The 57,671-nt window shown below is 40.8% G+C and carries 50 protein-coding genes (1 of these 50 running past the window's edge); 30 read left to right on the top strand and 20 right to left on the bottom strand.

The annotated features are described in order from the left end of the window. The 3 genes in view from ACQQ5U_RS18395 to ACQQ5U_RS18385 are tightly spaced (at most 24 nt apart) and all read right to left on the bottom strand, a layout consistent with a single transcriptional unit that may run on beyond the window. Positions 1 to 155 carry the 5' end (the start) of a DUF423 domain-containing protein gene (locus tag ACQQ5U_RS18395; protein ID WP_437399802.1) on the bottom strand. Its footprint begins 238 nt before the window's first position, so only the first 155 of its 393 coding nucleotides appear in the window; it begins with the start codon at positions 153 to 155; its stop codon lies beyond the left edge, outside the window. Between the two features lie 14 nt (positions 156 to 169). Continuing rightward, positions 170 to 577, bottom strand: a complete 408-nt coding sequence (locus ACQQ5U_RS18390) for a DUF2141 domain-containing protein (RefSeq protein WP_437399800.1) — start codon at positions 575 to 577, stop codon at positions 170 to 172. Positions 578 to 601: 24 nt separating this feature from the next. After that, positions 602 to 1,036, bottom strand: coding sequence for a hypothetical protein (locus ACQQ5U_RS18385; RefSeq protein ID WP_437399798.1), 435 nt, complete (start codon positions 1,034 to 1,036; stop codon positions 602 to 604). A gap of 104 nt (positions 1,037 to 1,140) precedes the next feature. Between ACQQ5U_RS18385 and ACQQ5U_RS18380 the strand changes: the two genes are divergently transcribed. From ACQQ5U_RS18380 to ACQQ5U_RS18355, 6 genes are all read left to right on the top strand, one after another. After that, positions 1,141 to 1,896 carry an SDR family NAD(P)-dependent oxidoreductase gene (locus tag ACQQ5U_RS18380; RefSeq protein WP_437399797.1) on the top strand — a complete coding sequence of 252 codons (756 nt, stop codon included), beginning with the start codon at positions 1,141 to 1,143 and terminating at the stop codon, positions 1,894 to 1,896. Between the two features lie 6 nt (positions 1,897 to 1,902). Beyond that, on the top strand, positions 1,903 to 2,379 hold the full coding sequence (locus ACQQ5U_RS18375; protein WP_437399796.1) for a hypothetical protein: 477 nt from the start codon (positions 1,903 to 1,905) through the stop codon (positions 2,377 to 2,379). 137 nt (positions 2,380 to 2,516) lie between these two features. Next, positions 2,517 to 5,633 carry a VPS10 domain-containing protein gene (locus tag ACQQ5U_RS18370; protein WP_437399794.1) on the top strand — a complete coding sequence of 1,039 codons (3,117 nt, stop codon included), beginning with the start codon at positions 2,517 to 2,519 and terminating at the stop codon, positions 5,631 to 5,633. 94 nt (positions 5,634 to 5,727) lie between these two features. Next, the gene (locus ACQQ5U_RS18365) at positions 5,728 to 6,126 is read left to right on the top strand and encodes a hypothetical protein (protein ID WP_437399793.1); all 399 of its coding nucleotides are present in this window, start codon (positions 5,728 to 5,730) and stop codon (positions 6,124 to 6,126) included. 79 nt (positions 6,127 to 6,205) lie between these two features. Next, positions 6,206 to 10,555, top strand: a complete 4,350-nt coding sequence (locus ACQQ5U_RS18360) for a CusA/CzcA family heavy metal efflux RND transporter (RefSeq protein WP_437399791.1) — start codon at positions 6,206 to 6,208, stop codon at positions 10,553 to 10,555. 2 nt (positions 10,556 to 10,557) lie between these two features. Next, positions 10,558 to 11,685, top strand: coding sequence for an efflux RND transporter periplasmic adaptor subunit (locus ACQQ5U_RS18355; RefSeq protein WP_437399790.1), 1,128 nt, complete (start codon positions 10,558 to 10,560; stop codon positions 11,683 to 11,685). Positions 11,686 to 11,687: 2 nt separating this feature from the next. Here ACQQ5U_RS18355 and ACQQ5U_RS18350 read toward each other — a convergent pair whose 3' ends face one another. Both ACQQ5U_RS18350 and ACQQ5U_RS18345 read right to left on the bottom strand, forming a co-directional pair. Beyond that, positions 11,688 to 12,509 carry a ZIP family metal transporter gene (locus ACQQ5U_RS18350; protein ID WP_437399788.1) on the bottom strand — a complete coding sequence of 274 codons (822 nt, stop codon included), beginning with the start codon at positions 12,507 to 12,509 and terminating at the stop codon, positions 11,688 to 11,690. Continuing rightward, positions 12,509 to 13,165, bottom strand: a complete 657-nt coding sequence (locus tag ACQQ5U_RS18345; protein ID WP_437399786.1) for a metal-dependent transcriptional regulator — start codon at positions 13,163 to 13,165, stop codon at positions 12,509 to 12,511. Before ACQQ5U_RS18345 ends, ACQQ5U_RS18350 begins: the two co-directional genes overlap by 1 nt. Before the next feature lie 79 nt (positions 13,166 to 13,244). Here ACQQ5U_RS18345 and ACQQ5U_RS18340 point away from each other — a divergent pair, with 79 nt between their 5' ends. The 4 genes from ACQQ5U_RS18340 to ACQQ5U_RS18325 all read left to right on the top strand — a co-directional run bounded on the left by ACQQ5U_RS18340 (position 13,245) and on the right by ACQQ5U_RS18325 (position 19,237). Continuing rightward, positions 13,245 to 15,515 (top strand): TonB-dependent receptor, encoded by a 2,271-nt coding sequence (locus ACQQ5U_RS18340; RefSeq protein WP_437399784.1) that lies wholly within the window; start codon positions 13,245 to 13,247, stop codon positions 15,513 to 15,515. 62 nt (positions 15,516 to 15,577) lie between these two features. Then, a complete protein-coding gene (locus ACQQ5U_RS18335; protein ID WP_437399783.1) occupies positions 15,578 to 16,444 on the top strand; it encodes an inositol oxygenase family protein in 867 nt (288 codons plus the stop codon). A 3-nt stretch (positions 16,445 to 16,447) separates the two neighbouring features. Continuing rightward, positions 16,448 to 18,052, top strand: coding sequence for a solute:sodium symporter family transporter (locus ACQQ5U_RS18330; RefSeq protein WP_437399782.1), 1,605 nt, complete (start codon positions 16,448 to 16,450; stop codon positions 18,050 to 18,052). A gap of 42 nt (positions 18,053 to 18,094) precedes the next feature. Then, positions 18,095 to 19,237: a lycopene cyclase family protein gene (locus tag ACQQ5U_RS18325; RefSeq protein WP_437399780.1), complete on the top strand. Its 1,143-nt coding sequence runs from the start codon at positions 18,095 to 18,097 to the stop codon at positions 19,235 to 19,237. Here ACQQ5U_RS18325 and ACQQ5U_RS18320 read toward each other — a convergent pair. Beyond that, positions 19,234 to 20,217, bottom strand: coding sequence for a polyprenyl synthetase family protein (locus tag ACQQ5U_RS18320; RefSeq protein WP_437399778.1), 984 nt, complete (start codon positions 20,215 to 20,217; stop codon positions 19,234 to 19,236). The two genes, ACQQ5U_RS18325 and ACQQ5U_RS18320, sit on opposite strands and share 4 nt — an antisense overlap. A 173-nt stretch (positions 20,218 to 20,390) precedes the next feature. Here ACQQ5U_RS18320 and ACQQ5U_RS18315 point away from each other — a divergent pair, with 173 nt between their 5' ends. The 7 genes from ACQQ5U_RS18315 (at position 20,391) to ACQQ5U_RS18285 (ending at position 28,250) form a co-directional block, all read left to right on the top strand. After that, positions 20,391 to 20,939, top strand: a complete 549-nt coding sequence (locus tag ACQQ5U_RS18315) for an RNA polymerase sigma factor (RefSeq protein WP_437399776.1) — start codon at positions 20,391 to 20,393, stop codon at positions 20,937 to 20,939. Further along, positions 20,929 to 21,366 carry a hypothetical protein gene (locus ACQQ5U_RS18310; protein ID WP_437399775.1) on the top strand — a complete coding sequence of 146 codons (438 nt, stop codon included), beginning with the start codon at positions 20,929 to 20,931 and terminating at the stop codon, positions 21,364 to 21,366. Before ACQQ5U_RS18315 ends, ACQQ5U_RS18310 begins: the two co-directional genes overlap by 11 nt. Then, a complete protein-coding gene (locus tag ACQQ5U_RS18305; RefSeq protein WP_437399774.1) occupies positions 21,344 to 21,493 on the top strand; it encodes a hypothetical protein in 150 nt (49 codons plus the stop codon). The genes ACQQ5U_RS18310 and ACQQ5U_RS18305 overlap by 23 nt, the downstream gene beginning before the upstream one ends. A 90-nt stretch (positions 21,494 to 21,583) precedes the next feature. Further along, complete coding sequence (locus ACQQ5U_RS18300; protein WP_437399772.1) at positions 21,584 to 22,189, top strand: TetR/AcrR family transcriptional regulator; 606 nt, start codon at positions 21,584 to 21,586, stop codon at positions 22,187 to 22,189. Continuing rightward, the gene (locus tag ACQQ5U_RS18295) at positions 22,190 to 23,521 is read left to right on the top strand and encodes a TolC family protein (RefSeq protein ID WP_437399771.1); all 1,332 of its coding nucleotides are present in this window, start codon (positions 22,190 to 22,192) and stop codon (positions 23,519 to 23,521) included. A gap of 21 nt (positions 23,522 to 23,542) precedes the next feature. Continuing rightward, complete coding sequence (locus ACQQ5U_RS18290; RefSeq protein WP_437399768.1) at positions 23,543 to 24,715, top strand: efflux RND transporter periplasmic adaptor subunit; 1,173 nt, start codon at positions 23,543 to 23,545, stop codon at positions 24,713 to 24,715. Positions 24,716 to 24,737: 22 nt separating this feature from the next. Then, entirely contained in the window at positions 24,738 to 28,250 is a 3,513-nt protein-coding gene (locus tag ACQQ5U_RS18285; RefSeq protein WP_437399767.1) for an efflux RND transporter permease subunit, read from the top strand. Between the two features lie 70 nt (positions 28,251 to 28,320). Here ACQQ5U_RS18285 and ACQQ5U_RS18280 read toward each other — a convergent pair whose 3' ends face one another. Continuing rightward, complete coding sequence (locus ACQQ5U_RS18280) at positions 28,321 to 28,671, bottom strand: toxin-antitoxin system YwqK family antitoxin (protein ID WP_437399764.1); 351 nt, start codon at positions 28,669 to 28,671, stop codon at positions 28,321 to 28,323. A 364-nt stretch (positions 28,672 to 29,035) separates the two neighbouring features. Between ACQQ5U_RS18280 and aspS the strand changes: the two genes are divergently transcribed. The 4 genes from aspS to ACQQ5U_RS18260 all read left to right on the top strand — a co-directional run bounded on the left by aspS (position 29,036) and on the right by ACQQ5U_RS18260 (position 33,160). Continuing rightward, entirely contained in the window at positions 29,036 to 30,784 is a 1,749-nt protein-coding gene (gene aspS, locus ACQQ5U_RS18275) for an aspartate--tRNA ligase (protein WP_437399762.1), read from the top strand. A 47-nt stretch (positions 30,785 to 30,831) separates the two neighbouring features. Then, positions 30,832 to 32,622: a chloride channel protein gene (locus ACQQ5U_RS18270; protein ID WP_437399760.1), complete on the top strand. Its 1,791-nt coding sequence runs from the start codon at positions 30,832 to 30,834 to the stop codon at positions 32,620 to 32,622. Continuing rightward, a complete protein-coding gene (locus ACQQ5U_RS18265; RefSeq protein ID WP_437399758.1) occupies positions 32,619 to 32,882 on the top strand; it encodes a hypothetical protein in 264 nt (87 codons plus the stop codon). Before ACQQ5U_RS18270 ends, ACQQ5U_RS18265 begins: the two co-directional genes overlap by 4 nt. An 83-nt stretch (positions 32,883 to 32,965) precedes the next feature. Then, complete coding sequence (locus ACQQ5U_RS18260) at positions 32,966 to 33,160, top strand: cold-shock protein (protein WP_292962543.1); 195 nt, start codon at positions 32,966 to 32,968, stop codon at positions 33,158 to 33,160. 54 nt (positions 33,161 to 33,214) lie between these two features. Here the strand turns inward: ACQQ5U_RS18260 and ACQQ5U_RS18255 are convergent, their stop codons facing one another. Further along, entirely contained in the window at positions 33,215 to 33,664 is a 450-nt protein-coding gene (locus tag ACQQ5U_RS18255) for a nucleoside deaminase (protein ID WP_437399755.1), read from the bottom strand. 83 nt (positions 33,665 to 33,747) lie between these two features. Between ACQQ5U_RS18255 and ACQQ5U_RS18250 the strand changes: the two genes are divergently transcribed. Further along, positions 33,748 to 35,526: a 1-deoxy-D-xylulose-5-phosphate synthase gene (locus tag ACQQ5U_RS18250; RefSeq protein WP_437399753.1), complete on the top strand. Its 1,779-nt coding sequence runs from the start codon at positions 33,748 to 33,750 to the stop codon at positions 35,524 to 35,526. Further along, entirely contained in the window at positions 35,517 to 36,575 is a 1,059-nt protein-coding gene (locus ACQQ5U_RS18245; RefSeq protein WP_437399751.1) for a DUF3078 domain-containing protein, read from the top strand. Before ACQQ5U_RS18250 ends, ACQQ5U_RS18245 begins: the two co-directional genes overlap by 10 nt. Here ACQQ5U_RS18245 and dgt read toward each other — a convergent pair. Continuing rightward, entirely contained in the window at positions 36,572 to 37,930 is a 1,359-nt protein-coding gene (gene dgt / locus ACQQ5U_RS18240; RefSeq protein WP_437399750.1) for a dGTP triphosphohydrolase, read from the bottom strand. The two genes, ACQQ5U_RS18245 and dgt, sit on opposite strands and share 4 nt — an antisense overlap. Positions 37,931 to 38,232: 302 nt before the next feature. Between dgt and ACQQ5U_RS18235 the strand changes: the two genes are divergently transcribed. The 4 genes from ACQQ5U_RS18235 to ACQQ5U_RS18220 all read left to right on the top strand — a co-directional run bounded on the left by ACQQ5U_RS18235 (position 38,233) and on the right by ACQQ5U_RS18220 (position 43,677). After that, complete coding sequence (locus ACQQ5U_RS18235) at positions 38,233 to 39,447, top strand: porin (RefSeq protein ID WP_437399748.1); 1,215 nt, start codon at positions 38,233 to 38,235, stop codon at positions 39,445 to 39,447. A 71-nt stretch (positions 39,448 to 39,518) separates the two neighbouring features. Next, a complete protein-coding gene (locus tag ACQQ5U_RS18230) occupies positions 39,519 to 41,813 on the top strand; it encodes an inorganic phosphate transporter (protein ID WP_437399747.1) in 2,295 nt (764 codons plus the stop codon). 35 nt (positions 41,814 to 41,848) lie between these two features. Next, the gene (locus ACQQ5U_RS18225) at positions 41,849 to 42,565 is read left to right on the top strand and encodes a DUF6503 family protein (RefSeq protein WP_437399745.1); all 717 of its coding nucleotides are present in this window, start codon (positions 41,849 to 41,851) and stop codon (positions 42,563 to 42,565) included. A gap of 5 nt (positions 42,566 to 42,570) precedes the next feature. Next, positions 42,571 to 43,677 carry a glycoside hydrolase family 130 protein gene (locus tag ACQQ5U_RS18220; protein WP_437399744.1) on the top strand — a complete coding sequence of 369 codons (1,107 nt, stop codon included), beginning with the start codon at positions 42,571 to 42,573 and terminating at the stop codon, positions 43,675 to 43,677. A gap of 2 nt (positions 43,678 to 43,679) precedes the next feature. Here ACQQ5U_RS18220 and nadD read toward each other — a convergent pair whose 3' ends face one another. The 6 genes from nadD to ACQQ5U_RS18190 all read right to left on the bottom strand — a co-directional run bounded on the left by nadD (position 43,680) and on the right by ACQQ5U_RS18190 (position 48,349). Beyond that, positions 43,680 to 44,264, bottom strand: coding sequence for a nicotinate (nicotinamide) nucleotide adenylyltransferase (gene nadD / locus ACQQ5U_RS18215; RefSeq protein WP_437399743.1), 585 nt, complete (start codon positions 44,262 to 44,264; stop codon positions 43,680 to 43,682). Positions 44,265 to 44,267: 3 nt separating this feature from the next. Further along, positions 44,268 to 44,864: a guanylate kinase gene (gene gmk, locus ACQQ5U_RS18210; protein WP_437399740.1), complete on the bottom strand. Its 597-nt coding sequence runs from the start codon at positions 44,862 to 44,864 to the stop codon at positions 44,268 to 44,270. After that, positions 44,861 to 45,718 carry a YicC/YloC family endoribonuclease gene (locus ACQQ5U_RS18205; RefSeq protein ID WP_437399738.1) on the bottom strand — a complete coding sequence of 286 codons (858 nt, stop codon included), beginning with the start codon at positions 45,716 to 45,718 and terminating at the stop codon, positions 44,861 to 44,863. Before ACQQ5U_RS18205 ends, gmk begins: the two co-directional genes overlap by 4 nt. Before the next feature lie 84 nt (positions 45,719 to 45,802). Continuing rightward, positions 45,803 to 46,504 carry a 3-keto-disaccharide hydrolase gene (locus ACQQ5U_RS18200; RefSeq protein WP_437399841.1) on the bottom strand — a complete coding sequence of 234 codons (702 nt, stop codon included), beginning with the start codon at positions 46,502 to 46,504 and terminating at the stop codon, positions 45,803 to 45,805. Positions 46,505 to 46,559: 55 nt separating this feature from the next. Then, on the bottom strand, positions 46,560 to 47,300 hold the full coding sequence (locus ACQQ5U_RS18195; protein ID WP_437399736.1) for a 3-keto-disaccharide hydrolase: 741 nt from the start codon (positions 47,298 to 47,300) through the stop codon (positions 46,560 to 46,562). Further along, positions 47,297 to 48,349, bottom strand: a complete 1,053-nt coding sequence (locus tag ACQQ5U_RS18190; protein ID WP_437399735.1) for a sugar phosphate isomerase/epimerase family protein — start codon at positions 48,347 to 48,349, stop codon at positions 47,297 to 47,299. The genes ACQQ5U_RS18195 and ACQQ5U_RS18190 overlap by 4 nt, the downstream gene beginning before the upstream one ends. 142 nt (positions 48,350 to 48,491) lie before the next feature. On the opposite strand from ACQQ5U_RS18190, the gene ACQQ5U_RS18185 reads away from it, so the two are divergent. Both ACQQ5U_RS18185 and ACQQ5U_RS18180 read left to right on the top strand, forming a co-directional pair. Continuing rightward, positions 48,492 to 50,195 (top strand): GMC oxidoreductase, encoded by a 1,704-nt coding sequence (locus ACQQ5U_RS18185; protein WP_437399733.1) that lies wholly within the window; start codon positions 48,492 to 48,494, stop codon positions 50,193 to 50,195. Between the two features lie 9 nt (positions 50,196 to 50,204). Beyond that, complete coding sequence (locus ACQQ5U_RS18180) at positions 50,205 to 50,669, top strand: ASCH domain-containing protein (RefSeq protein WP_437399732.1); 465 nt, start codon at positions 50,205 to 50,207, stop codon at positions 50,667 to 50,669. Positions 50,670 to 50,714: 45 nt separating this feature from the next. Here ACQQ5U_RS18180 and ACQQ5U_RS18175 read toward each other — a convergent pair whose 3' ends face one another. From ACQQ5U_RS18175 to ACQQ5U_RS18155, 5 genes are read right to left on the bottom strand one after another with little or no spacing between them, the layout of a single operon-like run. Continuing rightward, on the bottom strand, positions 50,715 to 51,851 hold the full coding sequence (locus ACQQ5U_RS18175) for a Gfo/Idh/MocA family protein (protein WP_437399730.1): 1,137 nt from the start codon (positions 51,849 to 51,851) through the stop codon (positions 50,715 to 50,717). A 22-nt stretch (positions 51,852 to 51,873) separates the two neighbouring features. Continuing rightward, positions 51,874 to 53,112, bottom strand: a complete 1,239-nt coding sequence (locus ACQQ5U_RS18170) for an MFS transporter (RefSeq protein ID WP_437399729.1) — start codon at positions 53,110 to 53,112, stop codon at positions 51,874 to 51,876. A gap of 56 nt (positions 53,113 to 53,168) precedes the next feature. Further along, positions 53,169 to 54,398, bottom strand: a complete 1,230-nt coding sequence (locus ACQQ5U_RS18165; RefSeq protein ID WP_437399727.1) for a nucleoside permease — start codon at positions 54,396 to 54,398, stop codon at positions 53,169 to 53,171. Positions 54,399 to 54,421: 23 nt separating this feature from the next. Then, positions 54,422 to 54,865, bottom strand: coding sequence for a DinB family protein (locus tag ACQQ5U_RS18160; protein ID WP_437399724.1), 444 nt, complete (start codon positions 54,863 to 54,865; stop codon positions 54,422 to 54,424). Between the two features lie 20 nt (positions 54,866 to 54,885). Next, on the bottom strand, positions 54,886 to 55,884 hold the full coding sequence (locus ACQQ5U_RS18155; RefSeq protein WP_437399723.1) for a sugar phosphate isomerase/epimerase family protein: 999 nt from the start codon (positions 55,882 to 55,884) through the stop codon (positions 54,886 to 54,888). 136 nt (positions 55,885 to 56,020) lie between these two features. Here ACQQ5U_RS18155 and ACQQ5U_RS18150 point away from each other — a divergent pair. Continuing rightward, the coding region (locus ACQQ5U_RS18150; protein ID WP_437399721.1) for a GMC oxidoreductase at positions 56,021 to 57,671 on the top strand (1,651 nt) is incomplete at its 3' end.

The following is a 57,671-nucleotide window of genomic DNA, read 5'->3' as shown; positions in this document are numbered from 1 at the left end:
GCGTGATACATTTGATATTTGACCCCTGTCTCAAAACTTTGAAGCAGTTCAGGGGTCAATTTCTTTTTTAGGGCATGGGCACCAAAGGCACCAAAAATCACCGCCAAAAGCCCGTACAAAGCCCCGATAAATTGAGCCATAAAAATTGTTTCCATTGTCTTAAGTTTTGTTATAAATCAATGTGAATTTCGTAGTTGGAACTCATCTTAAAAGCACATTCCCGATATTTTGGTGGACCAAAAGTTTTCATTTTGGCATTGGAAAAAGCCACTTTTTCTTTAGGTATACCCAACCAGTTGGTGTCCAGTTTACCGTTCCCGTTTTCATCATGGAAAACCGCCAAAGCATATTCGCCAGAGGGTAAATCTTCAATCATCAATTGCACAATCCCTTCATGAGCGACCTTCGTCCCAACTTTAAAAGCACCATCTAAAGACAAAAATGTAGCATCCGAATTATAAACGGCAACATTTACATCCCCTTTGTTGGACAGCACATTGTGCACATGAACCGAAATATTATTTTGTGAAAACATCGACAATGGCACTAATAATAGAGCAAGAAGAAGTGTTCTCATGGTAATTTAGGACTATTTAAGAAATTATTTGGGTTGCTCGGTTTCACCCAACAAATTACGCTGCAAAATAGCGTATATTTTTTGGGTTTCCAGACTGTCCTTAAGATTCAGGTACATTTTGAGGGAATCGTGGTGCACTACTTTTATTTTTTGTTGGTATAAATCGTCCACGAAAACATACACTTTGGTCTTGGATATGGAATCCACAAAAACACCTTTTTCCTTTTCCATCCAAGAAAACCCACTAGAGCGTTCCATTTCCGGCAACTTGTCCACCAACAGCACACTGTCCAATTCCGTTAAAGGTATTTTTTGATAGTAGATCCCCAAAAATATTTTAAAGTTCCCCTCCTCTATCCTATGCCAATTTTTGTAATGCTCCACAAAAACCAAAACACAAAGTGCTACAGTCAGAACTATCAAAACATTCCATAACCAATGTCTTTTTCTTTTGCTCATCTTTTTGCTTAGGTAATATTTGGTGGGATTTAAAGGTACTTCAATTCTTTTTAAGGGTCAAGAAGATACATTCCTAGTATCTTTGAAACATCAAGATTGAATTTATGGATTTCACCGGAAAAAACGTATTGGTTACAGGTGCCACTCGAGGCATTGGAAAAGCAACCGCAATGGCCTTCGCCAAAAAAGGAGCTAAAGTGGGCCTAAATTACCGCAGTAATGATGAAGTTGCCCAACAAACCTTGGCTGAATTGCCCGGTGAGGGACATCAGATTTTTAAGCGGGATATTTCACAAAAGGCCGAAACAGAAGCCTTGATTGAAGATTTCGTCAAACAATATGGTCAATTGGACGTTTTGGTGAACAACGCTGGCATTTCCATTTTCCACGAAATTGACAAGGTCGATTTTGACCATTGGACCAACGCATGGGAAAAAACCTTTGAGACCAATCTTTTTGCCGTGGCCAATTTGTGTTATTGGGGAGCAAAAGCCATGATGAAAACAGGAGGCGGACATATTGTAAGCGTTTCATCCCGTGGTGCCTTTCGTGGAGAACCCACCAAACCGGCATACGGAGCCAGCAAAGCTGCTCTTAACTCTATGAGTCAATCTTTGGCCAAAAAATTGGCACCACACCATATTTATGTTGGCGTAGTTGCGCCTGGGTTCACCGAAACCGAAATGGCGAAAGAAACCCTGACCCCGGCAGAGCGGGAAAACCTGCTTCGCGAATCTCCTTTTAAACGAATGGCACAACCCGAAGAAGTGGCCCATGCCATTTTGTTTTTGGCATCATCAGAAGCAGCTTACTCCTCTGGGACCATTATTGATGTAAACGGAGCTTCTTATTTAAGATAATTGATTATGAAAGCTGCTACCGTTGCACAACTCAAAAAAGAACTGAAGTTTAAATCACAGGAAGAGACCATGCAACTTTGTTTGCGCTTGGCACGCTTTAAAAAGGAGAACAAAGAATTACTCACCTATTTACTTTTTGAATCCGACAGCGAAGAAGGGTACGTTGAAACCGTAAAAGAGGAGGTCGATGAAATGTTCGCCGACATCAACATCAATAGCTATTTTTACATTAAAAAGAGTGTTCGAAAAATTCTTAGGACCATCAAAAAGTATATCCGCTATTCGGGAGACAAAGCCACCGAAGTGGAATTGTTATTATACTTCTGTGAAAAATTAAAATCCTTTCGGCCATCCATCAACGGAAATACTACCCTAAAAAACCTATACAACCGACAATTGGATTACATCAACAAAAAAATTCCATTGCTTCACGAAGACTTACAACACGATTACGGGTTAATTCTTGAAGAATTGTATTCTTAGGATTGTCTGAAAAAATCCAAACAATTCTTTAGAATGACTCAAAATATGCAAGGATTTGGTTAATTCAGCTAATCTTTCTCATCGATATTAAGTAAATTGTACACTTATTCTAACTACTCATAACCAACCTTGACATCATGAGAATGCCGACAACCGCTCTGAAGACATGGACGTTACTTTCCATGTTTCTTTTAACACTATTTATTAATGCACAAAGCTCATCCCCCATTACCGTCGACACTAGTTTTTACAGCGGTTTTGAATGGAGAAACATTGGTCCCAACCGAGGCGGGCGTTCTTTAGGCTCCTCTGGAAGTCCATCCCGGCCCAACGAATACTATTTTGGAGCCACAGGAGGTGGTTTGTGGAAAACCATTGATGGTGGAAACACTTGGAAGTCTGTTACCGATGGCCAAATCACCAGTTCCTCCGTTGGAGCCGTGGCCGTGGCCGAAACCAATCCAGATGTGGTTTACATTGGTATGGGAGAAACCCAATTGCGAGGAAGTATTACCCAAGGCGATGGTGTTTATAAAACCACGGACGGTGGGAAAACCTGGACCCATCTAGGACTGGAAGAAACCCAAGCCATTTCCAGAGTTCGAGTAGACCCGACCAATGAAGATATTGTTTACGTTGCTGCTTTGGGACACCCCTACGGAGAAAACGAGGAACGCGGTGTTTTTAAATCCGTTAATGGAGGCAAGACATGGAAAAAAGTGCTTTATGTTAGCGACAAGGCAGGTGCGGCTGATTTGATCATAGACCGCAACAATCCCAATGTGCTGTATGCCAGCACATGGCAAGTGTACCGTAAAGCATGGAAGATGTGGGGCGGTGGTCCCGATAGTAAACTGTGGAAATCTACCGATGGTGGAGAAACTTGGACAGACCTTACCGAGAACCCAGGAATGCCCGAAGGTCCCATTGGTAAAATTGGGGTAACCGTCTCCCCTGTCGATTCCAACCGGGTTTGGGCCATTGTAGAAGCCAACGAAGGTGGTGTTTTCCGTTCGGATGATGCCGGTAAAACTTGGGAGTTGACCAATAACGAACGTAAACTGAGGCAACGTGCTTTTTACTACTCCAGAATTTATGCCGATCCAAAGGATAAAGATGTGGTGTATGGCTTAAATGTAGGTTTCTTTAAATCTACCGATGGAGGAAAAACTTTTGATGAAAAAATAACTACTCCCCATGGCGACAACCATGACCTTTGGATAGACCCGAACAACCCGGACAGGATGATAAATTCCAATGATGGAGGCGGTGTAATCAGTATCAATGGAGGTAAAACTTGGACGGAACAAGATTATCCAACATCACAGTTTTATCATGTAATGGCAACTAGTGATATTCCATATCACGTAGTGGGTGCCCAACAGGACAACTCTACCTTGGCCATGCCAAGTGATGGATGGGGTTTTAAACAAGCTCGAGGACCAAATCACGGATGGTATTATGCCGTTGGTGGTGGTGAAAGTGGTTGGATTACCCAAAGTCCGACCAATCCCGATATTTTTTATGCAGGAAGTCAAGGAGCTTTGTTAACAAGATATGACCGAAGCAATGGTCAAACAAGAGATATTCAAGTATATCCACGGTTTTTCTCTGGTGAACCTGCAAGCGCACTTCCAGAACGCTGGCAATGGACATTCCCTATAATGTTTGCGCCTAAAGACCCCAACGTAATGTACACTTGTTCGCAACATATTTGGAAAACCACCAATGACGGTCAGACCTGGGAAAAAATAAGTCCGGACCTTACCTATGCCGACCCGGAAACTTTGGGTAAAACGGGAGGAATTTTAACTATGGACATGAACGGTCCGGAGATTTATGCCACGGTATTCGCTTTGGCACCATCCAATCACGATATTAACACTATTTGGGCGGGTTCCGATGATGGAAAAATACATATTACAAGAGATGGTGGTAAAAACTGGGAAGATATCACTCCAGAAGATCTACCAAAATATTCAAGAGTGAGTATTATTGAAGAGTCCATTCACAATCCTGGAACTTTATATGTGGCGGCCAACAGATACCAAGTCGATGACAGAGCACCTTACGTTTTTAAAACACACGATTATGGCAAAACTTGGACCAAGATCATCACTGGCATAGAAGATGGGCATTTCGCCAGAGCTATTCGTGAAGACCATAAAAGAGAAGGCCTATTGTTCTTGGCTACCGAGCACGGAGTTTATTTTTCCATAAACGATGGTGCTGAATGGCAATCGCTTCAATTGAACTTGCCCGATACCCCTATCAGGGATTTGGTCATCAAGGACAACGATGTTGTTCTGGGCTCCCACGGTAGAGGGTTTTGGATCTTGGACGACATCCAACCCTTTAGGGAATATTCAGAAGACCTAAAAAATCAGAAAAACGTATTATTCAAGCCTACCGATGCCATTAGAGGCATTTACAATGCCAACTTCCAGTATTATTTGGAAGAACAAGTGGACACGGTCACTTTTTCCATTTTTGATGCCAACAACAACCTCATCGAATCATTTGGAGGCAATAAACCAAAATATGAAGATGATGGAAATTCATCATGGTGGAGCCGTTTTAGCAGTACCAAACCCACTACGGCAAAAGGCATCAACACCTTTACTTGGAACTTAAGGTATCCTGGACCTACCACTTTTGATGGCATCATTATTTGGGGAGCATCTGCCGAAGTGGGACCCAAAGCGCCACTGGGCACCTATACCGTACAAATGAAACTGGGTCCAGAAGTTATCAAGAGCTATCCGTTCGAGATTAAAATGGATCCCAACCTAAAAGGAATTACGACAGAAGACCTTCAGAAGCAGTTTGAATTGGCTTCCAAAATCACAGCGAAAGCAACTATTGCCAACGAAGCGGTCATTCAAATTAGAAGCATTCGCAAACAATTGGATAGTTTGAGCAAGGGAATCACTAGTAGAAAGTTTACCAAGCTTTCCAATGATTTTATGGAAACTTTGACCGAAATCGAAGAAGATCTCTATCAAACCAAAAACCAATCGGGACAAGATCCATTGAACTTCCCCATCAAATTGAACAACAGGTTCAATGCCCTGCAAAGAAGTATTGAAAACGGAGATGCCAGACCCACGGATGCCGCCTACGTGGTTTATGATGAGCTTACAGCAGAACTGGATGACCATATGGCCAAGCTTCATAATTCGTTAAGCAAACAACTTCCTAAAATTAACGCTCTGTTAGCAGAAAACGGAATTTCAACCATTGAGACCCAATAAGGGTCTCAATGGCTCTTTAATATATAGACTAAATCTAAATTAAATGCTAAGTCATTATCCTACTGCGATTTCTTCGTAATTTTACAAGGTCAGGATGAACAAATTAATTATCATAGCAACTTCAATGCTCATTTTACTTCAGAGCATGAATATTCATTTCAATGATTTAGCTGAAATGGATGAACTTGTGGAACATTACAAATTCCACAGCGAAGAATATGGTGATAGTTTTTTGGTGTTCTTGTCAAAACATTATGGCGACCAAAAAGTCGCTCACAATCAAAAACATCAGGAGGAACAAAAGGAGCATGAAAAGTTGCCTTTTCAGCACCAGACGCAATGTGCGCAACCTCTTGTTTTTGTGATGGACCATAATTCTTTTATGGAATCACGTTCGGAAATTCCTGTTGTTAAAAAAGGAGACTTCCACTATCAAATCTCTTACTCCCATATTTGGGGAGACAACCCTTTTCAACCACCGAAACACGCATAGAATATTTTAGTTTCAGCCTTGCTGAATGCTTTCTTTTAGAAGCTTTATTCAATTAATAATGCTATCATTTCTATGAATCATGTTTTCAAAAATTATCAACTTTAGTATAAGGAACAAATTTATTGTTCTTCTGTTTACAACGTTTATAGCCCTCATTGGGTTATACTCACTATCACAAATACCTATCGGGGCCGTTCCCGATGTAACCAATAACCAAGTTCAGGTAATCACGACCTCAAGGAGTTTGTCCACACAGGATATGGAACAATTTGTCACCTATCCCGTTGAACTGGAAATGGCAAACCTTCCCGGAGTGAAGGAAATCCGTTCGGTATCAAAGTTTGGGCTATCGGTAGTGACCATCGTCTTCGATGACGATATGGGCACCTTTCTGCCCAGGCAACTTATTGCCGAAAAAATAAAGTCTGCATCCAGCCGGATACCAGAAGGTTTCGGAAGTCCCGAAATGGGACCCATAACCACAGGTTTAGGGGAAATATACCAATATGTCTTGGATGTTAAACCTGAGTACAAAGACCGATATTCTTCAACGGAGCTTAGGACTATCCAAGATTGGATTGTAAAACGACAGCTTTCCGGAATTCCCGGTGTAGTAGAGGTCAATACATGGGGAGGTCACCTCAAACAATACGAAGTGGCCATACAGACCCAAAAATTGAACGCCCTTAACATCACTGCAAAAGAAGTGTTCACCGCTTTGGAAATGAACAACAGCGTTACCGGTGGTGGATATATCGAAAAAGTGAACCAGGCCTATTTTATTCGAGGTGAAGGTTTGGTGAGCAGCCTCTCCGATATGGAAAATATAGTGGTAACCAATAGAGATGGCATCCCTATTTATATTAAGGACCTTGCCAAAGTAGGTTTTGGTAGCGCACCTCGGTTTGGAGCCATAACCGGTAACGGCGAAGGTGAAAAAGTTCTTGGGCAGATTATGATGCTTAAGGATGCAGATTCCAAAAGAGTAATTGAGGCCGTAAAAGAAAGGGTTGCCGCCATTTCCAAATCTTTGCCAGAAGGAGTTTACATTAATCCGTTTTTGGACCGTAGTGAGCTCATAGGAAGGACAACATTCACAGTAACCGAAAACTTGGTTTTAGGTTGCTTGATCGTGATTTTCGTTGTGGTTTTACTATTGGGTAATTGGCGATCGGGCCTTGTTGTGGCTTCCGTAATCCCACTCTGTCTTCTTTTTGCTTTAACCCTCATGAACATTTTTGGGGTAGATGCCAACCTTTTGAGTCTTGGTGCCATCGACTTCGGTATCATTATAGATGGTGCGGTTATCATTGTAGAATACATTGCCTTCCAAATAACCCAAAGGCAAGGTGAACTTACTCAATTGGCCAAGAATGAAACGCAAACCATTAAAGATAAAATAACCGTGGAAGGCGCTTCAAAAATGATGAATTCAGCAGTTTTTGGACAGCTCATCATTTTAATAGTGTTCATTCCCATTTTATCGTTAAGTGGTGTTGAGGGCAAAATGTTCAAACCCATGGCCCTAACCTTTAGCTTCGCCCTTTTGGGAGCCATTCTTTTGTGTTTTACATATGTGCCTGTGGCTTCTGCATTGTTCTTGAAACCAGCCAAAGAATCTTCCAAAGGTATCTCGGCCCGTTTGGTCGGTTGGATCAACAAACAGTACGAGCCGGTGATTACATGGGCCATGAAAAGTAAAAAATTGGTGCTTTCCATAGCAGCCGCTCTTTTGGTGGGAGCTATTTTATTATTCTCCACCATGGGAGGCGAGTTTGTGCCCACATTGGATGAAGGGGATTTTGTAATACAACCTGTCCTAAAAACAGGAACATCGTTGGCCAAAACTGTGGAAACCACTACCAAAATCGAACAGATTTTAATAGATCAGTTCCCTGAAGTAAATCAAATAGTGAGCCGTATAGGAGCTGCAGAGGTGCCAACAGACCCCATGTCCATGGAAGAAAGTGATGTGATCATCACCCTTAAACCTAAAGACCAATGGGTTTCGGCGGAATCCAAGGATGAATTGGCCGATAAGTTCAAAGAAGCCCTTGCCGTACTGCCGGGCATTGAGGTCGAATTCACCCAACCCATCGAAATGCGATTCAATGAATTGATTACGGGGGTACGGGCGGATATTGCCATCAAAATATTTGGGCAAAGCCTGGAAACTTTGAATAGAAAAGCCAATGAGATCAAAGACCTCATTCAAAATGTGGAAGGGGCCTCTGATATTGTTGTGGAAAAAGTGGAAGGCTTGCCACAGATGAATGTATCCTTTGACCGCGCAAAAATTGCACGCCATGGACTCAACATTGCAGATCTTAACGAAATGATCGCCATGGGCTTTGCTGGTAAGGTGGTAGGAAGCGTATTTGAGGGCGAACGACAGTTTGATATGGCCGTTCGATTGGATGCGGAAAACCGTCAAGACATTTCCAACTTAAAAAACCTTTATGTTGATATTCCCAATGGTGGAAAAATACCGATGAGCGAATTGGCACAAATCACCTATCAAAAAGGAGCGGCCAAAATTTCCAGGGATGATACCAAAAGAAGAATAGTTGTTGGTATCAATGTAAGGAACCGCGACCTCCAATCAGTTGTAGATGATGTACAGCTATTAATCAATGAGAACATCACTTTGCCACCAGGTTACACTATTACCTATGGTGGTCAGTTCGAGAATCTGCAAAATGCGAAAGCTAGATTGACGATTGCCGTACCTATTGCATTGTTGCTCATCTTTATTATGCTCTATTTTGCTTTCGGTTCTGTTAAGGAAGCCTTGCTTATTTTCTCGGCCATTCCACTTTCTGCCGTTGGAGGGGTTCTATTACTTTGGTTAAGGGATATGCCATTTAGTATTTCCGCCGGAGTTGGATTCATAGCCCTTTTTGGTATCGCCGTACTGAATGGAATTGTATTGATCGAGCATTTCAAGGAATTGAAAGGCAGAGACTTTGATTCCATGGAAGACCTCATAAAACAAGGAACCAAAGATAGGCTACGCGCTGTGCTTTTAACCGCGTCAGCTGCTGCCTTAGGCTTTTTGCCCATGGCCGTATCCACAAACGCTGGTGCTGAAGTACAACGACCGCTAGCTACCGTAGTAATCGGTGGATTGGTAACGGCAACCATGCTTACCTTGGTGGTATTGCCCGTTTTATATGCGTATACCCACAATATTAAATTCCGTGGAATGAGAAAAAGAAGAAAAGAGCGCAAATTGAGAAAAGGGAACGCATTAACCATCATGTTACTATTGGTCTCACTTTCTGGATTCTCACAAACCAAGTTGAATCTCGAAGATTTAATGACCCTTTCTCTCAAAAATAACAAAGGAATTCAAGCAGGTTCATTAATGGTAGATCAAGCAGAAACCTTAAAAGGAACCGTTTTTGAGTTTGACAAAACAGATATTTATTACCAATATGATGAAAACAATCTAGCATTGAACGGGGAACCTCTCAAGGTTTTTGGAGCGAAACAGCAGTTTGAGTTTCCTACGGTGTACGGCGCAAAAAACAGACTTCAAAAATCGAATTATGAGCTTCAAAAATCATCGTTCGAAATCAAGAAGAAACAATTGTTCCAATCGCTGAGCATTGCTTACTATGAGTATCAGACCTTGCAGCAAAAAGCGGAGCTTTATAGTACGTTGGATAGTATTTATGGTAAATTTTCCAATGCGGCCGATAGGCGGTTTGAACTGGGAGAAACCAATTATCTGGAAAAGGTGACGGCCCAGGCAAAACAAAGGCAAATCATGAACACCTATTCCAAAATAAAGCAGCAACTACTCACCACCTATGGTCAGATTGTGGGTTTGGTGCAAAGTGAAGACACCTTGAACATTGCCGTGGAAAAACCGGAAAAGCTTTCGGTACTGAATGCCGTAGGTATGCTGGAAACGGAAGCATCATTTTTGGACAACCGCCAAGAACAGAGCAATGCCCAAAAGAGTTTGGAAGAAAACCGATTACTTCCTGACCTCAACCTTGAATATTTCCAAGGGACAAACAAGGGATTGGGAACATCTTTATATGGTATTCAATTGGGTGTGCGGATTCCGGTTTTCTTCTTTGGACACAGTAGCAAGGTGAAATCATCAAAGATCCAGACCAAGATTACCGCAATGGAGAACAACGAAATCACTATTGCCGTGAATCAGAGATACAAGACCTTGATGGGGCAATTGGAACAACAAACCAAGGAACTTTCCTATTACGAAGATGAGGGCGCTCAACTTTCAGATCAAATTTTGAAAGCGGCCTCTGGAAACTTTATGAACGGGGAAATTGACTTTTTCCAATACATACAAAGTCTTGAAAATGCTTACGATATCCAACTCAATTATCTGGATGTCCTCAACCAATACAATCAAACCGTAATCGCCATTAATTACTTGACAATAACATTATAACAATGAAAAATATAATTCAAATCGCCACTGTTTTCCTTCTATTGATGGGCTGTGGCAACAAAAATAACGCTGAGTCCGTTTCCGAAGAACAAGCAAAAACCACTGGAATACAGGTGACTCAAAATCAATTTGACACCAACGATCTTATGTTGGGTACTATGGAAAAGAGAACCTTTCCTAAAATGGTGGAAACTTCTGGAATGATCGATGTTCCACCAGAGAATCGAGCTAGCATAACAGCCTTTATGGGTGGATTTGTGAAAAATACCTCATTATTGGTCGGTAATCAAGTGAAGAAAGGGCAACTTTTGGTAACCTTGGAAAATCAGGAATTTGTACAGATGCAACAAGATTATCTGGAAATTTTCAACCAATTGGATTTCTTAAAAACTGAATTTGAAAGAAACCAAACACTGTTTGAAGAGAAAATCGCTTCGCAAAAAAACTTTCTTCAAGCCAAGAGCAATTATGAAACAGCCAAAGCGCGCTATCAAGGATTAAGAGAGCAGTTGCAAATGCTGAACATTTCACCTAGTAGGGTCGAACAGGGCAATATTACTTCCCAAGCGGTAATTTATGCTCCAATTTCGGGAAGTGTCACCAAAATGAACGTGGCCAAAGGAAGTTATGTTTCGCCAGCCACCGAGATTCTGGAAATTGTAGACAACGACCATGTACATTTAGAACTGTCTGTTTTTGAAAAGGACATTCTTAAAGTTAAGAAAGGACAAAAAATCCAGTTCAAAATTCCTGAAGCCTCGGAAGAGACTTTTGAGGCCGAAGTGCATTTGGTAGGCACATCCATTGATAATACGAATAGATCCATAAAAGTACACGGTCATCTAGCTCACGAGGAAGAGGTGAATCTCCTCCCAGGGATGTTCGTGGATGCCAAAATCATGACAGACACCATCCAAACTTTGTCATTGCCAGAAGAAGCCGTAATCGAATCTGAAGGCACCTATTACGTACTTAAACTGGTTGATAAAGAAGATGGTGGCTACACCTTTGAGCAAATTGCCGTAAAACAAGGAAACACCTATGATGGTTATACGGAAATCATAGCTTCCGACTTAAATGAAACAGATCAGTTTTTGACCAAAGGTGTTTTTGATTTGATAGGGGGATAGTTTTATCCTAATCCCACATCCAGGGTCATCATAATAATAAATCCACCGATAAAGCCCATTGTGGCGATATCGGTGTATTTGTCTTGTTGTGTTTCGGGAATAACCTCTTCCACCACAACAAATATCATAGCCCCTGCCGCAAAGGAAAGTGCATAAGGCAAAATAGGCTCAAATGTGAGCACGGCCCAAGCACCCAAAACAGCTGCAATAGGCTCAACCAGTGCCGAAGCCTGACCATACAAAAAACTTTTGGTTCGAGTAAGTCCTTGTCTCCTCAATGGCATTGCCACCGCAAATCCTTCTGGGAAATTTTGAAGTCCAATACCCAGTGCCAAGGCAACGGCACCGCCAATGGATGCACCTTCAAACCCTGCGGCCACACCACCAAAAAGAACCCCTACCGCCAACCCTTCGGGAATATTGTGTAACGTAATTGCCAAAGTGAGCAAAGTGGTCCTGTGCCAAGGAGTCTTCACCCCTTCTGCCTCGCTCATTTTAAAATTAATGTGCAAGTGGGGGAGAATTTTGTCCAAACCAAAAATAAAAGCTGCGCCCAACAAGAAACCTACCGCTGCTGGAATCACTTTTACAAAACCATCTCCTGGGCTCATTTCAATACCAGGTGCCAACAGACTCCAAAAACTCGCTGCAACCATAACTCCTCCGGTAAAGCCCAACATTCCATCAAGTAATGCACGGTTCATCCCTTTAAAAAAGAAGACCAAAGCAGCTCCTGCCGCGGTCAACCCCCAAGTAAATAGGGTAGCATAAAAAGCTGCCAATACGGGGTCTATATCTTGAAAGTACTGTATTACCTGATCCATTAGTCGTTCTTTTTTACATAAAGGTTAGACGCTATTTGATGTGATATTCGCATTTCCTTCCCATCCATTTGAATTCTTAGGGAATTATCAAAGTCCTCCTTGTCCAACACCTGAATGGTATTTCCCAAGGCAATATTGTTCTTGTCCAAAAACTTAAGAAAGGGCACGGAGGAATCCTTTACCCCAACACATATTCCTATGGAATTGATGGGCATTTCGCTGAGTAATTTTTCATCCCGTTCTTGAAACTTCCCGTCCTTGGTGGGAATAGGATCCCCATGTGGGTCATATTTTGGAAAATCCAAAAGTTCATCGATTTTGTCAACCAATTTTTCACTTTTAATGTGCTCCAATTGTTCGGCAACTTCGTGTACCTCATCCCAACTAAAATCCAGTTTTTTCACCAAGAAAACCTCCCATAAGCGGTGTTTTCTAATGATGGATAAAGCTGTCTTCTTGCCTGCAGTGGTTAATGAAACCCCTTGGTACCGTACGTAATCCACCAATCCTTTTTCCGATAATTTCTTGGCCATATCGGTCACGGACGACGGTTTTGTTTCCATTTGCTCTGCAATGGCATTAGTGGTGATGGACTTGGAATCGCCACCACCCAAATGAAAAATTGTCTTTAAATAGTTTTCCTCTGATCGAGTCATCAAAAAATATTTTTTCAAAAATACATTTTTATTTGACAAAATCTATTTTTAGATTTGTCTAAATTTAATTTTATACTAATTGAAAAATATTTGTAAACATATCACTTTGTCATGGATAGCTCTGGTAGGTAGTTGTTGTATTGCGCAAACAGCTTCGTTAAACGGAAAGGTTACGGATAACGGTGAGCCTCTTCCCCTGGCAAGCGTATTTCTCAAAGGAACCAAAATAGGAACTGCTACTGATATTGATGGTTTGTATGAGTTGAACAATATTCAATCCGGAGAGTATTTATTGCTGGTGACCTCTTTGGGATATCGACCGTATCAAACCAAGATCAATATCGGGGCAGGAGTAAATAAAACCGTCAACATAAAACTGCAACCGTCCGCACAAAATTTGAAGGAAACCGTAGTAACGGGTACTTTAAAACCTGTTAGCCGTTTGGAAAGCCCCGTGCCCGTAGAAGTCTACTCCCCTACTTTTCTAAAAAAGAACCCTACAGCGAGTGTTTTTGACGCACTCCAAAATGTGAACGGGGTGCGTCCGCAGATTAATTGCAATGTGTGCAACACGGGGGACATCCATATTAATGGACTTGAGGGACCTTATACCTTGGTTCTTATTGATGGTATGCCCATTGTAAGTGGTTTGGGTACGGTTTATGGCCTTACCGGCATCCCAAATTCCCTAATTGAACAAATTGAAATCGTAAAAGGACCTGCTTCTTCACTTTATGGTAGTGAAGCAGTAGGTGGTTTGATAAACATCATCACAAAAAATGCTTTGAGTGCTCCTGAATTTTTTGCCGATGGCTTTGCCACAGGTTGGGGCGAGTACAATTTGGATGTCGGCAGTAAACTTAAAATTGGACGAAAAACGGACCTTCTTTTAGGCGTTAATTACTTCAATTATGATATTCCCGTGGACAACAACGGTGATAATTTTACCGACCTCACCCTCCAAGACCGTATATCCATTTTCCAAAAGTGGAATTTTGAGCGTAGCGATAACCGTTTGTTCTCTTTAGCTGGACGTTTTTTTTATGAGGACCGTTGGGGTGGCGAAATGCAATGGACCCCTGAATTTCGAGGTGGGGACAAAGTTTATGGGGAGAGCATCTACACCCGAAGATGGGAAGTGCTGGGAAAATATCAATTGCCTTTGGAAGAAAAGCTTCTCTTATCTTTCTCCTATAACGACCATAGCCAAAATTCGGTGTACGGGGATACCGAGTATTTGGCGGATCAGCGTATTGGTTTTGCGCAATTGACCTGGGACAAAACCGTGGCAAATCACGATTTGCTGTTCGGGAGTGCGGTTCGTTATAATTTTTATGATGACAACACCCCCGCAACAACAGAGGCTGACAACATTTGGATTCCCAGTCTCTTTGCTCAAGATGAATTCAGTTTTGCCCCCAAACATTCCTTTTTGGCTGGGCTCCGGTATGATTATGACCAAAGACACGGTAATATTTTAACCCCTCGGGCTGCATACAAATGGAAGATTTCCCACAACGATATTTTTCGGGTGAATGCGGGCACGGGGTTTCGTGTGGTGAATCTGTTTACCGAAGATCATGCTGCGCTCACTGGTTCCAGGGAAGTGATCGTTGCAGAAGAACTGAAACCGGAACGCTCGATAAATGTCAATATCAATTATTTGAAGAAGATTTATAGTGACAATGGTACTTTTATTGGTCTGGATGCTTCTGCGTTTTATACTAGATTCTCCAACGTTATCCTGCCCGATTATGAGACCAACCCCAATCAAATCATTTACGATAATTTAGACGGCAAGTCCGTTTCACAAGGGATTAGTGCCAATTTGGATGTGGCTTTTCCCAGCAGCTTTAAGATTATGGTGGGTGCCACTTGGCAAGATGTGAGCAATACGGAAAATGGAGTGACCCAACAACAAATCCTTACCGAAAGCATTACCGCTACATGGAATTTGTCATACACCTTTCGCTCCCTGAATCTAACGGCGGACTACACAGGGAATTTATATGGCCCTATGCGATTGCCGCTTTTGGGAGAGTTAGACCCAAGACGGGAATATTCGCCTACGTGGAGTATTCAGAATATCCAATTTACCTATAAAGGACTCAACAATTTTGAAGTTTACGGAGGCATCAAAAACCTGTTGGATTGGACCCCAAACCGTGGCAATCCCTTTATCATTGCCCGAGCCAACGACCCATTTGACAAAGAAGTAACTTTTGACAACAATGGTAATGCAGTGGCCACACCCAACAATCCTTATGCGCTTACATTTGATCCCGCCTATGTGTATGGACCCAACCAAGGGATACGTGGTTTTTTTGGACTGAGATATACTGTGTTTTAGTTTCAAATCTAAAAAAACACTATTTTTAGGGTAATAGGGCGCACACCCTTAATTTGCACATAATGGAACTAAACCCAGAACAAAAGAAACAAGCTCATGATATGATGGAGCTTTGGGAAGATGATTTGTTGGAGCGTTATCCCGAAAAACCAAGTAAGTCAAAAGAAGAATTTAGAAATTATGATAGTCCCGCAAGGGATACCGTAAAGGAATTCTATCGGATGAACCATACTTTCCAAACCTATGATTTTGTGTTGGAAAAAGAAAAAGAGTTCCTCTCCCTAAATCGACGTGAGATGGGACTTTGGGATGCCGTGGAATATTTGAACACCTTGATTGACGATTCGGACCCTGATATTGATTTGGACCAGACACAACATCTCTTACAAACTTCTGAGGCCATACGTGCCGATGGACACCCAGATTGGTTTATATTGACAGGCTTTCTGCACGATTTAGGAAAAGTCCTCTGCTTGTTTGGTGAACCACAATGGGCCGTGGTAGGTGATACATTTCCGGTGGGCTGCCAGCATTCAAATAAAATAGTTTATCCAGAATTCTTTAAGGCAAATCCCGATTACACCCATGAACAATATAGTACCAAGTTGGGAGTATACGAAGAAAACTGTGGTTTGCGCAATGTGCACATGTCTTGGGGGCACGATGAGTACCTGTACCATGTAATGAAGGACTATCTACCAGAAGAAGGACTCTATATGATTCGGTACCATAGCTTTTACGCCCAACATAAAGAACAGGCTTATAATCATTTGATGGACAAACACGACCATGAAATGTTTAAATGGGTCGAAAAGTTTAATCCGTATGATCTATACACCAAGGCACCCGTACGACCGAATGTAAAAGAACTTCGCCCTTATTATGAAGATTTGGCAGCCAAATATCTTCCCAATACAATTCGGTTTTAGCGGATGGTGCAATTCATCAGCTTTTTTGTTTTTACGGCCTTCGTCGCCGCATACTCTAGTTGGAAACTAAGAAAAGACAAGCTTTCTACTCAAGATGGTTATTTTTTGGGTGGTCGAAGCCTAACCGGAGTGGTCATTGCAGGCTCACTTTTATTGACCAATATTTCCACTGAGCATTTGGTAGGCATGAACGGTGATGCCTATAAGCATGGAGCCATCATCATTGCTTGGGAAGTAACATCTGCTTTGGCTTTGGTAGCAGCAGCCATGTATTTTGCCCCACGTTACTTGAAAATGGGACTCACCACCATCCCTGAATTTCTTGAGAAACGTTTTGATGGACTCACCCGAACCATCATTGCCTTTCTCTTGATTATTTCCTTTGTTTCTACCCTTTTGCCCATCGTGCTCTATTCAGGGGCGATAAGCATTGAACAGATTTTTGATATTTCCGGGCTATTGGGGATTACTAAAAATGAAGGACTTTGGTTAACTGTGGTTACCGTGGGCTGCATCGGAGCAGTCTATGCCATTTTCGGCGGCCTAAAAATGGTGGTGTATACGGATACCATCAATGGCTTTGGACTTTTGATAGCGGGAATCTCCATCCCTATTTTGGCACTTTGGAACATAGGCGATGGACATATTTTTGAAGGCTTGCGACTGGTTTTTGAAAAAGCTCCAGAAAAGTTCAATGTCATAAGCGATGAAGTCTCTGTTGGACCTGGCTCACGCGATTCCATAATGCCCTTTGGAGTGCTGTTCACCGGATTAATCATTAACCAATTGTATTTTTGGACCATGCATCAATCCATTATTCAACGGGCTTTGGGAGCTGTTAATTTAAAAGAGGCCCAAAAAGGATTGCTCTATACTGGTCTGTTGAAAATATTGGTCCCGCTCATTATTGTTCTCCCTGGAATCATAGCCTATTATTACTTCAACGATACCTTTTATGACCAAAAAGAGCTTGTTTATGCCAATTTGGTAAAACAAGTACTCCCATTTTGGATGACCGGATTCTTTGTAGCGGTATTGATGGGGGCCATTTTAAGCACCTTCAACAGTGCCTTGAACAGCGCTGCAACTATCTTTAGTTTAGGCATCTACAAAAGATATATGAACAAAAATGCCAGTGAAAAACGCTTGGTCTATATGGGAAAAACGACGTCTTCTATACTAGCTCTTTTTGCCATATGTATTGCACCATTTATTGCCCATGCTCCAAGAGGGCTCTACCAATTGTTGCAACAACTCAATGGTATCTTTTTTATTCCCATGGCCACGGTAATTTTGGCCGGATTCTTTCTGCCGAAAGTTTCTGCCAAAGGAGCTAAGGTCGGATTGTTATTCGGATTGGTTTTTTACATTATCACCAATTTTGTCTGGCAGGTCAACTTGCACTATGTGCACATTTGGGGTATAGAGTTTATATTGAATATTGGAGTAATGCTGCTCGTATCGCGCTGGTCTCCCAGGACCAACACCTTTAGCATCACGGATATTGGTGTGGTAGATGTTACCCAATGGAAATATGCAAAAGGGTTTAGTTTATTTTTGATTTTGGCCACGTTAGCTGTGTTTGTGCTTTTGGGTAATGTTGGATGAGTGTTGACCATTTATACTGTTTACATTGCGTATTTTTGAGCTATGTCCCATTACGATTACATCATTATAGGAGCGGGTGCTGCTGGTCTTTTATTAGCAGATGCCTTGGGAAAAGAAGAATTCTTTGCTTCCAAATCTATTTTGGTGTTGGACAAAGACAATAAAACCAAAAATGACCGTACCTGGTGCTTTTGGGAACGGGGCAATGGCCCGTTTGATGATTTAATCCATAAAACTTGGGACAACATTTATGTTGGGGGGCATCAACTTCAAAAATCAACTTCCATTGCACCCTACACATACAAAATGCTACGTGGCATTGACTTTTACAATCACTTTTTACCAAAGGTAAAAGCCTATCCCAATATTACTTGGGTCCAAGAAGAGGTGACAGGAATTCAAGAGCAAGAAAATCAGGTGTTGGTGACCACCTCATCTCAAAATTTTATAGGACAAACGGTATTTTCTAGCCTTTACGACCCCACCCTGCCTTTAAAACAAAAGGATTTTCCCGTTTTACAGCAACACTTTGTAGGCTGGCAAATAAAAACCGAACAGTCGGTATTTAATGCTCGAGAAGCCACTTTTATGGACTTTTCCGTGCCTCAAAAGGGCAACACGCGGTTTATGTATGTGCTTCCAATTTCAGATACCGAAGCGTTGGTGGAATACACCTTGTTTTTGGAACATCTATTGGAGAAAAGCGAATATGAAAAGGCCATCAAAACGTACATCAAGGAAAAATACAACAACACCAATTACACCATTCAGGAAACCGAGTTTGGTAGCATTCCCATGACGTGCTATCCATTTCATCGACACAATACCAATCGCCTTTTTAATATTGGGATTGCCGGTGGGTGGGCCAAACCAAGTACAGGGTATACCTTTTACAATACAAGTCAGTACGTGCCCAAATTAGTAGCGTATTTAAAAACTGGAAAACCTTTATCCGAGTTTCACCAAAAAAGCAGGTTTCTATTCTACGATACGCTGTTGTTGGACATTTTGTACGAGAGCAATCATTTAGGACACGAAATTTTTGAGTCGATGTTCAAAAGAAGAAAGGCTTCCCTAATCTTAAAGTTTCTCGAAAACGAAACCAATTTATGGGAAGAACTTAAAATTGTAACAGCTCCAAAACCGATGCCGTTTATCCGGGCATTATTTAAACGACTGTTTTAAACGGTTCGCTCCATCAAACTTTCACCAAACTGTTGTAGCAACGTCTTGTTTTTTTCGGGAAGATTTGTTTCGGAAAGTGCATCAAAGGCTTTCTGCGTAAAGTCTTGGATAGCTTTTTTGGTTTCCTCCACTGCCCCACTTTCCTTGAAAATAGTTTTCACTGCCTCTACCTTGACTGTGGAATCTTCAGGTTTTATGGAATACAAATGCAACAAGCCATCTCGATCGTCCTTGGATGCGTTTTCCAATGATTTTAGGTACAAATAGGTCTTTTTGTTCTCCATGATGTCGCCACCGACCTGCTTGCCAAAAGTTTTTGGGTCGCCAAAGGCATCCAAGTAATCGTCTTGCAGTTGGAAGGCAATGCCCAAGTTACGTCCAAACTCGTAAATGGCTTCTGCATCTTTTTGAGAAGCCTTGGCTACAATCGCGCCCATCTTCATGGCGGCAGCCACCAGTACGGATGTTTTGTACTCAATCATTTTTAGGTATTCGGAAATGGTAACATCATCACGGGTCTCAAAATCAACATCGTATTGTTGTCCTTCACATACTTCAATAGCGGTTTTACTAAAAAGTTTTGTGAGTTCCACGTACATATCAGCAGGATAGCTTTCGAAGAATTGATAAGAAAGAATCAACATGGCATCGCCAGAAAGGATTCCTGTATTTATATCCCATTTTTCATGGACCGTGGTTTTTCCTCTTCGCAATGGCGCATCGTCCATTATGTCATCATGTACCAACGAAAAATTGTGGAACATTTCTACTGCCAAGGCTGCATCCATGGCTTCTTTGGTTTTACCGCCAAAAACTTCAGCAGTCATTAAAGTGAGAATCGGGCGTAGGCGCTTACCTCCCAACCCCAAAATATACTGAACGGGTTCATAGAGATTTTTAGGCTCTCCCAATTGGATTCTCCCTTCAAGATACGTAACAAACTGCTCCCTATACTGACTAATGATATCGATATCTGACATGGAGCCAAAAATACGTTCAAATATTTAATTTAAGGTGAGCACATCGGCTTAAAACATGGACACAAAGCATCCATATCCAAAAAACAGCATCCCTTCGAAAAAAAATATACAAAAACTGCAATAGAATAATTTTTCATCGTCTCTATAAGTGAAAAGCAACCTGATCCAACTAAATGGCAGCCAAAACCGATAACCGAAATAACCTGACCAACTTCTTTAATGAGGAGTATGGCTCGTTGCGTTCGTATGTGCAGTCGAGAATCCAGGATACATCCGAACGGGATGCCGAGGATATTGTACAGGATGTAGCGCTACGAATGTTTTCAAGATCGGATGACGCTTTACCCATAACAAATGTAGGTGGATTTGTTTACAATGCCATTCGCAATAGAATCGTGGACATAATGCGGGGCAAAAAGGAAAGAAAACTACCGAGCGAGGACATTGACCAACAATGGAGGGAGTTTGCCGAATTCTTTTATGGTGATGCAGACAACAGTTATTCGCAAGAGATGGAACAAGCCCTGAAAAAAGCAGTTGAAGACCTTAAACCTGTGTACAGGGATATCATAATCGCTATAGATTTTGAAGGATACAACTATAAACAAATAGCAAAAAGAACCGGAATACCGACTGGCACCTTAATGTCCAGAAGACACCGGGCCATGTCGGAACTATCAAAAAAATTAGAGAATATAAAAAAGTTGAGTTATGGAACATAAAAAAGAATTCGAGAAAGCCGTGGAAAAGAAAGTGGGGAGTACTATAAAAAAAGTAGTAAAGGTCATAGCCATGATCGTATTGGGAGGAATACTCTTTCTCCTGGCCAATTATCTATTAATGCGCCTATGGAACTGGCTCATGCCAGATTTGTTTGGCGTAGGAACGGTTACCTACTGGCAAGCCCTTGGAATCTTTATCATAGCTAAGCTTTTGTTTGGCTTTGGTGGCGGTGGTGGCGGTAAAAGCAAGAGTGGATCAAGTCACAAAAGGAAAGTTAAATCGTCCAACAAGTGCACGTCTTGGAGAAGGGATTTTGATGAGTGGCAACACTACGATCAATTTTGGAAAGAAGAAGGCGAAGAGGCATACAAAGCATATGTAGAAAAAATCAAAAACGAAAATCATGACAAATCAGAAGAAAAATAGTCCAAGAAAAAAATATTTGCTCCAGTTCAGTCCATTTTTTTGGCGATTGGGAAAAATTGATGACGAAAACATCAATAAAGATTCCCAACTAAGACCCGTATTTGTAAAAGGAAAGAAATCCATTTAAAACAAAAAATCAATCCTTCGTTAAAAAATTGTAAAACCATGGAAACTTTTTTTGTTTTTAAAGTTTCCATGTATACATTTGCCGCTGATTATGAGGGAAAATATTATAGAAAAGGCAACCGAAATGTTCTTAAATCTTGGATTTAAGAGCGTTACAATGGATGATTTGGCACATGAAATGGGCATATCCAAAAAAACGATTTACTCCCATTTTAAGAACAAAACAGAATTGGTGCAACACACCACGATGACCATGTCCGATTTGATCACCTGTGGCATCGACGACATTGTAGGGCTTAAAAAAAATCCAATTGAAGAGCTCTACGAAATCAAAAAATTCATCATGGTCCACTTAAAAGACGAAAAATCTTCGCCCTTGTACCAGTTACAGAAATACTATCCAAAAATTCATTCATCACTCAAAAAAATACAGTTCGAGTGTACCCATAGATGTGTGGCCGAAAATGTAAAACGAGGAATAGAGCTTGGCATTTACAGGGATAACTTAAATGTAGAATTTGTATCCAGAATATATTTCACAGGGGTTATGAGCATAAAAGACAATAGTGTATTCCCAACTGAAATATTTAGCAAAGCCGAATTACTGGATTACTACTTAGAATACCACCTTAGGGGTATTGTAACGCCTAAGGGAAGACAAATACTCAACTCAATCATCAATTCAAATCAAGAATAAATGCGAAAAACGTTAATCGGTCTACTACTCATATTGCCCTGGTTGGTATCCGCTCAAGATACTATTCCGAGTTTTAGCTTGAACCAGGCCATCACCTATGCATTAGAGCATAACTATAGCGCCATAAATGCTGAACGAGACATCATAGATGCTCAAAAACAAAAATGGGAGACCATTGCCACAGGTCTTCCTCAAATCAGTGGTGCAGTCAGTTACCAAAATCAATTGAAACAACCTGTATCCCAAATTCCAGCAGAATTTTTTGGTGGAGAACCAGGAACCTATCAAGAAGTTGTTTTTGGTCAAGCACAATCCATGTCTGCTACCGCTACGTTAAAACAACAAATTTTTGATGGATCTTACATAGTAGGTGTACAGGCCACCAAAACCTTTTTGGAGTACAGCCAAAACAACAAGGAAAAAACAGAACTGGATGTTCGCAAGTCGGTTGTGGAAGCTTATGGCAATGTCCTTTTGGCCCAAGAAAGTGTTTTCATTTCTGAAAGAAACAAGGCCACACTGGAAGAAAACCTCTACGAAACCAAGCGTATTTATGAAAATGGTCTTGGGGACGAAGAAAGCGTGGATCAATTGCAGATTACTTTATCTACGGTGGACAACCAACTAAAAAACGCCCGCCGTATGGAGGAAATCACCTTGCAAATGTTGAATCTGGTTTTAGGACTTCCCATTGAATCACCGACCTTATTGACCGAAAATCTGGACGACCTTACCCAAAGTAAAATTGACCTGGGATTGATTGATTCCGAATTCAGTATAGAAAACAATGTGGACTACAAAATGGCCGTCAACCTCAACGAACAACGTTTTTTGGAGTTAAAATTGGCCAAAAGTCGTGCCTTGCCCACACTGAATGCATTTGTGAACTACGGAGGAAACTCCTTCAGCAATAACTTCAACTTTTTGAACAGTGGACAGCAGTGGTTCGGGTCCTCCATTCTAGGGGTTGACCTTAACATACCCATTTTTAGTTCTTTGGGAAGAAGCGCCAGTACCCAACGGGCCAAAATTGCTTTGGAAAAGGCCAAAACCCAGTTTACGGAAGCGCAGGCACAGATTCGTCTTCAACTGGAAAGTGCCAAGAGCGATTATATCCTCGCGATAGAACAGTATGGTACCTCCAAAGATAATTTGGAATTGGCTGAACGAATCGAGAAAAAAAATCAAATCAAATATTCCGAAGGTTTGGCGACCAGTTTCGAATTGAGACAGGCCCAGACGCAATTGTATACGAGTCAACAAGAATATTTACAATCCATGGTCAATGTCATTAACAAGAAGACCGAACTGGAAAATATTTTAAATCAATAAACAAGAGAAAACCATTCCATCATGAGAAAAGCAATATATATAACATTAACGGCAGCTGTTCTGGCTTCATGTGGAGGCAGTAGCAACAAATCTTTGGAAAATGTAATGGCCAGCAAAGATATGGAAGCCATTCGTGCCAAGCACGCAGAGATTTCAAGTGAAAAGAAAGCTTTGGAAATGCAATTAAAATCCTTGGATTCTGCCATTGCACTTTTAGATGATACGGCCAAGCTTCCCCTAGTGACCACCATAGAGGTTCATCCACAAAAGTTTAACCACTATTTGGAACTTCAAGGAGATGTAATGACCAAACAGAATGTGCTTATTTATCCTGAAATGGCAGGAACCCTTAATAGAGTCTATGTAAAAGAAGGACAAAAGGTGTTCAAAGGACAATTATTGGCCACAATTGATGATGGTGGACTATCCAGTCAGCTGGCACAGCTTAGAACACAAGCAGAATTGAGCAAGACCACCTTTGAACGCCAAAAAAGACTTTGGGAGCAAAATATAGGTTCCGAAATACAGTACTTACAAGCCAAAACCAATTACGAAGCACAGCAAAGTGCCGTAAAACAAATGGAAAGCCAAGTAGGTAAATCCAGTATTCGTGCTCCATTTACAGGAATCATCGACGATGTTATCAAAGATGAAGGAACCGTTGTCGGCCCTGGTGCCGGTTCCGAGGTATTCCGGATTGTGAACCTTTCCAACATGTATATTGAAGTGGAAGTGCCCGAGAGTCATTTACCTAATGTAACCCCTGGAAAAGATGTAAAAGTTTACTTTCCAGTGCTCGGGGACAGTGTTTCCACCAAAATTAGACAGACCGGTAATTTCATAAATCCGAGCAACCGATCTTTTACCGTGGAAATTCCAGTACCGAGTCGTGATGGGAAAATAAAGCCCAACCTTACTGCTCGTGTTATGATCAACGATTACACCAGTGATAATGCCATCCTAATTCCGCAAAGTATCCTATCGGAAAATGCCAATGGAGAGCAATATGTGTTTTTGGTTGATGCAGATTCCATCCAAAATGACCCCGTGGCCAAAAAAGTGGTCATAAAGACTGGAAAAACACAAGGCGATTACGTAGAAGTGCTTTCTGGAATCAATGAGGGCGACGCTATAATTGATGAAGGTGCCAGAAGCGTGAAAGAAGGGCAAAAGGTCAATATTAAGAATCTCTAGACAGCCAAAGCAACAATAAATTATGAGCAAACAAAAGAAAAGTGTAGATAAGGAGTTTCGGCTGTCCTCATGGGCCATCGATAACCAAACGACCATGTATGTCCTCATTTTGGTTATCCTAATTCTTGGTGCCATGGCGTATTTCAGTATGCCCAGGGAAAGCTTTCCAGAAGTAAAGGAAACCAAAATATATATAAGTTCCATTTATCCCGGGAATACTGCCGAGGATATAGAAAAGTTGATTACGGACCCTTTGGAGGATGAACTCAAGACCGTTAGCAACCTGGTAGAGATCACTTCCACATCGCAGGAAGATTATTCCATGATCATCGCCGAATTTGATGAGAATATATCTGTTGAGGCGGCCTTACAAAAAATAAAGGACGAAGTAGATTCCAAAACTGCTGGCGAAGACTGGCCTACTTTTAATGGTGCAAAAGTGGAACCCAATGTTTTCGACCTGAGTCTTTCGGAAGAAATGCCCATACTGAACATCAACATTTCAGGGGACTATCCCATTGAAAAACTCAAAGAATATGGCGAATATCTTGAAGATGAAATAGAAGGGCTTTCCGAGATTAAACAGGTAGATATTCGAGGTGCACAAGAAAAAGAAGTGGAAGTTGCCGTGGATATTTATCAAATGATGGCTGCCAAAGTCAGCTTTAATGATATCATCGGTAGTATCAGCAACGAAAACCTAACCACTTCGGCGGGAAACCTTGTTGCAAGCGGGCAACGTAGAACCATTCGAATTGTTGGGGAAATAGACAAACCCCAAGAACTTGAAAATTTTGTGGTAAAAACGGAAAACGGAAACCCAATTTACCTTAAGGATATTGCCAAAGTGTCCTTTAAAGAAGAGGACAAAACCACTTACGCCCGTGAATTTGGGGAGCCCGTGGTTATGCTGGACGTTAAGAAACGTTCCGGTAAAAACATGGTGGCCGCCGTAGATCAAATCAAGGTAATTGTGGACGATGCCATCGAGAACGAGTTTCCACAAGACTTAAAAGTCACAATAGCCAATGATCAGTCTTCCAAAACCATTGGCCAGGTAGATGATTTGGTGAACAACATCATCTTCGGTATCATCTTAGTGGTAACTGTATTGATGTTCTTTTTAGGATTTAAAAATGCCTTGTTCGTTGGTTTTGCAATTCCTATGTCCATGTTTATGTCACTCATGATTTTGAACGCCATGGGATACACCATGAATACCATGATCCTATTTGGATTGATCATGGGTCTGGGAATGTTGGTGGACAATGGTATTGTGGTTGTCGAGAACATTTACCGACTTATGGATGAGGAAAACATGCCACGAATTGAAGCTGCCAAAAAAGGTATTGGCGAAATCGCTTTCCCGATTATTATATCTACCCTTACCACTGTGGCTGCATTTGTACCGCTAGGCCTTTGGCCCGGTATAATGGGGCAGTTTATGAAATATTTCCCCATAACGCTTTCCGTGGTTTTGGGCTCATCACTTTTTGTGGCCATCTTCTTTAACTCTGTTTTGGTATCACGGTACATGACCACAGAGGATAAGGAAATGCCCTTGAAACAAATTGTCCGCATTACTTCGATTATCTCAGCAATTGGTATTCTGATAATCGTTTTTGGAGGTGAATACAGCGCATTGGGAACTGTAATGGTGGTAACGGCCATCTTGTTATGGATCTATCGCCTTTTTCTTAGAAACTGGGCGAGCATTTTTCAAAACAGAATCTTGCCTACATGGGAAAAAATGTATGAGAAGACTTTACGATATTCTTTGGCTGGACGAAAACCTATTTTTATTGCGATTACCACTTTTGTTTTACTATTGATTGCCTTTGTAGGGTTTGGTGCCTCTGTGGGAAGTCAAAGAACCAAAGTGGAATTTTTCCCGGACAACAAGCCCAATCAGATTATCGTCTATATAGAATACCCAGAGGGCACCGACATTGAAAAGACGAACAAAATCACCAAGGACATTGAGGGCAGGGTCTATGAAATTATCAACTCCGAAGCATATCTGCACGGAGATTACAATTTTATGACGGAAAGTGCCGTATCCCAAGTTGGTGAAGGTGCAGGTAACCCCCAAACCGATGGTGGCTCGAGTGCCGAAATGCCGAACAGAGGTAAAATTACCGCTACACTTCGAGAGTTTAAGTATCGAGAGGGTGCGGATAGTGAAGAACTCCTGAAAAAAGTACAAACAGCACTTAAAGATGTTTACCCAGGTGTAGCCATTTCTGTAGAAAAAGATGCCGTTGGGCCTCCTGTAGGCTACCCTATCAACATTGAATTGGAAGGGGAAGACTATACCGAGCTGATCAACACGGCCGAAAGGATGCGTAACTTTATCAATTCCCGAAATATTCCAGGTATTGATGAGCTAAAAATAGATGTAAACAAATCCAAACCATCCCTCTTGGTTCAAGTAGACCGCAAAAAAGCCGGTGAGCTTGGAGTTGCTACAGGTCAAGTTGGTCAACAGCTACGTAGTTCCATTTTTGGTTCCAAAGCGGGCATTTACAAAGAAGGAGGTGAAGATTATGATATTTATGTGCGGTTCAATGAAGCTGACCGATACAACACAAGTGCTTTGTTCAATCAGCGCATTACGTTCAGAGATCCTTCGAGCGGTCAAATTAAAGAAGTTCCGATTTCTGCTGTCACCAAGCAAACCAGCAGCACAGGTTTTAGTGCTATAAAGCACCGTGATGTAAAACGTGTGGTAACAGTTTACTCTGCATTGGCATCGGGCTATACGGATGCAGGGGCCATTGTAGGTAAGATTCAGGAAGAAATGAATGACTTTGAAAATCTTCCGGATAACATCAAAATTGATTACACAGGACAAATCGAGGAGCAGAACAAGCAAATGGCCTTCTTAATGGGTGCCTTTTTCACAGGACTGGGACTGATTTTTTTCATACTGATATTCCAATTCAATTCCATTAGCAAACCAGGAATTATAATGCTTGCCATTTTCTTGAGTTTGATCGGGGTTTTCGGTGGAATTGTTGCCACAGGAAGTGCGTTCGTAATCATGATGACCATGATGGGGATTATATCCCTAGCAGGTATTGTAGTGAACAACGGCGTAGTGCTTTTGGACTACACACAGCTTTTGATAGATAGGAAAAAAGTGAGCCTAGACTTGGAAGAGGACGAACTATTGGAACCAAATGACTTTATGGAAGCTGTGGTAAAAGGTGGTAAAGCCAGACTACGTCCTGTATTGCTTACAGCAATCACAACCATCTTAGGTTTAATTCCTTTGGCGACAGGATTCAACATCAACTTCTTTACTTTGATGAGCGACTTTAACCCCAACATTTATTTTGGAGGTGACAACGTAATATTCTGGGGACCCTTGGCATGGACGGTAATCTACGGATTATTTGTAGCGACTTTCTTAACATTGGTTGTGGTGCCTATCCTATTCAGTTTGGTATACAAGCTTAAATTAAGAATGAGAAAAAGAAAGTTAGAAAGACAGGAGCGTAAGCAAGAACGGATTGAAACCGTTAAGGTATAGCTTCGGTAAAACACCCAACAAAAAAGCCCCGACCAAATGGTCGGGGCTTTTTCTTATGCACTGATTTTATTTACTGGTTTACCGTGACCGCATCGCCTTGGTTCCAATTTTTTACATTTACAATTCGGTTGTCTGTATAGTCCACTTCACTTAATACATCATTCTTCCAAAAAAACCATTTACCGGTCTTTTTTCCGTTTACATATTGGCCAGTGGCAATTTTTTTGCCTTCTACATTGAACATTACCCAATCGCCATGCAATTTTCCGTTCATCATAAAACCGGTTTGGGCAATTTCGCCGTTGTCATGAAAATAAGTGGCTTTCACCATTTTTCCCATTTTTTCAAAGGTCGGTTTTATATCTTGAGCAGATACGCTAACCGCAAACATCACCGCCAAAAATAATACTGCTTTTTTCATATAATATGGGATTTTACTTTTAAAATTCTTACTGATAACGATTTAAAGTTACTTAAATTTTACGTTAAATACATATTTAGATAACTTTTAATTTACATTAATTTAACTTTAAAATTTTAATAACCTGTAATACAATAAGTTAATTTTTATATAAACATTGTTTTTAGATACATTTAGCGAAATTTTTTACTCTTTATCCACTGACAATTTACCAAAACACTGTTCCGAAGTTAATTTAATGTTATGTGGCAGCTGTTTTAGTATTCATCAATTTAGAATCAAGAAGCGTATCCAACAGAAAATACAGATAACCACTATAAAATACCCGTATTACTATTAAATTTGCGCTCTCATAACAAACATCATGTACAGAAGCAATACTTGTGGTGCATTAAGAGCATCGGATATAGGTTCAGAAGTTATTTTAAGTGGATGGGTACACAAGGTCCGTGACAAAGGTTTTGTAGCTTGGATTGACCTTCGTGACCGTTATGGCATTACCCAATTGGTATTTGATCAAGAACGCACTTCCAATAAACTTTTGGACCAAGCACGAGAATTGGGACGTGAAACCGTTATCCAAGCCAAAGGTGAGGTGATAGAACGTGCTTCCAAAAACCCAAATATTCCCACCGGGGAAATCGAAGTACTCGTTACTGAGCTCACTATATTGAACAATTCTTTGCTTCCCCCTTTCACTATTGAAGATGAGACCGATGGTGGTGAAGACATAAGAATGAAGTACCGTTACTTGGACATCCGTAGAAATCCAGTAAAGAACAAGCTTATCTTTAGACATAAAGTGAGCATGGAGGTTAGAAAATATCTATCCGACCAAGGCTTTATCGATATTGAAACTCCATATTTGATAAAATCCACCCCCGAAGGTGCTAGGGACTTTTTGGTGCCAAGCCGAATGAACGAAGGTCAGTTTTATGCCCTACCCCAATCTCCCCAGACCTTTAAGCAATTGCTGATGGTCGGCGGAATGGACAAATATTTCCAAATCGTGAAATGTTTTAGGGATGAAGATTTACGCGCTGACCGTCAACCTGAGTTTACGCAAATTGACTGTGAAATGGCCTTTGTGGAACAAGAAGACATCTTGAACACCTTTGAAGGCTTGACTAAACATCTTTTGAAGGAAATCAAAGGAGTGGACATCGAAGAATTCCCAAGAATGACCTATGATGATGCGATGCGCTTGTACGGGAACGATAAGCCTGACATCCGTTTTGGAATGCAGTTTGGCGAGCTTAACGCAGTGGCGCAACATAAAGATTTCAACGTTTTCAACTCCGCAGAATTGGTCGTTGGGATTGCGGTTCCTGGAGCAGCTTCATATACCAGAAAAGAAATTGACAAATTGGTGGACTGGGTAAAACGCCCTCAAGTCGGTGCCAAAGGTATGGTCTACGTTAAATGTAACGAAGATGGTTCCTTTAAATCTTCCGTAGACAAGTTCTATGATCAAGAGGATTTGGCCAAATGGGCAGATGTAACGGGAGCCAAGCCGGGAGACCTTATCTGTGTGCTTTCTGGAAACACCAACGAAACACGTACACAATTAAGCGCTCTTCGAATGGAATTGGCAACTCGTTTGGGACTCAGAAAAGCCAATGAATTTGCCCCATTATGGGTAGTGGACTTTCCACTATTGGAACTTGATGAAGAAACTGGTGCTTACCACGCCATGCACCACCCATTCACCTCGCCAAAACCAGGTCAGTTGGAGTTGCTGGAAACAAAACCAGGCGAAGTAAAAGCGAATGCTTACGATTTAGTGCTGAACGGAAACGAAATTGGTGGTGGTTCCATCAGGATTTATGATAAAGACACTCAGGCAACCATGTTCAAGCATTTGGGTTTTACACCAGAAGAGGCAAAAGCGCAGTTTGGCTTTTTGATGGACGCCTTCCAATATGGGGCACCTCCCCACGGTGGAATTGCATTTGGTTTGGATAGATTGGTCGCTATTTTGGGAGGACAAGAAACCATTCGCGATTTTATCGCCTTTCCTAAAAACAATAGTGGCAGGGATGTTATGATCGACGCCCCAGCAAACATTGACGAAGAACAATTAAAAGACCTCCATTTGAAATTGGACCTGTGATATATTAAAATCCCACATAATCGTGGGATTTTTTAATACCTTGAACTATGGCACAAAAAAAATCTTGGTTGACAAAATTTTTAATTTGGCGAGCCAAACATATTTCCCATAGGCAATTTATTGCAATACTTAGTATATTGGTCGGGTTTACTTCTGGAGTAGGTGCAGTACTTTTAAAAAACCTTACCCATTTTTTACAGCACCTATTGGAAGGTAAATTGGTTCAATACTATCACCATGCCTTCTATTTTTTATTCCCCATTATTGGATTGGTTTTGGTGAGCCTTATCATCAAGTATGTCATTCGTAAAAAAGTAAGTCACGGTATCCCATCAACTCTATATGCCATTTCTAAAAGAAAGGGGATAATGAGCAGGCACCAAATTTGGGGTTCTTTGTTAACTGCACCAATAACAGTTGGCTTTGGGGGTTCTGTGGGACTTGAAGGACCAACAGTGGCTACAGGGGCAGCAATTAGCTCCAACATTTCGAAAACACTCCATCTAAACCATGCTACCAGAATTCTTCTAATAAGTTGTGCATCTGCTGGAGCACTATCTTCCATATTCAAAGCACCTATCGCTGCCATCGTATTTGCCATAGAGGTCTTTAGCTTGGATTTGACATTGGCATCATTGCTTCCCTTGTTACTTGCCTCCCTATCTGCAATTATCACTTCTTATTTCTTCTTTGGGAATGACGCCCTTTTACCGTTTCAAATTGTTGATGCTTTTACAATATCGGATGTACCGTTCTATATCATATTAGGAGTATTTGGCGGAATTACATCTATTTATTTCTATGAAGCGTATACAAGGATTCAGAACTTTTTCGACAAAATATCATCGCCGGTTCATAGACTCCTTTTAGGAGGTGTTGCCATTGGAATCTTATTGTTCTTTGTCCCGCCCCTCTATGGTGAAGGTTTCGACACCATGAACAACCTTGTAAAAGGAAATACCAATGCCGTACTCGGGAACAATATTTTTAATTTGAACTTGGATAATACTTGGGTGGTAATAATTCTTCTTGCCGGCTTAGTGGCCTTTAAGGTAATTGCAAGCGCTTTTACCTTTGGAGCTGGGGGAGTTGGAGGTATTTTTGCACCGACTCTTTTTATGGGGAGCCTTATGGGCAACTGTGTCGCCAAATTCATCAATCATATTGGTATTTTTAAAAATATGGTTTCTGAAAGTAATTTCACCTTGGTCGGGATGACAGGATTAATGGCAGGAGTAATGCATGCTCCATTGACTGCTATTTTCTTAATAGCAGAAGTAACAGGAGGATATGAACTTTTCATCCCCTTAATGCTAACGGCCGCTATATCTTATGCAATAACAAGATACTCTCATCCGCACTCGGTCTATGCCATGCAATTGGCACGTAAAGGAGAACTGATTACCCACAATAAAGATCATGCAGTTCTCATGTTTATGGAAATAGATAAGGTCATCGAAAAAAACTTTGTTGCCGTCTATCCCAAAATGACATTGGGCGATATTCTACATAAGGTGGTAACCAAATCTAAAAGAAACATATTTCCCGTTGTCAGCGAAAAAAGCGGTTCTCTTTTGGGCATTATCCTAATGGATGATATCCGCCCGATTATGTTCGACCAATCTCTTTATGAAAAAGTGCTTGCCACCGATGTAATGCAAACCCCTCCAAGCACCATTGAACTAAAAAGTGATAAGATGGCAGATGTTATGCGTAAATTTCAGGATAGTGGCGCCTGGAACCTGCCAGTACTCAAAGATGGCAAATACGAAGGTTTTGTCTCAAAATCAAAACTACTAACGGCATACCGCAGGGAACTGATAAACTATACCCAATGAAAAAAATCAAACTCAAACATATTATCTTCCTTATCATGTTGGCTTCTCTTGGATCTATATTCTACGGTCTTTCCTTAGAAGAAGAACATCCCCAAGCCCCAAAATATATTGGAGGAGGTACTGTTGGACTCTTTTTGGTGGCCATGCCCCTTTTTCTTTGGAAAGAGAGCAAGTCCAAAAACATGAAAGATTATATGCTTACAAAGGAAAACATTAAGAAAATGCAAGAAAAAGAGGATAAAAAGACAAAATATCAATAATTTTCTTAAGATTTAAACTTCTTTTCATCAAATCAGTCGCAAAAAAAGCTACTTTCGTATTTTAACATTTTATTTAATTTTTAATGACTGGTACAGTAAAATTTTTCAATGAATCCAAAGGTTTTGGGTTTATTACAAACGACGACACAGGAAAAGACATCTTTGTTCATGTTACGGCATTGAACGGTGTGGAATTGAACGAAGGCGACAAAGTAGAATACATTGAAGAAGAAGGAAGAAAAGGAATGGTTGCTGCACAAGTGCAGGTAATCGGATAACAATATTTTATTTTGATTTGATTTGAAAACCCTGGCGTTGCCGGGGTTTTTTATTTAGTTGAGGTTTCTTCTTTGAATGAAGAATCGTTTGAGCAACTCGGCTGCTTCTTTTTCCATTACTCCTCCAACCACTTCAGTTTTTGGATGTAAGTGCCCTCCCATCACACTAAAACCACGCTCCAAATCTGCTGCGCCATAGACCACTTTCGAAATTTGACTCCAATACAAACCCCCAGCACACATTTGGCAAGGTTCCAAAGTAACGTACAAAGTGCAATCACGAAGATATTTGCCTCCTAAAAAATTAGAAGCTGCAGTGATGGCCTGCATTTCGGCATGGGCCGTAACATCCTTTAAGCGCTCCGTTAGGTTATGGGCCCTTCCAATGATTCTATTATTTACCACAATAACCGCCCCAACAGGAACTTCACCCTTTTCAAAGGCTATTTCGGCCTCTTGCAAGGCTCGCTTCATAAAATAAGTGTCATCAAACGGGTTCTCCACAACTTTTTACATCATTTTCAATAGATTGCTAAGCTACACATAAAATAATTTTAGGGAGAAGTGATACTTTTGTTTTTTATTCATTGGAAAAGCTGTTAACACATATCGAATCCCCCGAGGACCTCAAAAAACTAAACTTGGATGAGCTGCCCAAGCTCGCCCAGGAATTAAGGGAATTTATTATTGATATCGTCTCCACCAAAGAAGGACATTTGGGGGCCAGTTTGGGTGTTGTGGAACTCACCATAGCACTACATTATGTGTTCAACACCCCGAATGACAAACTTATTTGGGATGTAGGCCACCAAGCTTATGGACACAAAATCCTAACAGGAAGAAAAGAGATATTTGAGACGAACCGACAACTAGGCGGAATCAGCGGTTTTCCAAAACTAAGCGAAAGTGAATACGACGATTTTGGAACCGGGCATAGCTCTACCTCCATCTCGGCGATACTTGGAATGGCGATGGCCTCCAAACTTAAAGGAGACCTTAACAAACAACATATTGCGGTGGTGGGCGATGCCTCTATTGCTAGTGGAATGGCCTTTGAAGGATTGAACCATCTCGGAGTCACCAATGTGAACGCACTAATTGTACTCAACGATAATGCCATTGGCATCGACCCTAGTGTTGGTGCACTAAAAAAATATCTTACCAATGTAAAGGCGGGTACAGCCAAGGACGAAAATATTTTTGAATGCCTCAACCTCAACTATTCGGGCCCAATTGATGGACATGACGTAAAAGCTTTGGTCACGGAACTGGAACGTCTAAAAAATGTAGAAGGTCCAAAGTTGCTCCACATTATTACCACAAAAGGGAAAGGGTTAAAAAAGGCAGAAGAAGACCAAGTAGTGTATCATGCCCCTGGAAAATTTGATAAAATCACAGGGGAGCGATTAAAAAAATCAGGAGAAGTTCAACCTCCAAAATATCAAGATGTGTTTGGGCACACCATTGTGGAATTGGCTCAAAAGAATGAAAAAATTGTTGGGATTACCCCTGCAATGCCCAGTGGCAGTTCCCTAAAATTCATGATGGACCAGATGCCCGACCGTGCTTTTGATGTTGGAATAGCCGAACAGCATGCGGTTACTCTGGCCGCAGGCATGGCCACTCAGGGATTAGTGCCATTTTGCAATATTTACTCTACTTTTTTACAGCGGGCCTATGATCAAGTAATACACGATGTGGCTTTGCAAAAGCTACCCGTTATTTTCTGTCTGGACCGAGCTGGTTTGGTAGGACAAGATGGCCCTACCCATCACGGTATTTTTGATATGGCTTTTTTACGGTGTGTTCCAAACCTCATCGTTTTTGCTCCAATGAACGAAATGGAGCTCAGAAACATCATGTACACCGCACAGATGGGATTGGACAATCCTATTGCTATCCGGTATCCAAGAGGACGAGGTGCGACCATTGACTGGAAGAATGATTTTGAGACCATTGAAATGGGTACTGCCAGATGTTTGAAAGAAGGTTCAAAAATTGCCGTACTTACCATAGGCCATATTGGTAACGTCATAGCAGAACTCCTTGAAGCATTAGGTGAACCAGAAAAAATCGGACACTACGATCTGCGTTTTGTAAAACCACTCGATAAAAACACTCTACGCACAATTTTTAGCCAGTACGAGTATATCATTACTGTTGAAAATGGCTCAAAAATGGGTGGTTTTGGTTCCGCAGTATTGGAATTTGCCAACGAAGAAGGATTTTCAAAACCAGTTAAAATATTTGGTGTTCCCGATCAATTTGTGGAACAAGGAACAATACCCGAAACCCACCATCTGGCTGGTATAGATTTTGATACCATACATTCTTATATACAATCAACCTTAAACCAATGCGAATAAATTGTTTTTTAATTCTATTCCTTACCGTTTTCCTTTCTGCCAATGCACAGATATCCCGCCTAAAGGTTTTTGAACCCGACAGCACCGATTCTGGTTTTAAAATTGTTCGCATCAAAGATGTCAAACTAAAATATTTGACCAGGAGTGCCAAGCTTACCGATCCCCGAACGGTATTGAACAGAGTAAAGCCTTTGAGTGTTTGGTACCATCGGTTCAAGCCTACATCGTTTTGGAAAAAGGTCAATAAATTTGGGCTTAACATTAGTGAGGTCTCTTTTGTAAACTGGAATGCAGGAGGCGACAATTCTGTTTCAGCACTCGCAAGTGCTGATTTTTCCCGGAATTATAAATTTCGATATCTAAACTGGAACAATGAGGTCCAACTTCGGTATGGCCTCAATGCACAGGAAGGAAGAAAACTTCGAAAAACTGACGATCAGATACGCTTATCCACCACCCTCAGTTTTAGAAAGGACACTATCACCAATTGGTACTATTCTGTAAAAGCGAACTTCAGAACCCAATTTTCGAACGGTTATAAATATCCGGACAGGGAAAACCCTATTTCAAGGTTTATGGCTCCAGGATATGCATTTGTCGGTGTAGGTACATCCTATATCCCTCCAAAAGACAAATTCAACCTGTATATTTCACCCGCTACCATGAAATCCACTTTTGTGCTGGACGAAGTACTCTCCAACCAAGGGGCATTTGGTGTGGAAAAAGGTAAAAACGTCTTTTTAGAACTTGGTTTTCTCATTACCAACACTTGGGAAACAGAAATTGCCAGAAATGTGTTGATGAACCATCGCCTTAACCTTTATACCGACTACGTGCGGAGTTTTGGCAATATTGATGTGGATTGGGAATTGAATTTTAACCTAAAGGTTAATGAGTATCTTGCCGCCAACATTGGTACCCACATTATTTTTGATGATGATATTAAATTTGATGAGGAAATTGCGGAGGATGATTCTATAATCAACCCAGGTGTATCCCGAATACAGTTTAAGCAGTTACTTGGAGTAGGGTTGCTCTATTCGTTTTAGACCTTGCGCCCTGTTAATTTATCGTGAATGTGAACCGCTGCACTATCCGATAAACTGGCCACAAAACAACTCGTGTCCAACAGTATCTTATAAGTTGATGTATCCGTATTCCGATAGTTCTCGGGTAAACTTTTGATAAGCAATCGGTCGTAATTGGTGTCCTGTCCTTCTTTAACATTGATCAAGGCCGAAGTGTACATATCCAAAAGGTCCGATATAATACGATAGCCTGCCAATTCCTTATCCACTACTTCGGTGGATTGATAAATCTTCTCCACACTCAACTTGATGATATCCTCTACCTGTGCCTTATACTTTCCTTTATCGAGTAAGGAAACATTAAACTCACCATTCAGGATTTTATCCTCATTCTTAACAAAAACATCGACCGCATCGCCGATCAAAGTACTTATGGCAAGTGCCCTCAAATAGCTCAATCTATCACTCGAGGTAGTCATTGCATTATATTTTTTAGTGTTGATGTTGTTCTTCACCAAATTGATGAGATACTCCAAGGCATATTCTTCCGGAATCAGTCCCAAATTGATTCCATCCTCAAAATCAATAATGGTATAGCAAATATCATCAGCAGCCTCCACCAAATAGGTAAGCGGGTGCCGTAAAAATCCGGTTTCTGGATGATTTGGATTGGGCAACAAGCCTATTTCCTCAACTAGTTCATGGAAAAACTCCTTTTCAGATTGAAAAAAGCCAAACTTTTTGTCGACAATGTTTCTAGATGGTTTTTTGGGTAAGGATCCCTTTGGATATTTAATAAAGGCCCCCAAGGTCGCATAACTCAATCGAAGACCTCCGGGAACACCTTCCCTGGACGCTGTCAATAATTTGAAACCATTGGCGTTGCCCTCAAAATCTATAAGGTCTTGGTATTCTTCTGCGGTCAGGATATCTTGGTATAGCTTTCCCTTGCCCTGCTTAAAATAATTCCCGATTGCCTTTTCTCCGCTATGTCCAAAAGGAGGGTTGCCAATATCATGAGCTAATGCGGCGGCGGCTACAATAGCACCAAAATCGTTAAAATGGTGACCATGAACCTCAGACAGAAATGGGTATTTGGTCAAAATTTGCTGTCCTGCAATACGCCCCAGGCTTCTTCCTACTACCGACACCTCCATGCTGTGTGTTAAGCGAGTATGCACAAAATTCTTCTGTGAGCCAACTGCAATCGGCATTGGAAACACCTGTGTCTTATCTTGCAAGCTTCTAAAAGCAGATGAGAAAATGATTCGGTCATAGTCCACCTCGAAACCCAGACGGATCTCATTTTGTTCCTTTCGTAGTCGTTTTCCGGTATCTCCGTGTCGCTTTAAAGAAAGTAGTTGCTCCCAGTTCATAATTAACTATTGGTGCAATATACACCTAACCTAGATTATACACCAAGAAAACTGGACATCACCTTAAAAGCAATGCTTAATGATTACTTAAACTTAAAATTACAGTAAAGAAATTTCCATAGTTCATTTTTGACACAGATTTCTATACGGATATTAGTTTTTGTCGACTATTCTTCGAAATCTACTGGCTACCTTTCAAAAGGTAGCCTTTTTCATCAAAAGAACTCACATAAGATAACATACAGGAAATGTTAACTTAACATTGGGTACAGTTATTTGCAGCGACAAAAACTAGTACCGTAATGAATAACAAAAATTTGACCCTCCTAGGGTTTTCCTTACTTTTGGTGTACACACAATTTTCCTTTTCCCAAGAGATTTCTTCAACACAATTTGGCAAAGGATTATTGAACCTTGTTGGGAAAGATAGTACTTGGTCCATGAAAGTAGGTGCAAGAATGCAACTCTTAAGTACTTTTAATTGGACTGAAGAAGGAGAAAATGGTTTTTCAAATTCCGAACAAAACTTTTTGGTAAGGCGAGCTAGACTCAAGTTCAATGGTTTTGCCTATTCTCCAAAACTTAAATACAAAATAGAACTTGGACTTTCCAACAGAGACATTTCTGGAGGTTCCGAGTTTACAAGAAATACACCTCGATACATTTTAGATGCGGTCGTGATGTGGAATTTTTACCAAAACTTTGAACTTTGGGTAGGACAAACCAAGTTGCCGGGCAATATTGAACGGGTTATTTCTTCAGGAGATCTGCAACAAGTAGATCGATCATTATTGAACAGCAGATTTAATATTGATAGGGATATAGGTTTTCAATTGAGACACCATTTTAATATAGGTAGCAAGTTTTTGGTTCGAGAAAAATTTGCTTTTTCGCAAGGAGAAGGGAGAAATGTCACAGAAGGCAACTTGGGAGGACATCAATATACAACAAGACTCGAATTATTGCCTTTTGGCAAGTTTGAAGGAAAAGGTGATTACAGAGGTGCGGACCTTAATCGTGAGCCCAAACCAAAATTAATGCTGGGAGCCACTTATGATATCAATGATGATGCTGTAAGAACCCGAAGTAACATGGGCAGTTACATGTTCACCGATAATGGATTCCATAAAACCGACATATCTACTTTATTTTTAGATTTGATGTTCAAGTACAATGGTTTTTCTCTAATGGGAGAATACGCATATCGTGATGCAGACAAACCAGTAGCTATAAACTTGGACAATACCGAAACGGGTGATGTTGTGCAAGTAGGAAAAGGGGTTAACCTTCAATCAGGTTATCTCTTTAAGAAAAATTGGGAAGTTTCAGCCAGATATACCAACATTAAATTAGATTATGATATAACTGGAAAAAATCCCGAAACACAATATACCTTAGGTCTCTCAAAATATATTGTGGGACATAAGTTAAAGGTACAAACGGATTTAAGTTATTTAAACGTTGATAATGGGTTTGATACATTAATGTATCGTTTACAATTAGACGTACATTTTTAAAAAATAACCTTAACATAACCTAACAAAAGGGCATTCTCTAGATATTTGAAAAATTTTTTTGAACTTTAATTATGGACAACATTTACTTTTTAATCCTTGTCGCTTTGGGCATTTTGGCCATAGCAGACCTTGTTGTTGGTGTAAGTAATGATGCAGTTAACTTTTTGAACTCTGCAATAGGCTCTAAGGCCATATCATTTAAGACCATTATGATCGTTGCCAGTATTGGAATTGCATGTGGAGCAATTTTCTCAAGTGGTTTAATGGAGGTTGCAAGGAAGGGTATTTTTAACCCTGGTGAGTTTTATTTTGATGAAATCATGTTCATTTTTATGGCCGTGATGATCACGGATATTCTGTTGTTGGATTTCTTCAACACACTGGGAATGCCCACATCAACAACGGTTTCCATCGTTTTTAACTTATTAGGTGCGGCGGTCGCAATGGCTATATTAAAAATAGCTGATGTAAACGGCAATTTCTCCGATGTTGTCAATTATATCAATACCGATAAAGCCATCCAAATTATTGTTGGGATACTTTCCTCCGTTGTAATAGCTTTTACCATCGGAGCATTTGTGCAGTGGGTGTCTCGAGTACTGTTGTCATACCACTTTCAGAAAAAAGCAAAGTGGGTTGGAGCTGTTTTTGCAGGCATAGCCCTATCCGCCATATCCTATTTTATTTTGTTGAAAGGTATAAAAGGAACCCCTTTTGCCAACCAAACCTATAATTTTATTGGAGGTATTACCATAAAAGAATTTCTAGAGACAGAAATTTATACAGTAGGATTGGTCAATTTTGTCTTTTGGGCTCTTTTGTCATATATACTCATTCAATTTGCCAAAGTAAACGTGTATAAGGTTATCATTGGCGTTGGAACTTTTGCTCTTGCACTTGCTTTTGCCGGAAACGACCTTGTCAACTTTATCGGTGTTCCCATTGCGGCATGGCAATCGTATGAAGCATGGACGGCTTCTGGAGTGGCAGCCTCTGAATTTAGTATGGAAGTCCTATCCACAAAGGTTGAAACCCCTACGCTGTTGCTGTTTCTTTCTGGAATGATTATGGTGGCCACCCTCTGGCTGTCCAAAAAAGCAAGGTATGTGGCCGATACCGAAATCAACCTATCTCGTGAAGGTGAGGCCAAAGAAAAATTTCAACCTAATTTCTTATCCAGAGGTTTAGTAAGATTTTCAATCAACTTATCCACTTGGGTATCCTCAGCAGTACCGGCATCTATACAGAGTAAAGTTAACAAGCGCTTTGAAAAGCCTACCGTGAACCTCTCAAAGGACAAAGTCCTTCAATTACCTGCATTTGATATGATTCGAGCTTCCGTAAACTTAATGGTTGCAGGTATTTTAATTTCTATTGCCACGTCTTACAAGCTTCCACTTTCCACTACCTATGTTACCTTTATGGTAGCCATGGGTACGTCTTTGGCCGATAGAGCTTGGGGAGCGGAAAGTGCAGTTTACCGTGTTGCAGGGGTATTAAACGTAATCGCTGGTTGGTTCAGTACCGCCATCATTGCCTTTATTGCTTCAGGGGTTATTTTGGCACTTATAAGTTTTGGAAAAGGAGCAGCCATTGCCATTCTATTGTTTGCTGCAACCCTTCTTTTGGTTAGAAACTACATATCCTACAACAAAAAATCTAAGGAAATAAAAGTTGAAGATCGTTTAAGAAGAGCAGAAAGTAGTTCCATTCAAGGGGTTATTGAGGAAACGGCAACGAACATTGCCAATGTGGTAAAACGAAGTAACAAAATCTACTCCAACTCCATTAATGGACTTGCAAAACAAGCTCTTGATTCTTTAAAAAAGAATAAAAAACAAGGTAACAAACTTGCATCTGAAATAGAAGATTTAAGAGAGCATACCTTCTATTTCATCAAGAACTTGGAGGAAGCCCATATTGGCGCCAGTAATTTTTACATCAATATCATGGGGTACTTAACCGATATGTCCCAGTCTTTGGAATATATAGGCAAGGTTAGCCATAACCATGTGCAAAACAATCACAAAAAGCTTAAGTACAATCAAATCAAAGAGCTTAAGGAAATTGATAACAAGTTGGAAGAAATCTTTAATAGCACTCAAAAAGCTTTTGAAGAAAAGTCTTTTGAACAAATCGGTGCCATTTTGGATTCCAAACAGGAACTTTATGATTTGGTCTCACAAAAGATTGATATCCAGGTTTCCAGAACAAGAACAGAAGAATCTAGTCCAAAGAACACCACATTGTACTTCTCTCTTTTACTTGAAACCAGAGATTTAATCACTGCGATGATGAACCTTTTGGAACAATACTATCGTGAACATGATAGCTCCGTTGAACCTGCCACAATAGAGATAAAATAAAACAGTATCTTTCGTGTCTATTTAATTTTTTTGACATGAAAAGATATTGTTTTTCTCTCTTGGCAATAGGTCTATTATCAATAATTACAGGCCATTCGCAGTCATTTTCTGCTGATGAAGTTTTGGAAAATGCCATCGCATTCCATGACCCCAATGGCAATTGGGCAAACCTAAAGACTACCTTAAAGGTAGTTATGGAAACTCCAAACCGTCCTGAGCGTACAAGTATAATTGGCGTGGATTTTCCAAACCAAGAGTTCACCTTGGATGTAGAACAGGGCGACGATTCCTATACTTATAAAATCAATGGGGGCTCTTGCGAAATAACATTGAACGGAAGCAAAGATATCTCTGAGGAAGAGGCTAAGAAATTCCGCTTGAGCTGCGAGCGCGGTAATTTCATGAAGGACTATTACACATACTTATACGGGCTTCCCATGAAGCTAAAGGATCCCGGCACCCATTTGGACCCAAAAGTCCAAAAAAAGATATTCAAGGGCAAAGAATATTTGGTACTGAATGTAACCTATGATTCCGAGGTGGGCACAGATGAATGGTATTTTTATTTTGATCCCGCTACCTATGCCATGGAAGTGTATCAATTTTACCACGATGAAAGCAAAAATGATGGAGAATACATCCTTTTGGAAGGATTGGAAGAAATCAATGGGATAAAAATGCCAAAAACCAGAGCTTGGTACGTAAACAAGGATGATAAATACCTAGGAACAGATACCTTGGAAAAAATTTAAGTTTGATGAGAACATCAATACTGTCCCTATTCATTCTTTTATTTTCCCAAACCAATATTTTTTCGCAAACGAAAGAAAAGGATTGGATGCTAGGGCCTTTTGAACGTCCAAAAAGTGCCCAACCTATTTTACAGAAAGATGCGGCATCCACGTTTAAAGACCCCATAACGCAAAAAGTTGTGCATTGGGAATCCATGGCAACGTTTAATCCCGCGGCTATTGCTAAAAACGATTCCATTTATGTATTGTACCGTGCAGAAGAAAAATTAGGGGAAAAGGAAATTGGCGGACACCGTTCCCGGATTGGAATGGCTACTTCTACTGATGGAATTTCTTATACCAAATGGTCAGAACCTGTTTTTTATCCTAGCAAAGATGATCAAAAAGCCAACGAATGGCCAGGTGGCATTGAAGACCCACGAATCGTTGAAATCGAAGAAGGCTTATATGTTCTGACCTATACCCAATGGAACCGGAAAACACCCAAACTTGCGGTTGCTACTTCAAAAGACCTGAAACATTGGGAAAAACATGGACCAGTTTTCCAGAATTATAAAAAAGGTGTTTATCACGAAAAAGAAACGAAATCAGGAGCTATAGTAACAGAACTTAAAGACGGTAAATTGGTCGCTGCCAAAATCAATGGCAAATATTGGATGTACTATGGTGTGCCCCATATATGGTTGGCCACTTCAACCAATTTGATAGATTGGGAGCCTGTAGAAACCTACGAAAGCAAATTAGTTCCTGTTTTAAGCCCTAGACCTGGTTATTTTGACTCTTGGTTGGTTGAGGCCGGTCCACCACCACTACTAACGGATAATGGTATTGTGGTGCTGTACAATGCCGGAAACTCACAAAATATCGGTGTAAAAGAACTGGGTAACAGAATCTATACCGGGGGTCAAGCTCTTTTTGATGCCAATGAACCTTGGAAACTATTGAACCGTACCGATAAGCCTTTTATAAAACCCGAATTACCTTTTGAAAAGTCGGGCCAATATAAAGATGGAACCACTTTCCTGGAAGGATTGATCTTGTTCAACGAGACATGGTACTTATATTATGGCACGGCAGATAGTATGGTAGGGGTTGTTACTGCAAAACAGTAAGGCTACCTATAAAAATTCATTTCATCCATATATTTCCAAACGGAATACGGGAGCATAGGACGGATACTTTTACCTGCTTTGTGCGCTTTGCGTATAAAGGTGGACGATATTTCCATGATCGGCGCATCTACTTTAGTGATTTTTGGGTGTCCTTTAAATTGATGCTCTATCTCCCCGTGTGAAATCCTAGGGTACACATGAATGGAATAATGCTCCAAAATAGTCTCGTAGTTTTTCCATTTATGGAAACTTTTCAAGTTATCCTCCCCCATTATCAGAGAAAACTGATGGTCCTTTCCGTATTTATCATCCAAATGGGCCAAAGTATTGGTCGTATAATTAGGTTGAGGAAGGTCAAACTCTATTTTACTAGGTTTTAGCTTCGGATATTCCTGAACGGCCTCGTACACCATCTGATAACGGTGATGGTCATCCAAAAGTGATTGTTTGGTCTTAAATGGGCTTTGAGGAGTAATAACAAACCAAACTTCATCCAAATCCGAAAACTCCACCATATGGTTCGCTAGGACCAAATGGCCTATATGTATCGGGTTAAAGGTTCCAAAAAAGAGCCCTACCTTTTTCATTTGTTATTCTTCTTTAGGAGGCATCTCGGCCCCAACGAATTCAGCTACCAATCTATGGGCTTCATTAAGAGCTACATCAAGATCGTAGTTCTTGATGATTTTATCAAACTGTGGTGCCGTGGCAAGCTCTACCGATGCCTTGGCAATCCGCATGTTGATTTTATCATCACTTTCGGTACTTCTTTTCTTCAGTCTGATTTTGAGTTCATCAACACTGGGTGGTTTTACAAAAACGGCCAATGTTTTCTCAGGAAACTTCTTTTTAATTCTAAGTCCGCCGGAAACATCAATATCAAAAATTACGTTTTTCCCTTCGGCCCAAAGACGCTCTACTTCACTTTTGAGAGTTCCATAAAAGTTATCCCGGTATACTTCTTCCCACTCCAAAAAATCACCGTCTTTGATGTGCCTTTTAAATTGGGAAACTGACATGAAGTAATAGTTGACATTGTTCTTTTCTTTTCCTCTACGTGGGCGAGAGGTTGCAGAAATGGAAAAAGCCAAATTCAACTCAGGTTGATTCAACAAATGTTTGACAATGGTAGTTTTACCACTGCCGGAAGGTGCTGAGAAAATAATAAGTTTACCGCCTTCTGTCATAGCACATTGAGCATTTGTTCCTTGATTTTTTCCAATTCATCCTTCATCTGTACCACCAATTGCTGCATTGGGGCATAATTGGCCTTGGAACCGATGGTATTTATTTCCCTTCCTATTTCCTGAGAAATGAACCCAAGTTTTTTCCCATTGGAGTCATCGGAATTCAAGGTGGATTCAAAATATTTTAAGTGGTTGGCCAAACGGACCTTCTCCTCTGTAATGTCGTATTTTTCGAGATAATAAATGAGTTCTTGCTCAAATCTGTTGGCATCCAACTCCACTTTAAGATCAGATACTGCTTTATCCAATCGTTCCCTTACCGTTCCCAGACGTTCAGGATCCATGGCTTTTACTGCTTCCAAAAGTTCGTTCAAATTCTTCAGTCTGGCCACAAAATCTTCTTCCAGCACCTTTCCTTCTTCATTTCGGAATTCAACAATTTTGGAAAGGGCTTCATCCATCGCTTCCAATATAGCCTTGTACTCGGCCTCATCAATATTGTCTTTATCGGTCTTTAGCGTATCTGGCATGCGCAATGCCATTTCCAATAGCTTTATATCATCCCCTTTGGCAATGTCAGCCAATTGCTCCATATAATTTTTTACCACTCCTTTGTTGACCTCGGCCGTAGTTTCTTCTCCCGTAATTTCAACATAAAGACTAAAATCAATCTTTCCCCTATTCAGGGCACTGGCAATCATTTTGCGCAATTCCAGTTCCTTTTCCCTGTAGAATTGAGGAAGTCTGGCATTGATGTCCAAATTTTTGCTGTTGAGTGATTTGAGCTCAATGGTAATTTTCTTGGAAGGAAGCTGTACTACATGCTTCCCAAAGCCTGTCATGGATTGAATCATATATGAATGATAAATTTTGCCAAAGGTAACCAAAATAGGTTTTGGCCATTGAAGATTCTATATCGTAGTATTAGTTTTAGGGAACTAATCCAGCTCCCTAACCCAAATATTTCTATAACTGACCCTACTGTTGTCCCCATGATCCTGAAGTCTGAGAGGACCTTTTCCATGAGGTGGATTTTTGGGCCAACCAATATATGGTGTGGTTCCCTTAATTTCCACATGATCTTGAATCAAAACCCCGTTATGGATGACAGTCAATGTACCAGATTTTACTTTCTGCCCCTTTTCAAACTCGGGGGCGTGGTAAATAATGTCGTAAGTGTTCCATTCGCCTGTGGGCACCGAAGCCATAGCCAACGGCACATGTTGTTTGTATATAGAACCAACTTGACCATTAACATAGGTATCATTATCGTTGTTGTCCAATACCTGCACCTCGTACATGCCATTTAGAAAAACTCCACTATTAGCTCTATGCTGACCTTCTTGTTGCACTTCAGCCGGCGACTTCCATTCAATATGAAGCTGCACACTTCCAAAATTTTGTTTGGTCTGGATATCCCCGGTCCTGTTGTTCACTGTCATACTGCCATCTTTATTCAGTGTCCATTTGGCAGCGGTACTATCTATGGAACTGATCCACTTGTCCAATGAAGTACCATCAAAAAGAACTATGGCATCACTCGGAGGAGCTCCACCCTTACCCGGAGTTACTTTAGGTGGCACCGGTTTATAAAATTCAGTTTGTTCAGGTTTGGTCGGCTCTACCTCTTGTGCAGACATAAATCCGACAACAAGTACGGACAAAGCCAATAGTTTGCATGTTAATTTAGACATACTATAATTCTTTAATTTTTATGTTTCTGAAGGCTACCACATTACCATGGTCCTGAAGCCCAATCTTTCCTGTTTTGAATGCTGCAAAACCTTCCCAATCGGCAAATTTGGAATTAGCAACCAGCTCATCCCATTCGGGTCCTTGAACCGGAAACTCCACCATTTTGGTTCCATTTAAAATTACATGACCTTCGTTGGTTTTATGATTGATCATTAACTCTACGCTATTCCATTCTCCAGCGGGTTTAACCACTTTTTTGGATGGTGAAACCATGTCGTAAAGTGATCCGGCCAAACGGTCGGTACCATTCTTTGCATCTGGATGCCTTTCATCATCCAACACCTGGATTTCTGGTCCTGTGAGATAAGGTTCTCCATATTTTTCATCTTCCATTACTCCCCAAAATAAACCACTGTTGCCCCCTTCGGCTATATTCCATTCCAAGGTCAAAACAAAATCTGTGTATTCCTTATCGGTAACCAAATTATAATTAGCACCATCGGGTCGCTCTTCCGGCGGATAAAGCACCATGGCTCCATCTTCCAGTTTCCAAGGTTCGGTAACTTCCCCTCCATTATAAAAGTGCCATCCATCAAACGATGACCCATCAAATAAAATTTTAGTTCCTGGTTCTGCCACAACCTCAACTACTTCCTTTTCTACTTCTTCAAGTTGCTCCTTTGGTTTTTCCTTGCATGAAAATGCAATGGCCATTAAGCCCAATAAAATTGGTTTTCTCATAATCCCAATATGTTTTTAAGTTTTTCTTTATCAATTTCAGCTCCGGCAAAATCATCAAAGGTTTTGGTGGTAGCTTCAATTATATGATCTTTAATAAATTTAGCTCCTTCTCGAGCGCCCTGCTCTGGGCTCTTAATACAGCACTCCCACTCCATTACGGCCCATACGTCACATCCATATTGGGTCAATTTCGAGAAAATAGTCTTGAAATCGATTTGACCATCACCCAAGGAACGGTATCTACCGGCTCTATCCCCCCAATCGTTATAACCACCGAAGGCACCTTTTTTCCCTGTTGGGTTAAACTCTGAATCCTTTACGTGGAACGATTTGATGAACTCATGGTAAAAATCTATGTATTCGATATAATCCAATTGTTGCAATACAAAATGACTTGGATCGTACAAGATGTTCACTCTTTTGTGATTTCCCGTAGCTTCCAAAAAGCGTTCGAAGGTATCTCCATCGTGAAGGTCTTCTCCTGGGTGGATTTCATAGCATACATCTACCCCCTCTTCATCAAAATGATTTAGGATAGGCATCCATCGGTTTGCCAATTCTTCAAAACCCATTTCTACCAAACCAGCAGGTCGTTGGGGCCATGGGTGTGCGGTATGCCAAAGCAATGAGCCAGAAAATGTAGCATGCACATCAAGTCCTAATCTGCGACTTGCGGTGGCAGCTTTCTTTACGGTTTCAACCGCCCACTTGGTACGTTCTTTGGGTTTTCCGTGCAGTTCCTTGGGCGCGAAATTATCGAACATAATGTCATAAGCAGGATGTACCGCGACCAATTGTCCTTGCAAATGGGTGGAAAGTTCGGTTATCTCCAATCCATATGAGTTTATCTTCCCTTTGAGCTCGTCACAATAATCTTGACTTTCTGCTGCTTTGTCCAAATCTATGAGGAAGGATTCCCAAGTAGGAATCTGTATTCCTTTATATCCCAAATCCGAGGCCCATTTGCAAAGGCCATCCAAAGAGTTGAATGGAGGTTGGCTATCCACAAATTGCGCCAAAAATACGGCCGGTCCTTTAATTGTCTTCATTGAATTTAATTTTAAGAAATTAGGAAATCCCAAATAAATTGGGATTTATCTTCTATATTTAAGAAAAAAACTATGCTATATTTATGTCTCATGTAGTAAAATATAAATATAGGGATTCGTTAACAATTAAAACAACATAAAAGTGATTGAAACTAAAGTTTATGATGCCATTGTTGTGGGTACAGGTATAAGTGGTGGTTGGGCCACTAAGGAATTATGCGAAAACGGCCTAAAGGTTTTGGTTTTGGAACGAGGCCCCATGGTAAAGCATGTCCAAGATTACAAGACCATGAACGATGACCCATGGGATTATCCTTTCAAAGGAGAACTCTCTCGGGAAGACAAGGAAAAATATCATAAACAACTCAGAGTTGGATGGGCTCCAAAAGATGATGTAAAGCACTTTTTTGTTAACGATCTGGAACATCCCTATCAAGAAACCAAACGTTTTGATTGGATACGAGGATACCAAGTTGGTGGACGCTCGTTGACTTGGGGCCGACAAAGCTATCGTTGGAGCGATATCGACTTTGAGGCCAACAAAAAGGATGGAATCGCAGTAGATTGGCCGGTTCGCTATAAAGATATTGCCCCTTGGTACGATAAAGTGGAAACTTATATAGGTGTCAGTGGTGAGGCTTTAGGGCTTAAACAGTTACCCGATGGAAAGTTTCAACCTCCCATGGGGTTAAATTGTGTGGAAAAGGATTTGCAACAATCGTTAGACAGCAAATTTGAAGATGGCCGTTTACTGACCATCGGCCGGGTTGCCCATATTACTGAAAACACCACGGATATTGAAGGTCGCGGACCTTGTCAATATCGAAACCGTTGCTGGAGGGGTTGTCCTTTTGGCGGCTACTTTAGCAGTAATTCATCTACCTTGCCAGCAGCAGAACGAACAGGAAACATGACCTTACGACCTAACTCCATCGTTCATGAGATTACATACGATGAAAATCAAAAAAGAGCTACCGGTGTAAAAATCGTTGACGCAGAGACCCATGAAAAATTTGAATTCAAAAGTAAGATTGTGTTCCTATGTGCGTCGGCCATGGCATCCGTTGGTATTTTGCTTCAATCCAAATCCCAACGATTCCCAAACGGCATGGGCAACGAACATGACCAATTGGGGCGAAACATTATGGACCATCACTACCAATTGGGAGCTTCTGCCAAGGTAGATGGCCATTTGGACAAATATTATAAAGGAAGAAGACCTAACGGCTTTTACATTCCCCGCTTTGTAAACTTGGATGAAAAAACGAAACGTAATGACTTTCTGCGCGGTTTTGGATATCAGGGTGGTGCCAATAGAACCAACTGGTCTGAAATGGTAGCGGAAATGGGTTATGGAAAAGAGCTAAAAGAATCCATATTAAAACCAGGAGGCTGGGAAATTGGAATGGGTGGCTTTGGTGAAATGTTACCCTATCATGACAACCGGGTAACTTTAAGCAAGGATAAAAAAGACCAATGGGGATTGCCCCAATTGGATTTTGATGTTGAATTCAAGGAGAACGAATATAATATGCGCGAGGCTATAAAAGAGGAAGCAGCCGCAATGCTTAAAGCCGCAGGTTTCAAAAATGTAAACACCTTTGATACCGAAACCGGTCCAGGTCTGGGCATACATGAAATGGGAGGTGCTCGTATGGGCCATGACCCAAAAACTTCTGTATTGAACAAGCACAATCAATTGCATGCAGTTCCCAATGTTTATGTAACCGATGGTGCCTTTATGACGTCAGCAAGCTGTGTTAACCCATCCCTGACTTATATGGCCTTTACAGCAAGAGCTGCGAATCATGCTGCCGAACAATTCAAACAAAATAAATTTTCTTAATACCTACTTATGGAAAATGCTTCTGCCCGCAATTTATGGGGCGATTTTTTGGATGCCCATTTGGAGTTTGCTTCCCAAGATGCTCCAAAAGTGATACATTTTTGCGATAATGAGTCGGATGCAAACACTTGTGCCGATTTAGCCTGCAAAGAAATTAAGAGAGCTACATCGCATTCTTTAAAAGGGTTGCAACTACGCAATGAAAGCTTGCCCAAAATCGGGGATTTTTATGTGGTAACGGATTGGAACGGTACTGCAAAATGCATTACACGAACCACGGCAGTAAAATTACTGCCCTTTTTCAGCATTAGAGAGGAACATGCCCGACTTGAAGGTGAAGGTGACAAGAGTCTAGAATACTGGAAAAAGTCACATTGGGATTATTACACACGGGAATTGGCCGAATTCGGTAAAGAGCCGAAAGAAAGTATGATCGTGGTTTTTGAAGAGTTTGAAATGCTCTATAAAAAATAATGGCCGCCAAAGGCAGCCATCATCATTATTATAAAGGATTATGAATTAATCCATATCTACCCAAACATTTCCTTTTTTGTGGGAAGCTACCGTGTTCTCGATAAAATTGAGACCACGTACACCATCCGTCATGGTTGGGAATTCTCCACTATTGTAATCTTCTCCACGTATGGCCTTGGCCACACCTAAATAAATATTTGCCATGGCATCAAAAATACCTTCTGGGTGGCCTGGTGGCAATTTGGTTCCATCCAAAGAAAGTTTAGAATTATATTCGTGCCCTGGTTTGTACACTTGCAACGGTTCAGGATCATTCAACTTATAGAGATAATTTGGGTTTTCCTGTTCCCATTTTAACCCTCCTTTTTGACCATAAATAGCAATGGTCAAGTTGTTTTCTTCCCCTGTGGCGACTTGACTGGCCCTAATAACTCCTTTTACGTTGTCATCAAGGCGGATAAGTGCCGTGCCGTCCATGTCCATTACATTGTCGTCATACATATAATTGAAGTCACATAACAGGGATTTTACTTGTAATCCGGTAGTAAATTCAATCATATTAAAGGCGTGTACGCCTATATCCCCCATACAAGAACTAATTCCCGCTTTTTTAGGATCAAGTCTCCACACGGTACCTCGCTTTTCTTTATCGTGGATGATTGGATTCATCCAGCCTTGATAATATTGAGCATCTACTTTGTGTACCTTTCCGATAACCCCTTCCTTGATCATCTCACGCATTTGGCGAACCATAGGATACCCTGTGTATGTATGGGTAACGGCAAAAACCTTCCCGACCTTTTTTAAGGTTTCCTGAAGAATTTTGGCTTCTTCGTAAGTAGTGGTCATTGGTTTTTCGCAGATAACATGAAAACCATTATCCAACAGTTTTTTTGCCATTGGATAGTGAAGAAAGTTCGGTGTTAGAATGGAACATACCTGAATACGCTCATCTTCTGGAAGCTTCATTTCTTCCTCAACCAAAGTATCAAAATCTTTATAAATACGGTTTGTAGGAATATCTATTTCTTTTGCAAATTCTAAACTATCTTCAAAATCCGGGTTGAAGACGGCACCAACAATTTCATAATTATCATTAATGAAAGAGGCAACTCTATGCAATACCCCAATAAGGGAATCGCCTCCTCCTCCAAGAATTCCAAGTCTAATCTTTTTAGGCATTTTCTATTATTTTATTTTTTAATTAAACAATTTCCTCGGTTGCATGGCCTTGCGGCACTCTTCTTTCTTCCAATTTCTTTCGAAACATAAACAAAATTGCAAACAATATGACTACCGCCAACGGAAAAAACATCATTTTACCCAAGGTAGCTTTACCTGCGGTAAGTTCTGCTACTTGGTCGGTCAAACCTGAGGCAATTGCCGTTTCCTTGGCACTATCCAGCCATCCACCGATAACCGGTTGCCATATTGATGTGGCGAACATCCCTGCTCCACCAACCAGCGACATCCCCAAAGCTCCAGTCTTTGGAAGGTACTCCGATGTAAACCCGATCATGGTAGGCCAGAAATAACATACACCCAAGGCAAAAAGAATTGCCGCCAAATAAATCATGGATCCTTCGGCTATACTCATGCTATATACTGCTGCGGTAGTAACCACGGCAGACATCAGTAGTACCCCAATTGGGTTTATTCTATGTACAATAGGACCTGCAAAGTATCGACCTATGGCCATAATACCTGTCACCATGGCCAATATTAGCATTGGACTGGCACCGGAATTTCCTAAAATTCGTTCCACCCATTGCTGTGGTCCGAACTCCGAAATAGCGGTAAGGGTCATACAAATCAATATAAAAATGAACAATGGATCTGCAAGTGATTTAATATTCTTTGCGGTATCGGTTTCCATATGCTCGCTTTCTGGAAATTCTTGCTTGAAGAACATATACCCATATATTAGCGTGGGAATCAACATAATACCAATCTGTAATTGCCAACCCATTCCAAAATCGGTCATAAACTTAGAGATCAAGGAGCCAATTACGATTCCTCCAGGGAACCAAACATGGAACTTGTTCAACATGGCCGTACGGTTTTTGGTGTACATATCCGCAATCATAGGATTACATGCCGCTTCCACCGATCCGTTGGCAAATCCGATAAAGAATGTAGAGATAATAAGTGTCCAGAATCCTCCAGCTACAATGGTAAGTACCAATCCCAAAAGGTGGCAGACAAATGCTGCTACCATAAGTTTTCGGGCACCAATTTTATTATAGAGCAATCCTCCAAAAATCATCGCCAAGGGAAAACCTAAAAAGGCCATACTGTTTATCCAACCCAATTGTTGGTTGGAAATGCCAAATTCTTCTCCTAGTTGGGTCAGTATTCCTGCCCTAATGGCAAAAGTCATCGAAGTAACGACCAAGGATATACAGGCCGCTAAAAAAAGTTGGTTTTTGTTAACGTTTTTCATGTTTGTATTAGTTAATTGTGGTTGTATCTATATTTTATCATTTCGGATTCGTATCCTTATGATTTGTATTCTACTTTTTCATTTTTAAATATTAGTGCAAACAAAACAAATACTACTGCCGCGAATACCGCAGGATATATCCAAATACTTTCCCATACATGGGTTCCATCTTCTATGGTAAGGGAATCCGTTATTTGTCCGGCTATCCAAAATCCGATAAGCATTCCAACACCATAGGTAGCTAAAGTAATCAAACCTTGAGCTGCACTTTTGTATTTCTCACCAGCTTTAGTATCCGTGTAGATTTGTCCGGAAACAAAGAAGAAATCATAACAGATTCCGTGCAATGCAATTCCAATGATCAACATAAAGGAAAGCTCACCTGCATTACCATAAGCAAATAACAGGTAACGAACCGTCCAGGCCAACATTCCCACCAAAATGGTTTTTTTGAATCCAAATTTCGTAAAGAAAAAGGGTAAAGCGAGTATGAACAGTGCTTCTGAAATTTGACCGATAGCCATTTTTCCTGTTGGGTTCGCCAGGCCTATTTCCGCCAAGAATGGGTTTGCATTTTGATAATAAAATGCTAGTGGAATACAAATTAATACGGAAGAGATAAAGAATACCAAAAAGTTTTTATCCTTTAGAAGTTTAAGTGCATCCAAGCCCAGCACATCAGAAATGGTGACTTTTTCTCCTTTATCAACTGATGGAGGGGTTTTGGGCAATGTAAAACTGAACAATCCTAAAATAGCGGAAGCTATACCCGCCATTAAAAAGGTATTTTTCAACATTCCGGCCTCCAAACTCTCCGGAGAATCCCAAACAAATACATAGCTGATTACCATACCGGCCAAAATCCAACCAATGGTTCCAAATACACGAATGTTCGAAAACTCCTTTGCAGGGTCTTTCATTTGATTAAAAGAAATGGAATTCACCAAGGCCAATGTTGGCATGTACAGAATCATATAGCCCAACACATACGGATAAAATGCCGTAAAATCCGTGGATTGATACATTTGGTACATTAAAAATGCTCCTATTAAATGGAGCACACCCAAGATACGTTCAGCATTAAAATATCGGTCAGCAATCAACCCAATTATAAATGGCGCAATAATCGCTCCCCAAGATTGGGTTGAAAAGGCCATGGATGATTGTCCTGCTGTCGCTTCCAAATTGTTGCCAAGAAAAGTACCTAAAGTTACGAACCAACCGCCCCAGATAAAAAACTCGAGGAACATCATAAAGGATAGTTGGAATTTAGTTTTAAGATTCATTTAAAGTGTTAGTTAGTTGGTATTTATCTTTTGTAATGTATATAATCCAAGGGTTCGGGCACAATTCCAGAATTTCGAAACTCCATCATGATTTGCCCCCTATGATGGGTGGAATGATTAATAATGTGAAAAAGAATGTCCTTTGTTTGATTGGTAAAGGTTCTTCCTTGACTGTTTTCGTATTCCACTCGATTTTCAAAATTATCGGTATTGGAGACAATTTCAAAAGAGGTCCGTTGGTTTTGATAATGGATTTCTTCCCATTTATCAAAATTGTGCATATCCCACACCCCCAACTCACTTGGAATGCCCAACATTCTATGGTTCCATATATGGTGGGCATTGAGTATATGACTAAAAAGTCTAATGCAGTTGTCTGGAACCTGGTCCAGACCACTGCATTGTTCAATTATTTTTTTGTTACAATAAAAATTGTAATCGAAGAGTTGATTTAAAAATCCCTTCATCTACCCATTCTATTAATGGATTACTCCAATACTTTTTCCAAAAGTCTTTTGGTAGCCAAAATCCCTTCTTCTTCACTCAATTCGGAACCTTCATATTCAACACCTACAAAGCCTTCATATCCAGCATCGAGAACAATGCCCATTATTTTCGGATAATCAACTCTTGTTTCATATCCTTCCTCATCAAAATTATAGGATTTAGCACTTACCCCTTTGGCGTAAGGCATTAGCTCCTTTGTTCCTTTATAGCGATCGTATTCCTCCAGACATTTGGATGAATAGTAATCTCCTTCTTCCCTTTTTATGCAAAAATTACCAAAGTCGGGCAAAGTTCCGCAATTGTCCATTCCAACTTTATCCATTACTTCTGCCAACATTTGCGCATTGGAAGATGGACCACCGTGGTTTTCTACAATTATATTAACGTTTTTGTCCTTGGCATAAGTGGCCAATTGCTTAAGTCCGGCAACTGAGGCTGGCATCCAAACTTCTGGTTCCATGCTTCCGTTTAAATTTACACGGATGGAATGGCACCCCAATGCCGCAGCAGCATCAACCCATTTATAATGGTTTTCAACAGCTTCTGTTCTTTTTGCTTCATCGGGAACAGCGATATCCCCCTGACCATCTACCATGATCAAAAGATTTTTCAAACCATATTTCTCACTTTCCGCTTTGCTTTTCTCAACCCAGTTGTTCATAGCCTCTTCCGAAAAATTAGCTGCCTGGAGTTCCTTATAGTATAGTGCACTTACATATTCTAAACCTTCAAAACCCCATTCGCTAGCTTTTTCTGCAAAAGTGTATGGATCAACTCCCTCTTCGAAAATCATTTTATGGATAGACCATTGTGCCAAGGAAAGTTTAATGTCCGGTTTGGACTCTTCAACAGCTACCACTTCAGTTGTTGTTTCTTCATTTGCTTCTTTTTTCGGTTTTTGTTTACAGGAATAAAATCCTAAAAAAGCCACCGCAATAAGTGTGACAATACTTTTTTGTGTTAAACTACTTCTGATCATATTTTTACGTTAGTTAAATTCGCACGGAATCCAAAAACTATAACGTTATAGTGCTGAATTCTCAATAAACATAGGGATTAAATGTAGAAAATTAATTTAATAATTAATACATTTAGCAAATAAACAATCCGAATAAATGAGTAAATTTTATTACAATCAGGAGCAAGAATCCTATGATGCCATCGTAGTAGGTACGGGTATCAGTGGTGGTTGGGCTGCCAAGGAATTGTGCGAAAACGGTCTTAAGACCTTGGTCTTGGAACGTGGACCCATGGTAAAGCACCGAGAAGATTACCCAACAGCCAACAAAGATCCATGGGATTTTCCCCATGGAGGAAGAGCTACCCGAGAAGATGTTAAGAAACAAGAAAAACAATCAAGAACCGGATATACAACCGGAGCAGCCTCTAAACACTGGTTTGTAAACGATTTGGAACACCCTTACAACGAGACCAAACGTTTCGATTGGATGAGAGGTTACCATGTTGGTGGACGTTCCATTATGTGGGGACGACACAGCTACCGTTGGAGCGATATTGATTTCGGTGCAAACAAAAAAGAAGGTATCGCCGTGGATTGGCCGGTACGTTATAAGGACATAGCTCCTTGGTACGATAAAGTTGAAAGTTACATCGGTGTTTCTGGTGAAAATTTAGGCTTGCCACAACTTCCGGATGGTAAGTTTGAGCCGATGATGGAACTTAATTGCGTGGAAGACCATGTAAGAGGAAAAGTTGCAGAAAATTTTGATGGCCGTGTAATTACTGCTGGAAGGGTGGCGCACATCAACAGTGATAAAAAATTTGAAGGTGATGGCCGAGTACGTTGTCAGTTCAGGAACCGTTGTATTAGGGGATGTCCTTTCGGAGCATACTTTAGTAGTGTTTCTTCCACATTGCCAGCGGCCGAGAGAACAGGGAATATGACGTTAAGACCAGATTCCATTGTTCATGAAGTGATTTATGACCCAAATACCAAAAAAGCTACTGGAGTTAAGGTAATCGATAGGGAAACCAAAGAAGAATTTGAATTTAAGGCCAAGGTAATATTCCTTTGTGCCTCTTCAATGGCTTCCACTTCCATTTTGATGCAATCCAAATCAGACAGGTTTCCCAATGGATTGGGTAACGATTCTGGAGAGTTGGGCCACAATGTAATGGACCACCATTTCTTGGTTGGCGCATCCGGTAAGTTTGATGGGTATGAAGACAAATACTACAAGGGTAGAAAACCAAACGGAATCTATATTCCGAGATTTAGAAACCTTGGCGGTGATTCCGATATGAAAAGTTTTAAACGCGGTTATGGTTACCAAGGTGGTGCAAGTAGGGGCAATTATGAAGAATTGATTGCGGAAGCTTCGTTTGGTAAAAATTATAAGGATGCGATTCTTACCCCAGGAGGCTGGACAATGAACATGCTCGCGTTCGGTGAAACTTTGCCTTACCATGATAATAAAATGACCTTGGATTACGACAAGAAGGATCAGTGGGGCTTGCCCACCGTTACTTTCGATGCCGAAATCAGAGAGAACGAGTACAACATGCGCAAGGATATGCAAGATCAAGCGGTTCAAATGCTTGAAAAAGCAGGCGCAAAGGATATTACCCCTTACGATGCGCCATATGCCTTAGGACTTGGTATCCACGAAATGGGTACTGCACGTATGGGCCGTGACCCAAAGACTTCCGTTGTAAATGGCAACAACCAAGTACACACCTGTAAGAACGTATATGTTACCGATGGTGCCTTTATGGCCTCCGCAAGTTGTGTGAACCCATCCTTGA

This window comes from Flagellimonas lutimaris, assembly GCF_051494225.1.
Taxonomy (GTDB): domain Bacteria; phylum Bacteroidota; class Bacteroidia; order Flavobacteriales; family Flavobacteriaceae; genus Flagellimonas; species Flagellimonas lutimaris_A.
The sequence above is the reverse complement of the archived record's forward strand: the minus strand, read 5'-3'. Positions and strand labels throughout refer to the sequence as shown.

What these genes read in the sequence shown, in the direction of transcription:
- ACQQ5U_RS18390 (WP_437399800.1), bottom strand. Translation starts at nt 577, where the DNA reads ATGAGAACACTTCTTCTTGCTCTATTATTAGTGCCATTGTCGATGTTT.
- ACQQ5U_RS18385 (WP_437399798.1), bottom strand. Translation starts at nt 1,036, where the DNA reads ATGAGCAAAAGAAAAAGACATTGGTTATGGAATGTTTTGATAGTTCTG.
- ACQQ5U_RS18380 (WP_437399797.1), top strand. Translation starts at nt 1,141, where the DNA reads ATGGATTTCACCGGAAAAAACGTATTGGTTACAGGTGCCACTCGAGGC.
- ACQQ5U_RS18375 (WP_437399796.1), top strand. Translation starts at nt 1,903, where the DNA reads ATGAAAGCTGCTACCGTTGCACAACTCAAAAAAGAACTGAAGTTTAAA.
- ACQQ5U_RS18370 (WP_437399794.1), top strand. Translation starts at nt 2,517, where the DNA reads ATGAGAATGCCGACAACCGCTCTGAAGACATGGACGTTACTTTCCATG.
- ACQQ5U_RS18365 (WP_437399793.1), top strand. Translation starts at nt 5,728, where the DNA reads ATGAACAAATTAATTATCATAGCAACTTCAATGCTCATTTTACTTCAG.
- ACQQ5U_RS18360 (WP_437399791.1), top strand. Translation starts at nt 6,206, where the DNA reads ATGTTTTCAAAAATTATCAACTTTAGTATAAGGAACAAATTTATTGTT.
- ACQQ5U_RS18355 (WP_437399790.1), top strand. Translation starts at nt 10,558, where the DNA reads ATGAAAAATATAATTCAAATCGCCACTGTTTTCCTTCTATTGATGGGC.
- ACQQ5U_RS18350 (WP_437399788.1), bottom strand. Translation starts at nt 12,509, where the DNA reads ATGGATCAGGTAATACAGTACTTTCAAGATATAGACCCCGTATTGGCA.
- ACQQ5U_RS18345 (WP_437399786.1), bottom strand. Translation starts at nt 13,165, where the DNA reads ATGACTCGATCAGAGGAAAACTATTTAAAGACAATTTTTCATTTGGGT.
- ACQQ5U_RS18335 (WP_437399783.1), top strand. Translation starts at nt 15,578, where the DNA reads ATGGAACTAAACCCAGAACAAAAGAAACAAGCTCATGATATGATGGAG.
- ACQQ5U_RS18330 (WP_437399782.1), top strand. Translation starts at nt 16,448, where the DNA reads ATGGTGCAATTCATCAGCTTTTTTGTTTTTACGGCCTTCGTCGCCGCA.
- ACQQ5U_RS18325 (WP_437399780.1), top strand. Translation starts at nt 18,095, where the DNA reads ATGTCCCATTACGATTACATCATTATAGGAGCGGGTGCTGCTGGTCTT.
- ACQQ5U_RS18320 (WP_437399778.1), bottom strand. Translation starts at nt 20,217, where the DNA reads ATGTCAGATATCGATATCATTAGTCAGTATAGGGAGCAGTTTGTTACG.
- ACQQ5U_RS18315 (WP_437399776.1), top strand. Translation starts at nt 20,391, where the DNA reads ATGGCAGCCAAAACCGATAACCGAAATAACCTGACCAACTTCTTTAAT.
- ACQQ5U_RS18310 (WP_437399775.1), top strand. Translation starts at nt 20,929, where the DNA reads ATGGAACATAAAAAAGAATTCGAGAAAGCCGTGGAAAAGAAAGTGGGG.
- ACQQ5U_RS18305 (WP_437399774.1), top strand. Translation starts at nt 21,344, where the DNA reads ATGACAAATCAGAAGAAAAATAGTCCAAGAAAAAAATATTTGCTCCAG.
- ACQQ5U_RS18300 (WP_437399772.1), top strand. Translation starts at nt 21,584, where the DNA reads ATGAGGGAAAATATTATAGAAAAGGCAACCGAAATGTTCTTAAATCTT.
- ACQQ5U_RS18295 (WP_437399771.1), top strand. Translation starts at nt 22,190, where the DNA reads ATGCGAAAAACGTTAATCGGTCTACTACTCATATTGCCCTGGTTGGTA.
- ACQQ5U_RS18290 (WP_437399768.1), top strand. Translation starts at nt 23,543, where the DNA reads ATGAGAAAAGCAATATATATAACATTAACGGCAGCTGTTCTGGCTTCA.
- ACQQ5U_RS18285 (WP_437399767.1), top strand. Translation starts at nt 24,738, where the DNA reads ATGAGCAAACAAAAGAAAAGTGTAGATAAGGAGTTTCGGCTGTCCTCA.
- ACQQ5U_RS18280 (WP_437399764.1), bottom strand. Translation starts at nt 28,671, where the DNA reads ATGAAAAAAGCAGTATTATTTTTGGCGGTGATGTTTGCGGTTAGCGTA.
- aspS (WP_437399762.1), top strand. Translation starts at nt 29,036, where the DNA reads ATGTACAGAAGCAATACTTGTGGTGCATTAAGAGCATCGGATATAGGT.
- ACQQ5U_RS18270 (WP_437399760.1), top strand. Translation starts at nt 30,832, where the DNA reads ATGGCACAAAAAAAATCTTGGTTGACAAAATTTTTAATTTGGCGAGCC.
- ACQQ5U_RS18265 (WP_437399758.1), top strand. Translation starts at nt 32,619, where the DNA reads ATGAAAAAAATCAAACTCAAACATATTATCTTCCTTATCATGTTGGCT.
- ACQQ5U_RS18260 (WP_292962543.1), top strand. Translation starts at nt 32,966, where the DNA reads ATGACTGGTACAGTAAAATTTTTCAATGAATCCAAAGGTTTTGGGTTT.
- ACQQ5U_RS18245 (WP_437399751.1), top strand. Translation starts at nt 35,517, where the DNA reads ATGCGAATAAATTGTTTTTTAATTCTATTCCTTACCGTTTTCCTTTCT.
- dgt (WP_437399750.1), bottom strand. Translation starts at nt 37,930, where the DNA reads ATGAACTGGGAGCAACTACTTTCTTTAAAGCGACACGGAGATACCGGA.
- ACQQ5U_RS18235 (WP_437399748.1), top strand. Translation starts at nt 38,233, where the DNA reads ATGAATAACAAAAATTTGACCCTCCTAGGGTTTTCCTTACTTTTGGTG.
- ACQQ5U_RS18230 (WP_437399747.1), top strand. Translation starts at nt 39,519, where the DNA reads ATGGACAACATTTACTTTTTAATCCTTGTCGCTTTGGGCATTTTGGCC.
- ACQQ5U_RS18225 (WP_437399745.1), top strand. Translation starts at nt 41,849, where the DNA reads ATGAAAAGATATTGTTTTTCTCTCTTGGCAATAGGTCTATTATCAATA.
- ACQQ5U_RS18220 (WP_437399744.1), top strand. Translation starts at nt 42,571, where the DNA reads ATGAGAACATCAATACTGTCCCTATTCATTCTTTTATTTTCCCAAACC.
- nadD (WP_437399743.1), bottom strand. Translation starts at nt 44,264, where the DNA reads ATGAAAAAGGTAGGGCTCTTTTTTGGAACCTTTAACCCGATACATATA.
- gmk (WP_437399740.1), bottom strand. Translation starts at nt 44,864, where the DNA reads ATGACAGAAGGCGGTAAACTTATTATTTTCTCAGCACCTTCCGGCAGT.
- ACQQ5U_RS18205 (WP_437399738.1), bottom strand. Translation starts at nt 45,718, where the DNA reads ATGATTCAATCCATGACAGGCTTTGGGAAGCATGTAGTACAGCTTCCT.
- ACQQ5U_RS18200 (WP_437399841.1), bottom strand. Translation starts at nt 46,504, where the DNA reads ATGTCTGCACAAGAGGTAGAGCCGACCAAACCTGAACAAACTGAATTT.
- ACQQ5U_RS18195 (WP_437399736.1), bottom strand. Translation starts at nt 47,300, where the DNA reads ATGAGAAAACCAATTTTATTGGGCTTAATGGCCATTGCATTTTCATGC.
- ACQQ5U_RS18190 (WP_437399735.1), bottom strand. Translation starts at nt 48,349, where the DNA reads ATGAAGACAATTAAAGGACCGGCCGTATTTTTGGCGCAATTTGTGGAT.
- ACQQ5U_RS18180 (WP_437399732.1), top strand. Translation starts at nt 50,205, where the DNA reads ATGGAAAATGCTTCTGCCCGCAATTTATGGGGCGATTTTTTGGATGCC.
- ACQQ5U_RS18175 (WP_437399730.1), bottom strand. Translation starts at nt 51,851, where the DNA reads ATGCCTAAAAAGATTAGACTTGGAATTCTTGGAGGAGGAGGCGATTCC.
- ACQQ5U_RS18170 (WP_437399729.1), bottom strand. Translation starts at nt 53,112, where the DNA reads ATGAAAAACGTTAACAAAAACCAACTTTTTTTAGCGGCCTGTATATCC.
- ACQQ5U_RS18165 (WP_437399727.1), bottom strand. Translation starts at nt 54,398, where the DNA reads ATGAATCTTAAAACTAAATTCCAACTATCCTTTATGATGTTCCTCGAG.
- ACQQ5U_RS18160 (WP_437399724.1), bottom strand. Translation starts at nt 54,865, where the DNA reads ATGAAGGGATTTTTAAATCAACTCTTCGATTACAATTTTTATTGTAAC.
- ACQQ5U_RS18155 (WP_437399723.1), bottom strand. Translation starts at nt 55,884, where the DNA reads ATGATCAGAAGTAGTTTAACACAAAAAAGTATTGTCACACTTATTGCG.